The sequence below is a fragment of the Pseudomonas abyssi genome, from assembly GCF_002307495.1.
Lineage (GTDB): Bacteria > Pseudomonadota > Gammaproteobacteria > Pseudomonadales > Pseudomonadaceae > Halopseudomonas > Halopseudomonas abyssi.
Genome location: NZ_NTMR01000002.1, coordinates 1 through 55,620 on the forward strand (window position 1 = coordinate 1; position 55,620 = coordinate 55,620).

Consider the following 55,620-nt stretch of genomic DNA (forward strand, 5'->3'; position numbering starts at 1 on the left):
CCTGCCCGACGCCGAAGAGTGGGATGGCGTACCGGACAAGCTGCAATACCTGGAGCGCTAAGCAGGTCACCTGCATGCCCCTCGAAAACCGGCTCTTGCAGCCGGTTTTTTTATGCGCGTTGTGCAGGTTCCAGGGATAGCGTGCACGTGTGCTTTGCCCCGTTTCTGCAGTCGGCTACTGCAGCATTGGCTGGATCGGGAGGTCAGCGTGCGGCGCTGTCACGCGCGGACACGCCTCTGGCTTAGTCCGCCCTACCCGCCCTCACCGCAAGAAGCCAGCTCTTGCAGCCGGCGTTCTATGCGCGTCGCGCAGGTTCCGGGGATAGCGTGCACATGCGCTTTGCCCCGTTCCTGCGGTCGGGTACTGCAGCATTGGCTGGATCAGGAGGTCTGCGTGCGGCGCTATCATGCGCGGGGCGCCTTTGGTTTAGTCCGTCCGGCACCGATCTGGCTCACAGTTCAGGCGAAAGGAGCCAAATTTCAGGCAAAAAAAGGGGCCGGTAAACCGGCCCACTCTTTAGTCCCTTCATGCCTTCCGTGTCCAGCCATCCTGGCTTCATCGTCCTGAAAATCCTTGGCTCAAGCTCCCTGCCGAGCAGCGCTGTCCGTCGCGCATGGGTAGATAATAAGCTTTTTAGGACTGAGCGCAAGCATCGAATGACATTCATTCTCGCGCCATAGCTAAAATTAAAACCTTTTAAAACAATAACTTATCCAAAAACAACAGCAAAAAACACCGCTAACCCACGCACCTTAGTGTCAAAGGCGTACACGCCTTGTAGGAAATCTCTTACAAATAAATTGCCTGGAAAAATTCCGGGCATAAAAAAACCGGCTGCAAGAGCCGGTTTTTTTGGGGCAAGGCTGGCTTACATCATGCCGCCCATGCCACCCATGCCACCCATGCCGCCCATATCAGGCATAGCCGGCTTTTCTTCCGGCAGCTCAGCGATCATGGCTTCGGTGGTGATCATCAGGCTGGCTACGGACGCAGCAGCCTGCAGCGCGCTGCGGGTGACCTTGGCCGGGTCCAGAATACCCATGGCGATCATGTCGCCGTATTCGCCGGTAGCAGCGTTGTAGCCGAAGTTGCCTTCGCCACCGCGCACCTTCTCCAGCACCACAGCGGCTTCTTCACCGGCGTTGGCAACAATCTGACGCAGCGGCGCTTCAACAGCGCGGCGCAGCAGCTTGATACCCACGTTCTGGTCTTCGTTGTCGCCAGTCAGACCGTCGATGGCAGCCAGGGTACGAACCAGGGCAACACCACCGCCAGGAACCACGCCCTCTTCTACCGCAGCGCGAGTAGCATGCAGCGCGTCTTCTACGCGGTGCTTCTTCTCTTTCATTTCCACTTCGGTAGCAGCGCCAACCTTGATCACGGCAACACCGCCAGCCAGCTTGGCCAGACGCTCTTGCAGCTTCTCACGGTCGTAGTCGGAAGAAGTGTCTTCAACCTGCTTGCGGATCTGGTTAACGCGAGCTTCGATATCAGCCTTGGCGCCAGCGCCGTCAACAACAGTGGAGTTGTCTTTGTTGATCTGCACGCTCTTGGCTTGACCCAGGTGCTCCAGGGTAGTGGTTTCCAGGCTCAGGCCCACTTCTTCGCTGATCACGGTACCACCGGTCAGGATGGCGATGTCCTGCAGCATGGCCTTGCGACGGTCGCCGAAGCCCGGTGCCTTCACAGCAGCAACCTTGACGATGCCGCGCATGTTGTTGACAACCAGAGTCGCCAGCGCTTCGCCTTCAACGTCTTCTGCCACGATCATCAGCGGACGACCAGCCTTGGCAACGGCTTCCAGAACCGGCAGCAGTTCGCGGATGTTGGAGATTTTCTTGTCGACCAGCAGGATGTACGGGTTGTCCAGGTCAGCGGACATGGTTTCCGGCTTGTTGACGAAATAGGGAGACAGGTAGCCACGGTCAAACTGCATGCCTTCTACGACAGACAGCTCGTTTTCCAGACCGGAACCTTCTTCAACGGTGATGACGCCTTCTTTACCGACGCGGTCCATGGCTTCAGCGATGATGCTGCCGACGGACTCGTCAGAGTTGGCGGAGATGGTGCCTACCTGAGCGATGGCCTTGGAGTCGGCGCAGGGCTTGGCCAGGTTTTTCAGCTCGGCAACGATGCCGGCGGTGGCTTTGTCGATACCGCGCTTGAGATCCATCGGGTTCATGCCGGCAGCAACGGCCTTCAGACCTTCGGTGACGATGGCTTGAGCCAGTACGGTGGCAGTGGTGGTACCGTCACCAGCGTCGTCATTGGCGCGGGAGGCAACGTCTTTAACCAGTTGCGCGCCCATGTTTTCGAACTTGTCTTTCAGCTCGATTTCCTTGGCAACGGAAACGCCGTCTTTGGTGATCAGCGGCGCGCCGAAGCTGCGCTCGATCAGCACGTTACGACCCTTCGGACCCAGAGTAGCTTTTACCGCATTGGCCAGCGTGTTGACGCCGTCCAGCATCTTGTTGCGACCGGAAATACCGAATTTAACTTCTTTTGCAGCCATGATTGCTTTCCTTCAAATGAATTCGTTAAGGGGTTAGCGGTAGCTGGATCAGCCTTCGATTACACCGTAGATTTCGGACTCGCTCATGATCAGCAGCTCTTCACCTTCGACTTTGATGGTGTTGTTGCCGGAGTAAGGACCGAATACCACCTTGTCGCCTTCTTTGACGGCCAGCGGACGGACTTCGCCGTTGTCCTGCAGACGCCCGGTACCTACAGCAACGATAACGCCGGTATTCGGCTTTTCAGCGGCCGAACCGGGCAGCACGATACCGCCAGCGGTCTTGGTTTCTTCTTCGCTGCGACGAACGACTACGCGATCGTGTAACGGACGAATTTTCATCGTTGTGTGTCTCCCAATATTAAGTCTCAAATGCCGGATATCCGGCGCTTCCACGTTGAAATCCACAGCCGCCTGAGCCGCTGTGGGGGATACGCCTGTTGGCGCATCGCTGTTCAAGGCCCAGGAGCTCCTGGGCCTGCCAAACCGGTGTCAGATAGATGGGGCTGCGACGGGGCATTTCAAGGCCTCGCGCAAAGATTTTTTTTCAATCGCGCTCGATTCGCTGGTCCCGCGGTGCACGCGGCTCTTCGCCGTCACGCCACTCACCCTCAATAATGGTGGTATTCCCCTGTTTCCAGACCGTCGGGCCGCCCGGCTCGCCCGGAGCGGGCTTTCCACGCGAGACCAGTGCCAGGACCAGGCAGGGAATAGCCAGGGTGTCGGTAATCAAGCCAGGAATCATCAGCAACACGCCAGCCAGTAACCACCACATGCCGGTTTTCAGCACAGCAAAGGGTGAGCGGTTTTCCGCCATGCGGATCTGCAATTGTTGCAGCATCGACCAGCCCTGGCGCTGAATCAGCACCAGGCCCAGCAGGCCGGTACCCAGCACCCAAAGCAGGGTTGCGCCTACCCCGACACGCTGGCCAAGCAGAATAAGGCTGGCCAGCTCAAACAGGGGAAGGAGCAGAAGAAGGAATCTGAACAGGGGCATACGCACCTCGTAATGGACAGGTTTTGCCTATATGGGTATGACCGTCGCAGCTTTCAAGGTTCCTGTCGATCAATGGTTGGCCGTCCATTCGGGTGCCCGGAAGGCAGACGCCGAGACATAGTCAGAAAGTGACTTGAATGCAGGTTCAGGTCTTCAAAAGAGGCTGAATCTGGTGCATGCTTGCGCACCTGTTTCAACTACCCACTACGAGGAGTGCCTGATGCAACTGCAAGACAGCGTGATCATCATTACCGGCGGCGGCCAGGGTCTGGGCCGGGCCATGGGCGAGTTCCTGGCAGCCAAGGGCGCCAGGCTGGCGCTGGTCGACCTCAACCAGGAGGCACTGGATGCTGCCGTTGCGGCTTGCAAGCAGGCTGGTGGAGACGCTCGTTCCTATATCTGCAACGTGGCCAACGAAGAGCAGGTCACCCACATGGTGAACCAGGTGGCCGATGACTTTGGCGCCATTCACGGTCTGATCAACAATGCTGGCATCCTGCGCGACGGCCTGCTGCTGAAGGCGAAAGACGGCCAGATTCAGAAAATGAGCATGGCGCAGTGGCAGTCGGTGATCGACGTCAACCTGACCGGCGTTTTCCTCGGCACCCGTGAAGTGGCCGCCAAGATGATTGAGCTGGGCACACCAGGCCTGATCATCAACATCTCGTCCATCTCACGTGCGGGCAACATCGGCCAGTCCAACTACTCCGCCGCCAAGGCCGGCGTGGCCGCCATGACAGTGACCTGGGCGAAGGAGCTGTCGCGCTACGGTATCCGCGTTGCCGGTATCGCGCCGGGCTTTATCGAAACCGAGATGACCGGCAGCATGAAGCCGGAGGCGCTGGAGAAGATGACCTCGGGTATTCCGCTCAAGCGCATGGGCAAACCGGCGGAGATTGCGCACTCTGCGGCGTACCTGTTCGAGAACGACTACTACACCGGTCGCATCCTTGAACTGGACGGCGGTCTGCGCATTTAAGCCCAGGCGCCAAGTCCTTGCCGGCGGCATCCGCCGCCGGCACGTTTGCTCAAACTACCAGCCCACACCCAGCCCTAGGGTGTAGGTGGTGTCGTGATACCCGGTGTCATCCGTGGTGTTGAGATAATCCCACTCCCCTTTGATGCTCAGCGACGCCCAATTGGTCAGGCGGTAGCGCAGGCCCAACTCGGCGTCCATCAGGTAGCGTACCGCCGGATCATCCGGCAGCTGGGTTTCTGCGTTGTGAAACAACTCGAAGCGCTTGCCGAACAGGTAGCGCCGATAATCCCACTGCAGCCCCAATGCATCGTACTTGTCGCGCGTACCGTCGCGCTGCTCGGTCCACCAGCGACTTGCCAGCACCGAGGTTTCAAAGCGCCCCAGCGCATTGTTCCACCACTGATAACCGGGGCCGGTACCAAATTGCCGCTGGCGCGCCAGCTCCCCCAGATGATCACGCTTGTAGCGCAGACGGCTGGCCCAAAACCACTGGTCGGTAAGAAAGCGGTTCAGATCATAGGAGGCGTCCAGCGTATGGCTGGTCTCCACGTCATCGGTATAGTCACGGTCATAGTCCAGCGCTACGTCATGTCGCCAGCGGCCATGCTGCAGACTGGAGGCCAGGTCGACATCGATCTCGCGCTTCTCGTTACCCGAGGTATCCTTGAGGTCCAACTCTGCGGTAATGTCCCCTTCCCAGACCATGTCGTGCACCACCGGTCTGGGCACCAGCAAGCGCTGAATCGACGAGATCTGCGTTGCCACCGGGCGACGATTGGGCACGCGCAGCAGCACCTGGCCCGGCTCCTCGGCCTCAGCCAACTGCACGGTGTACTCACTACCGTTCTTCAAGCGCACCAGCACCGGCTCTTCGCTGGTAAAGGTACGCACCCGAGCAATATTGACCGAAACCGTGCCGGCGTACTCGGTGCGCAGCACCAGTTTGCCTGCATCGAGAAACTCCACCTTGCCGCTCACCCGATCCCCATTGTCGAGCCACAACGTATCGGCGACACTGCCCATCGACAACACCGCCAACACCGACCCTGTTACTACCTGACGCAACACCATCGACGCATACCCTGAATAGTCGAGAAAACAGAAAACCTTGCATGAAAGACCAGAAAACGTCCGGCACGTTCCGGGCCGAGCCCCCTGACCCGCGCCGAGACGCCTTTTTCCTGGCACTGGCGAGCATCCCGCCGGGCCGCGTTACCAGCTACGGCAAGCTGGCTGAGCTGGCAGGACTGGGCCGCGGCGCACGCCTGGTCGGGCGCTGGCTGGGGCAGCTGCCTGAGGGCTCACGCCTGCCATGGCATCGCGTGCTCAATAGCCAGGGCAGGCTGTCGCTGGGCGCCGATACACCAGCAGGACAGGAACAACGGGCACGCCTGAGCGCCGAAGGCGTGCTGGTGCGCAGTGGTCGCGTCAACCTGCAACACTATGGCTGGCCAGATGTCTGAGCCGCCGCAACAAGGACACCCATGAGTCTCGACACTTCTCGGCAACCCCCCCAGCCAGCCCACGAGGGGCTGCGAGTCTACCTCAAGCCACGCGTCATCGGCATGCTGTTCCTCGGCTTTTCCGCGGGCTTGCCACTGCTGCTGGTTGGCGGCACCTTCAGCGCCTGGCTGCGCGACATCGGCGTGGAGCTGGCCTCCATCGGCTTTCTCAGCTGGGTCGGCATGGCCCACTCAATCAAGGTGCTGTGGGCCCCGCTGATTGACCGTCTACCCGTACCGGTGCTGACGCGGCTGCTCGGCCGCCGCCGCAGCTGGATGCTGCTGGCGCAGCTGGTGATAGCCGGCGCGCTGCTTGGTATGTCACTGAGCAACCCCCTGGAAAACCTGGAGTGGGTTGCGCTCTGGGCGGTGCTGGCCGCCTTTGGCTCGGCGACCCAGGATGTCGCCATCGACGCCTACCGGGTCGAGGCCGAAGCACGCCACCGACAGGCGGCGATGGCCGCCACCTACGTGACCGGCTACCGCGTGGCGATTCTGGCAGCGGGCGCTGGCGCCCTGCATATCGCCGCCCTGCAAGACTGGAGCAGCGCTTATGCGCTGATGGCTGGACTGATGCTGGTGGGGCTGGTCACCACGCTGTGCATCGCCGAGCCCGAGGTGCATGCCAACCAGGACGCAGAGATCGCCGAGCGCGCCCTCAGTCAGCAGCTCGGCACCACCGGCAACGGCTGGCGCGGAGCGCTCTCGCAATGGGCAACCAACGCCTTTGTCGCCCCCTTCACCGAGTTCTTCGGCCGCTACGGGCGCGTTGCCATTGTCATTCTGCTGTTTGTCGCCACCTTCCGCATCAGCGACATTTTCATGGGCACCATGGCCAATCCCTTTTACCTGGATATCGGCTTCAGCAAGGAACAGATCGCCAATATCGCCGCCGCCTTCGGCCTCGCCATGACTCTGGGCGGTGCGGCCCTGGGCGGTTTTATGGTCGCGCGCTTTGGCATTGCGCCGATTCTGATCCTGACTGCCTTTATGGCACCGGCAACCAACCTGGTGTTTGCCTGGCTGGCCTATATTGGCCCCGAGCCACAGGGGCTGGTGCTGGCCATCATTGCCGACAACATCACCGGCGGCCTGGCCATCTCCGTGTTCATCGCCTATCTGTCGAGCCTGACCAACACCGCCTATACCGCCACCCAATACGCGCTGTTCAGCTCACTGATGACCCTGCCCGGACAATTCGCCGCCGGCTTTACCGGCCTGCTGGCCACGCAGCTGGGCTGGGTCGGCTTCTTCTGCGTGACGGCATTGACCGGTCTGCCGGCGATCATCCTGGCCTTCGCCCTGCTCAAGCTGGCACATCCGGATCGGGTTGCTCGCCCTGGCATCGACTGAGCGCCGCAAAAGCACAGGACATAACGCATAAAACCCGGCACGAGCCGGGTTTTCTGTACAGCGCTGACGATTACTCTGCTGCCGCTTCGGTAACCATGTGCACGGTGCGCTGCGGGAAGGGAATGGTGATCCCCTGCGCGTCGAAGGCTTCCTTGGCCTGCTCCTGGATGTCCCAGAATACGCCCCAGAAGTCTTCGGTCTTGGTCCACATGCGCAGCGACAGATTGACTGAGTTGTCGCCCAGTGACACCAGCCAGACCACGGCCTCCGGATCCTTCAGCACGCGGCTGTCGGCGGCGGCCAGACCGAGCAGAATGGAGCGGGCCTTCTTCACGTCATCGCCGTAATCGATGCCGATGTTCAGATCCACCCGACGGGTCGGCTGACGCGAGTAATTGATGATGTTGCCGTTGGACAGGCTACCGTTCGGGATGATGACGGTCTTGTTGTCCGGCGTCTTCAGGACGGTGTTGAAAATCTGAATGCTGTCGACGGTACCGCCAACGCCCTGCGCCTCGATGTACTCACCGGCACGGAACGGACGCAGAAACAGAATCAACGCGCCCCCGGCGAAGTTGGCCAGACTGCCCTGCAAGGCCAGACCAACGGCCAGACCGGCAGCACCCAACATAGCGATGAACGAGGTAGTTTCGATACCGATCATGCCGGCAACGGTGATCAGCAGCAGGACTTTCAGCGCAATCGAGACCAGCGCGGACACAAAGCCGTGTAGTGTAGGCTCGACGTTGCGCTTGTTCATCACGGTGTCCATCGCCTTGACCACGCGACCAATCAGCCACCAGCCAATGACAAGCGTCAGCAGGGCCAGAAACAGCTTGCTGCCATACTCAATCACCAGCGGCAGCCAGGCTTCCTCCAGCCCCTGCAGCTTTTCCATCAATTGCTCCATTACATTCCCCTTTTGCTTCTAAAAATATCCGACTGAAATTCAGTCGCGAAAATTGTTGTACTGCAGCGGCATCTCCAGCTCGCTAGCGCGCAGCAGCGCCATCACATCCTGCAGGTCGTCACGCTTCTTGCCCGTTACCCGTACCTGTTCACCCTGGATAGCTGCCTGTACCTTGAGCTTGGCGTCCTTGACCAAGGCAACGATTTTCTTGGCAAGTTCCTTGTCGATACCTTCCTTGAGCTCCACAGTCTGCTTGACCTGCTTGCCTGAGGCAAAGGGTTCATTGGCCTTCAGGCAGCGGATATCGATGTTGCGTTTGGTCAGACTCAGCTCGAGAATCTGCATCATCTGATCGAGCTGAAAGTCGGCATCACCGATCAGGGTGATCTGCTGCTGCTTGTCGTTGAACTCGAAGCTGCCCTTACCGCGCAGATCGTAGCGCCGCTCCAGTTCCTTCTTGGCATTATCCACCGCGTTGGTCACTTCATGTTTGTCCAGTTCGGACACCACGTCAAAGGACGGCATGCATCTACCCCTAAATCGCAAATATATGATGTTGATTGCAAAACAACAGTATACCCTCGTGGCATTATAACGAGATTGGTCAACGTCCAGCAGGGAGCACCTCATGCCGAATCCCCAACTCAGTATTCTGGTGGTGGATGACACCAAGTTCAGTAGCGCGGTCATCGGCCACACACTGAGCCAGGCCGGCTATAACGACATTCGCTTCGCCAGCTCGGCCATGGATGCCTTGAGCATGCATGAAGAGCGTCCCGCCAGCGTCATGGTCGCCGATTGGCTGATGCCCGAGATGGACGGCCTGGAGCTGACCACCCGCATCCGTCAACTGGACGAGCAAACCGACCATTACACCTACGTGGTACTGCTGACCGCCCGCGAAGGTGACAACGTGCTCAGCGAGGCCTTTGATCGCGGCGTCGACGACTTCATCAGCAAGTCGTCGATGAACGAGCAATTGCTACCCCGCATTTACGCTGCCGACCGCACCTCTCAGCTGATCAACCGCCTGCTGGATGAAAACCGGCTGCTGGCTACCAACAATGCCCAGCTGGAAGAGCACAATCTGGTTGATCGCCTGACCGCCATTGGCAACCGTCGCTATCTGCTGCAGCGCCTGAGCGACGCCCTGCGCAGCGTCGAGTCGCGCGGCGGCGCCTGCTGCCTGGTGGTCATGGGCGTACAAAACCTGCCCAACCTGAGCGAGCGCTTTGGCGATACCGTACGCCAGGAAGTGCTCCGCGGCACCGCACGCCGCCTGCAGCAACTCGTGCGTCCGACCGACGTCATCGCGCGGGTCGACAGCAATGCCTTTGCCATCGTTACCCTAGCTGAAGAAGCAGCCGACCTGAAGCCCGCCAGCTTCCGCCGGCTGCACGATGGCCTGAACCTCAAGGCCTTCAAGACCAGCGAAGGGTATCTGTCCATTCGCGCCGGCATGGTGCTGTGCACCTTGACCGACAAGCAGGCACTGCCCGATCCGCAACAGATGCTTGAGCAGGTCGAGACCAAACTGACCGAAGCTTACGAAACCAATCTGATTACCGAAACCCGGCTGTCCTGAGCCCATGCTCTACATACTTGGTGCCGGCAGCCTCGGCCTGCTCTGGGCCGCGCGCCTGCAGCAAGCCGGTATCGCCTGCCGGGTGATCGTGCGCAACGCCCAGCAACTGGAAGCCTGGCAGCAGCGCAACAACCGCCTGCTGTTCAACGACGGCAACGGCAACCACGCGCTGACGCTGAATTTTGAAACGCCCGATACCACGCGGATGATCCGCCACCTGATCGTCGCCACCAAGGCACACGCCGCGCTTGAGGCAGTCAGGCAGCTACGGCATCGGCTGCGCCCGGCCGGCGACATCCTGATGCTGCAAAACGGCCTTGGCTCCCAGCAGGCCGTCGCTCAGGCCTGCCGGGCGCAGCAGGTGTTCGCCGCCAGCGTGACCGACGGCGCCTGGCAACCGGCGCCGGGCGAGTTGACCTGGGCTGGACGGGGCAGCACCGTGGTTGGTCCGCTCGACAGCGGCGCGCCGTGCCCGGAATGGTTCAACCGTCTCCCGCCCGTCCTGTTCGACTGGCGCTGGCAGACCCCGATCATGCCAACGCTGTGGCGCAAGCTGGCAATCAACTGCGCCATCAACCCCTTTACCCTGATCTACAACTGCCACAACGGCGAGGTACCAACACGGGCCGGCCCCTGGCTGGACACCTGCCTGACCGAACTGCAGGAGCTGCTGCGTGCGCAAGGCGTAACAGAAGAACTTGCCCCCTTGGTGCACGACGTCATTCGCAGCACCGCAGCCAACAGCTCTTCCATGCGTCAGGATCTGCACGCAGGCCGGCGTACCGAAATCGACTACATCCTTGGCTACACCTGTCGCCAGGCGCGTCAGGACGGTCTGCAAGTACCCGCACTGGAACGTTTGCTCGACGCAGCTAAAGACTGTCTGCGACGGCATCAGCTACCCACCGACTGAGCGCTGGCGGGTTAGACTCGACATTCCCACTCAACCGGAGAGCATTTCATGGGCTATCGCCTCAGCAAACTCTATACGCGCACCGGCGACGGCGGCGAAACCGGCCTGGCCAACGGCGAGCGCATCAGCAAAGACCATCCACGCGTCGAGGCGATGGGCGATGTCGACGAACTCAATTGTCAGCTTGGCCTGCTGCTAAGTCAGTTGGAGGCGCCCGAACTGAGCGCGTTGAAAACCCACCTGGTGCCACTGCAGCACCGCCTGTTCGACCTGGGTGGCGAGCTGGCCGTGCCCGGCCATGACATCATTGACGCCAGCGATGTCACGGCACTGGAAGCGCTGATTGATCACTACAACGCATCGCTGCCACCGCTGGAAAATTTCATCCTGCCGGGCGGCTCGCCGCTGATTGCGCAGGCGCACCTGGTGCGCAGCGTATGCCGCCGTGCGGAACGTCACTATCTGGGATTGGCGGTGCAGGAGGAGGTCAACAATCAGTCGGCAATTTATCTCAACCGCCTGTCTGACCTGCTGTTTGTGGTCGCTCGCAGCATCGCGCGACTGCAGGCGACCGAAGAAGTACTCTGGGCGCCTAAGCCCAAGCCAGAGGCCTGAGCACGGCGCCGCTTGCCGGCGTGCGACGCCAGCCTAGACCTTGAAAGCGTTGATGATACCCTGCAGCGACTGTACCAGCTGACCCATGCGGCCACTGGCGTCCTCCGCCCGGCGCGCGCCCTCTGCGGTGCGCTCGCCTGCTTCGTTGATCTGCACGATATTCTGATCGATATCGTGGCTGACCACCGTCTGCTGCTCGGCCGCTGCAGCAATCTGCTGGCTCTGGTCAACAATCTGGGTCACCGCCTTGAGAATACTGTCGAGCCCCTGCTGCACACGCAGCGACGCATCCACCGTGGAGGCCGTCATACCGTGACTGCTGTCCATGGCTCGCACTGCGGCGCCTACGCCGTCTTGCAGGCGCACAATCATCTGCTCGATTTCTTCGGTTGACTGTTGAGTGCGACGGGCCAGGGTGCGGACCTCATCGGCGACGACGGCAAAGCCACGGCCCTGCTCGCCGGCCCGGGCCGCCTCAATGGCCGCATTGAGCGCCAGCAGGTTGGTTTGCTCGGCAACGCCCTTGATCACGTCCAGCACCCGGCTAATCGATGCACTGTCCTCGGCCAGCTGATTGATCACGCGTACCGAGTTCGCAATCTCACCCGCCAGTTTCTCGATACCATCCACAGAGGACTCGACCAGACGACGCCCATTGAGCGTCTCGGTATTGACCTGCTCGGCGTTGTTCACCGCCAGCGCGGCACTACGCGCCACTTCCTGAGACGTGGCGGCCATTTCGTTCATGGCGGTTGCCACCTGCTCGATCTGGCTGCGTTGCGCTGCCACCGACTGGCTGCTCTCGGCGGAAATCTGCTCGACCTCGCGCGATTGCCCCTGCACCTGCCCGGAGGTGGCGCTGACCTGCTGAATCAGCTCGCGTACACGCTGAACGGTATTGTTGAAATCACTGGCAAGCGCACCCAGCTCGTCGCGGCTGTCCACCTCTACCTGCACGGTCATGTCGCCACGGGCGACCTGCCCCATCTGCTGCGACAGCCGCTTGAGGGTGCGGCGGGTCGCCATGTAGAAGCCGGCATACAGATAGATAATGACAAGCCCCACGCCCAACAGCGCAACGATCAGCACCATCATCGCCCGCTCGTTCTGCGCCAGGCGCCGGTCCAGCTGTGCGCCAAGATAATCAAAAATCGCCGTTTTCAGCGTGTAGGTAGCATCGACTTCGCTGGTGATCCGATCAAAGAACGCGCTCCAGGTGCTGTCCAGCGAAGCAGCGATAATGATGTCTTCCTCAAAGATCAGCGAGGCGTTATCAATGCTTTCGCGGCTGCGCGCTGCCGCAGCCTGCAGTGCGGCATTACCGGTTGCCCCCACAGATTGATCCAGTGCCTGCTGGTAATCGGTACCCAACTTCTGCAGAAGCGTCACCAGCTCATCCATCTCCCGGCTGGCGTCAGAGTTGAGAAAGCCCAGCCCCATGGAGTAGGCGCCGGTTGCACGCCCCTGCCCCAAGGTCGAGGTGACCTGAGGTGTCGTGGCGATAAGCAGCTCGGTCAGCTGACGTACGTTACGGTCGAAGTCTTGCGGCAGGCCGGCGTAGGCCGCTGTGAGATTGAGCAGGCTGCCCAGACTGTCCAGCGCCTGGGCGGACATTCCGCTGCGCGAAATAATCGACTCCCGGGCAATCTCTTCATAGCTGGCAATCAACTGATCGCGCATCTGCAGCACATCGGTGGCTGCCGGATCGTCGGCATCCAGCGGCAGGTCACGCAGTTGCTGCAGCAAATCACCGCGCAGCTCGGTCAGGCGCTCTTCGATACCGGATGACTCGCCACCCTGCCCAATGCGCAGGTTGACGACATCCAGATCGCGCACCAGCTCGGCACTGCGCATGGCTTTTGACACGCCCTGCACAACCTCCAGGCTATCCAGCGCATGACGAGTCACCTCGACACGCTCATAGGACTCCTGCACCAGCAAGGTGCTGACAATACCAAGGGGGACAAAAAACAGGACGCTGATCAAGCAGAACTTCATGCCGTAGCTGAGTCGATTCATCAACGCGATGGCAGGCGCCAGAAGACTATTCACCCGAGTGTTCTCCTAAGTGTACTGCCCTGCGGTTTGGGCTATACGCCAGCTGACCTGGCGCTGATTGTTCTAGTGTTATCCGCCGACGGGAGCATGCATGCCCTGCGCCCCGTCGTTTACTGTCTCATGTTGACGCTATCGGCCTCAATAACAACAACTTTACTGCACCTGAGTTATCAGCCCAATACCGCCAGCAGGGCAAGCACCACCGCCCACGCCAGCAAAGCACGCTTGAGCAAGGTGCGGGTATCGGCCAGCGCACCACTGTCCGCCTCATCGGCCAAGCGCCCCTCCCCCCCTGTCAACGCCGCCTCTGCGGTACGGGCAACCAGGTCATCGGCACTGACATCCCAGCTGAGCAGCGCATCTGCCAACACCTGGCGTACGTGATCAAAGTGGCCAACCAGCGCAAAGCTGGCTGCCAGCAGACGCGCTGGCAGCCACTCAAGGGCGTGCGCCAGTGCGGTAACCGGCTCGCCAGCTGGTGCATCCTGCGCCAGGCGCAAGCGCAGCAGACGATAGCCCAGCGCTCCCACCGGGCCAAGCAAAACAAACCAGAACACAGTCACGACATAACCGTGCAGTATCTCGCGCACCAGTACGGCACGCATTGCCGCCAGCACATCAGCCGAATCCCCCCCAAGCACGCCCTGCTCATGCTCGGCCACCAGCGCCGCCGCCTCAACATCGCCCCGTGCCAGCGCAGCCTCAAACCTTTCCGTCATGCGGCCCAGCGGGTCGCTTCTACCCATACAGGCAAGCAACACCAGAACATAGAACAGCAGCGTGAGAAGACCCCAGCCCTGCGTCACCAGCCAAGCCTGCAGCAACGCCACCGGCAACAGCGGCACCAACAGCAGCGCCAGACCGACCAGCGGTCGATGCGCGATTCGGCGCTCAGCGAAGGCCACCCACAACTGCGGGATATCCAGTGGCAAGGCACGGCGAAGCGGCGTGCACCACATCAACAGGCAAACCAGTAGCAGGGCAAGAAAGTGCATTCAGATTCCTTTCGGGGTTGTCAGCGCAGCCAGGTAACGATGCCACTTGAAAGCGGCACCCGGATCGGTCTTGCGGCCCGGAGCGATAAACTCGTGGCCGGTGATACGGCTATTGGTAATCGCTGGATAGGCCTGCTGTAGCGCCTGGGTCAGGGCCAGCAGCGCGCCATACTGATGCTCAGTGTAAGGCAGCTCATCCGTGCCTTCGAGCTCGATACCGATGGAAAAATCGTTACAGTTTTCACGGCCACCATAACGAGACGCGCCCGCGTGCCAGGCGCGCTCGTCGCAGGATACAAACTGGGTAATAGCGCCACTGCGCTCGATCAGAAAGTGCGCCGATACGCGCAGCGCAGCGATCTCGGCGAAATAGGGATGTGCGGCAAGATCCAGCTGGCCGCGGAAGAAAGATTGGACGTACCCACCACCAAACTGCCCGGGCGGCAGACTGATGTTGTGGATAACGAGTAGCGACACCTCGCCGTGCGGGCGCGCATTGCAGTGTGCTGAGGGACAACGCACCACGCCTTCAAGCCAACCGTCCTGCACTCGCATGCCGCCCTTCTCCGCTGCTACCCAGGGCACATGCTAACAGGCCGTGAAGCGGCCTGCATCAGGGGGTCAGGATTTTGCCTGCAGCTGCCGCAGATTGCCGATCACCGACTCCAGCGCCCGATCAAACAACTGGTTTTCATCCAGCAGGCTGATGCGCCCCTCGTCAAAACAACGTGCCAGCTCCTGTCGACCGAACTCGGCCACTTTCAAACCATTGCGGTTCACAAAGATGTACTTGCCACTGAAGCTGATGATTGCCGCCAGCTTACAGCGCTGGCCGGCCTTGCCATCAACCGGCTGCAACTGGAACCAGCAACCGGTACCAAGACTTTCGATCCAGCGTTGCGCGCCGACACTCGGCAGGTCATCCACTGTTTCAACCGGCGTCTCGAGCTCTTCCTGCGCCAGCACGGGCTGCTCGATGTGCACCGCTGCAACGACAACCGGCTCTTGCTCCGGTTGCGGCGCCGGCTCCCGCTCCTCAGCATCAGACGGCGATAGCTCGACGACCGGCGCCTGCATCGGAGCCTCGGCATCCGGAGCTGCATTCTCTGGGAGCCGCTGGGGCTTTTCCGCCAGTGCCAGCGCGGCGCGTTGCGACTGCGCCACTGCCTGCAACTGAGCGACAATGGCAGCGGCATCCAGGCCCAGCAGCTCCAGTCCGCCGCGCAAGGCCGCCTCCGTCTGGCGGTTTTGTTCAATGCGCAGCTCACGACCCGCCTCATCTACCGGCTCGACACTGACCACCAAGGCCATGGCAGTATCTCGCGCCTGCTGCCAGGCCATGGACTCCCCGCCCTCGCGCAGGAAGACCATCTGCATAACCTGGCTCCAAGTATCGCGCAGCAGGTCCACCAGCGTAACCGGCAGCGTACGCCCAACCAGCAACCCGTTGATCTCGCGCGCCACCTCGCTGCGTGCCGCCTGAATACGCGCACGCCCTTCTTCAGCATCCCGAGTACGCTGCTCAATACGCTCGGCACGGCGCTGTTCAGTACGCAGAAACTCGGCCAAACGCTGGTTGAGGCTGTCGAACAACGCCGCGTCGGGCTCAGCCTCAGCCAACAGCTGCTCGACGATATCTTCCAGCAGCGCATGCAACTGATCACGCCGCAAGTCGTCGTGCTCATTCCACCCCATCGTGGCCCGCGATAACTCGTTTAGCAGGCGGCGCGCCGGGTGCGAGGCACGGCTGAAAAAACTCTTGTCGACAATGGCCACCCGCAGCACGGGCAGCTGCAAACGGGTAATCAGCACTTTCACCGCCGACGGCAGCTCACGATCCTCCAGAATGAAGTCAAACAGCATGGAGACCAGACTGATGACGTCATCATCCACTCGCGCCACGGTTTTGCCACCGCCGTGACTCTTGCGCTGCTCTTGCAGCAGCGCCTGGATCTGCTGGCGCAGGCCAGCACTTCCGGCATCACGGGTAAGGTGCTCGGGCGACACGCTCGACAAGACCTGCAGCAGCTCATTGCTCTGCATCGGCACCGCAGAGGCGCCAGACAATCCGGACAGCGCCATATCGCCGCTGGTCATGCGCCACTTGCCAATCAGCTCGCTGAACAGCCCCAGCACTTCCTGCTGCTCCTCGCTACCATAGCCGGCACGCGCAGGGCCAGGGGCTGGTGCATCGACGCGCCCCTCGCCAGTGCCACGTGGGGCCACCGGGCGACGGGTTTGCGCCACCGGCGCCAGCCGCAGATCAGGCATCACACCAGCGTTGACCAGCGCATCATTAAGGGATTCATAGAGACTATCGATACCGTTGAGCACGCAACGCTCAAACAGCTTCAGGATGATCAGCCGCACCTTGATATTGATATCCAGCGCCTGCAAGGCGTCGGCAAAGTGCTCGATCAGCGGGGCAGGAGCAAAGGGGCAATTACGCTCATCTACACGCTTTCTGGCCAGACTGTTGACCCGCAGCGCAAGGTGGCTCAAGCCTGTCTGATTACGCGCAACCACACGGCTAATCATGCCATCGACGGCAACCGACTGCTCCAGCTCGTCTGGCTGCACCAGCGACAGCGAATCCAGTTCAAAGGACACCGCCTGCACGGGAGCAGGCGCATCACTGGCCAGCTGCTCGGCAGCCAACACCACGCCGTCGCAGGTTTTTCGAATCAGGTTGGCGCGCTGCAGGCGAACGCTGCGCATGGCTTCAAAGAACAGGGTCTGCTCGGCATTGCTTGCAGCCTTGTCGGCCATCTCAAACAGCGCGTCGTCCGCCTTGTCGAAAACATCGCCAAGGCCTTGCTGCAAATAGCCGGTGGTTTGATCCCGGACCGTCAGTAGCGGCGTCGGCAACAAGGAGGCACCTGCCGACGCACGCGCCGCCAGATTGGGCTTGATGGAAACCACCTTGGGGTCCTGGGACATGTTTACTCTCCAGACAAGGGCACCTTGTCGTATCAACTTATACGTCAATGCGAAATGTCTGCCCTGACAGCCTTACTCCCTGCGCCTATTTTTTGACGTCAAAACTTTACTAATTTGAAGTATACCGGGTTCGTCTTGCAAAGAACTCCCCTCCTGTCGATTTCTTGATCGGCATCACAGTTCCCCACCTCGACATCAAAGCGACACATTCAGTAACGCACGGCGCAATCCTGGTATATCCTCACTGAGGGAAGCAGTCTCGTCTCACCGCATTGGCCCGCATGGCGCCGCTCTGAGGGCAACAACCTCACGGGCGTCGCTTGCCTTGCGGAAAAGGTGATGGCGCGCTAGCCGACCCTGGTCTACACCGGACTGACAACGACAACGAGCGCGCCACAAGCGCGCACTAGAACAACACCAGGAGCGACGTTCAATGGAAGCAATCATTGCCCTTATCGGGGATATCAACGGGATTGTCTGGGGGCCAGCCATGCTGGCGCTACTGGCCGGCACCGGCCTGTATCTGACGCTAGGTCTCAAGCTGACACCGCAACGCAAGCTGTTCTACGGCTTCAGCATGCTCTGGCGCGGCCGCAAAAGCAGTGATGAGGGTGACATCAGCCCGTTCAACGCCCTGATGACCGCACTCTCCGCCACCGTCGGCACCGGTAACATCGCGGGCGTCGCTACCGCGGTCTTTCTGGGCGGCCCGGGCGCGCTGTTCTGGATGTGGGTTATCGCCCTGGTAGGCATGGCAACCAAGTTCTGCGAGGCCGTTCTGGCTGTGCGCTATCGCGAGAAGGATGCACGTGGCAACCACGTTGGCGGCCCGATGTACTACATCAAGAACGGCCTGGGCGAGAAATGGAAATGGCTTGGTATGCTCTTTGCCATTTTTGGCATGCTCGCCGGCTTCGGCATCGGCAACACCATCCAGTCCAACTCGGTTGCAGACGCCCTGAGCAGCTCGTTCAACATCCCCAAACTGGCGACCGGCATCATCATCGCTGTATTGGTGGCACTGGTACTGCTGGGCGGCATCAAGCGTATCGGTGAAGTGGCGGGCAAGCTGGTACCGATTATGGCGATCTTCTACGTTGGCGGCGGCCTGATCATCCTGATCCTGCATGCCGACAAGATCCCGGAAGCCTTCAGCCAGATTTTCTACTACGCCTTCAACCCGAGCGCAGCGGCCGGTGGCTTTGCCGGTGCAACCGTCTGGATGGCGATGCGCTTCGGTATTGCCCGCGGTGTCTTCTCCAACGAGGCCGGCCTGGGTAGCGCACCTATCGCCCACGCTGCCGCACAGACCAACAACCCGATCCGCCAGGGCACCATCGCGATGCTCGGTACCTTCATTGATACCATCATCATCTGCTCGATTACCGGCCTGGTGATCATGGTGACCGGTGCGTGGACCAGTGGCGAGAACGGTGCTCCGCTGTCGGCGCTGGCCTTCAGTCAGGGTCTGCCGGGTTCCTGGGGCCAGTACATTGTCAGCATCGGCCTGGCTGTGTTCGCCTTCACCACCATCATCGGCTGGAGCTTCTACTCCGAGAAGTGCACCCAGTTCCTGTTTGGTGAGCGCTCCAACCTGCCGTTCCGCCTGCTGTGGATCATTGCGATTCCGCTGGGCACTCTGCCGGGTATCGATCTGAACAGCCTGTGGCTGGTGGCTGATACGCTGAACGCCATGATGGCCATTCCCAACCTGATTGCACTGTTGCTGCTCAGCCCCGTGGTCTTCAAACTGACCAAGGACTATTTTGCCGACCCGGCAAACTACATGAACAAGTAACCTGCTCAGGTAACGCACAGATGCCCGCCGCCAGGCGGGCATTTTTGTTGCGATCGGGTATACTCGCCGGCATTTGCGACCAGACGCCGGAGCCAGCATGCCCAACCTCACTCTCGACAGCCTGCAGACCACCATCGTTGATGACGTCCGCCGTGCCTTGGCCGAAGACGTGGGCGATGGCGACATCACTGCCAGCCTGATTCCTGCCGACCGTCAGGCCGATGGCCGCATCATCACCCGCGAGCCTGCGGTGTTCTGTGGCAAGGCCTGGGCAGACGAAGTCGCTCGTCAGGTCGACCCGCAAATCGCCATCGAGTGGCTGGTCAATGATGGCGACAACCTGCTCGCAGACCAGACTCTCTGCCGCTTCAGCGGCCCCGCTCGCGGCCTGCTGACCGCGGAGCGCTCGATGCTCAACTTCATCCAGCTGCTGTCAGCCACGGCCACCCGCAGCCGCCACTTCGCGGACATGGTTGCCGGCACCCGCGTCATGCTGCTGGATACCCGCAAGACGCTGCCCGGTCTGCGCCTGGCACAGAAGTATGCCGTCACCTGCGGCGGCTGCCACAACCACCGTATCGGCCTGTATGACGCCTTCCTGATCAAGGAAAACCACATTGCCGCCTGTGGCGGCATCGCCCAGGCCGTCAGCCGAGCCCATGAGATCGCTCCGGGCAAGCCGATCGAGGTAGAAGTGGAAAGTCTGGATGAGCTGAAACAGGCGCTGGACGCTGGCGCCGACATCGTCATGCTCGACGAGCTGAGCGATGCCGACATGCGCACGGCGGTCACACTCAACGCCGGACGCGCCAAGCTGGAAGCCTCTGGCGGTATCACCGAGGCGACCCTGCGCAGTGTCGCCGAAACCGGTGTGGACTATATCTCGATCGGCAGCCTGACCAAGGACATCAAGGCAGTAGATCTGTCCATGCGCCTGCGCTTTCAGGCCGCCAGTTAAGGTAAGGCGCGGTCAAAGCCGCGCCAGCAAGGCGTTACAGCTCGGCAGATGCCAGTCGGTCAACTCAGGCCAGGGATTGTCCGGCAGGATCAGGCAGGTACGACTGCCGGCCGCCCTGCCCGCCTCAAGATCAAAGCGAAAATCCCCCACCATGACGGCCTCGTCCGGTGACAGCTGCCAGCGATCCAGCAATTGGTGAATGCCATCGGGTGAAGGTTTGGGCGCAGCGTCCTCCCGCCCGAGCACATCTTCGGCGGCAAAACAGTCGAGAATCCCGAGGCAACTGAGCGTCGAGCGTGCGACCACCTGCAGGTTGCGGGTCAAGATACCCAGCCGCCGCCCCTGCTCACGCAGTTGGCGCACCAGCTCCACAGCACCCGGTGCCGGTTCCACTTCAGCCGCCAGACGCAGCTCGATGGCATCGAGCTGGGCTTTCATGGCGGTGTAGTCGGCGGCTGGCAGGGTCGCCATGTAAGTCAGGATATCCGCGTCAGCCGGCACGCCAAGCTCCCGACGAATCGCCGGAAAATCGTGCTGAGCCAGCGTCAGCGTGCCGTCCAGATCAAACACCCAGCCACGCAACTGGTGCATCTCAGCGCTCAACCTTGCGCATCAGCGACTCCTGGGCCACCGAGGCCACCAGTTCGCCGGCCCGGTTGAATATCTGACCACGTGAAAGGCCACGCGAGCCGCTGGCCGACGGGCTGTCCATGGCATACAGCAGCCAGTCGTCCATCCGCAGCGGGCGGTGATACCAGAGCGAGTGATCCAGGCTCGCCACCTGCATGGCGGTTGACCAGCTGGAAATACCGTGCGGCTGCATGGCCGTGCCCAGCAGGTGAAAGTCCGAGGCGTAAGCCAGCAGATAGCGGTGTACCTGCGGATCATCCGGCAGGGCACCGTCGGCGCGATACCACATGTAGCGCACCGGCTCACCGACCTTCGGCTCAAAGGGGTTGAACTCACCGACCGGACGAATCTCGATCGGTTTGCCACCCAGCGCCTTATCGCGCACCTTTTCATGAATGAGGTGCTGATAGCGGCGAGTCCACTCGGTTTCGTTGGGCAGGTCCTCTGGGCCTGGCACATCAGGCATCACTGCCTGGTGCTCATAACCCGCCTCATCGCCCTGAAAGGAACTGATCATAGTGAAGATCGGCTTGCCCTTCTGGATCGCCTGCACGCGGCGAGTAGTGAAGCTGCCGCCATCACGCAGCGGATCTACTTGATAGACAATCGGCAGATCGGCATTGCCCGGGCGCAGAAAGTAACCGTGCACCGAATGCACATGGCGCTCAGGATCGACTGTCTGGCTGGCCGCTGACAACGACTGCCCAAGTACCTGCCCGCCAAACAATTGCTTGAAACCCAGGTCCTGGCTGCGGCCACGAAACAGGTTTTCCTCGATCTTCTCCAGCGCCAGCAGGTCTACCAGATCATCCAGCAGTTCGCTCATAGTGCGTCCTCACGTGATTCCCAGCCACTCACGGCGGGTACTTCTTGACAGTAGTGGCGACGTGCTCGTCGCTCGAATGGCCGTCAGTTTAACCCGGATTGTCTCGCATTAGCACAATGCACCGGCGCCGAGACTTGCCTGCCTCAGGAGCCCTGCGCATACTCGCACAGCCAGACCTCCGCTGGAGAACCCATGGATCTTCCGCTGATCTACCATCAGGATTACAGCTTCCCCTTTCCCGCTCCACACCGTTTTCCGATGGACAAGTTCGTGCGCTTGCACGATCACCTGCGAGCCAGCGAGCTGCTGCACGCAGGCAACCTATACCGCCCCGAGCGCTGCAGCCGTGAGTTACTGTCCCTGGCCCACGACCCGGACTACGTTGCGCGCTTTCACGACAATGAACTGGACCCCAGCGCGCTACGACGCATGGGTCTGCCCTGGAGCGAAGCACTGGTGAAACGCACCACGCGCGCGGTCGGCGGCTCCCTGCTGACCGCCGAACTGGCGCTACAACACGGCCTGGCCTGCCACTTGGCTGGCGGCACCCACCACGCCCATCGCGACTTTGCCTCCGGCTTCTGCATCTTCAATGACCTGGCGATTATCAGCCTGTCACTGCTGGCCAGCGATACCGTCCAGTCGATCCTGATCATTGATTGCGATGTCCATCAGGGCGACGGCACCGCCAGCATCCTTCAGAACATCGACGCCGCCGTGACCGTGTCGCTGCACTGCGAAAACAACTTTCCGGCGCGCAAGGCGCAGAGCGACTGGGACATTCCTCTGCCGCGCGGCCTGGATGACGCTGGCTACCTGCACACCTTGGAGCAGGTGCTCAACTATCTACTGCCCCTCTACCAGCCTGACCTGGTGCTGTACGACGCCGGGGTCGACGTCCACCAGCAGGACGCTCTCGGCTACCTGCATTTGACCGACGCCGGCATCGCGGCGCGCGATCACCTGGTGATCAACCGTTGTCTGGCACAGGACATTCCGGTGTGCGCTGTGATTGGCGGCGGCTACGACCGGGACCGCGACGCCCTGGCGCGCCGCCACGGCATCCTGCATCACAGCGCAGCGGCCATTTGGCAGCAGCGCGGTTTGGGCTAAACTGCGCGCCCCAACGTACAGGAACAGCCGATGACCGTCGCCCCAGCACATCCTGCCCAACCCATTGCCATTATTGGCGGCGGGCCGGCCGGACTCATGGCCGCCGACATCCTCTCCGCAGCAGGCCATGTCGTTGACCTGTATGACGCCATGCCCTCCGTTGGCCGCAAATTCCTGCTGGCCGGCGTCGGCGGCATGAACATCACCCACTCCGAGGCTGCGGCGCCGTTTCTGTCGCGCTACCGCGAAGCCGCGCCCTGGGTGGGTCGCTGGCTTGCCGAGTTCGACGCGCACGCGCTGCGCGACTGGATTCATGATCTGGGTATCGACACCTTTGTCGGCAGCTCAGGGCGCGTCTTCCCGACCGATATGAAAGCCGCGCCGCTACTGCGAGCCTGGCTCAGGCGCCTGCGCGAACAGGGCGTGACGCTGCACACACGTCATCGCTGGCTGGGCTGGGGCGAGCATCAACAGCTGCGTTTTTCCAGCCCGCAGGGCGAGGTAAGCGCAGCGCCAGCGGCAACCCTGCTGGCTATGGGCGGCGGCAGCTGGGCACGACTGGGCTCCGACGGCAGCTGGGCGCCTTTGCTTGCCGAGCGGGGCGTTACCCTGCGTAGCCTGCGTCCCAGCAATTGCGGCTTCATCAGCCCCTGGTCCGCCTTTCTCAGTGAGCGCTTCGCCGGTCAGCCACTCAAGCAGATCATCGCGACCACCCGGAGCCCGGATGGCGAGCTCATCAGCCGTCGTGGCGAAGCAATACTGACCCACGACGGCCTGGAAGGCAGTCTGATCTACGCCCTGTCCGCCGCCCTGCGCGAACAGCTGGAAGCAGGCACTCGCGCACAACTGACACTCGATCTGGCCCCGGATCACACGCAAGCGCAACTGCAACAGGCCCTCAGCCAACCGCGCAAGGGCCAAAGCCTCAGCAATCTGCTGCGCAAGAAGGCGGGGCTGGACGGCGTTAAAGTGGCACTACTGCACGAATGCCTGAGCAAGGACGCTATCGCGGACACCCATACTCTGACTGCCGGCATCAAGGCACTGCCCATTACCCTGACCGGCACCCGCCCACTGGACGAAGCCATCAGTAGCGCAGGCGGCGTATGCCGTAGTGCGCTGGACGACCAGTTGATGCTAAACGCCCTGCCCGGCACCTTCTGTGCCGGCGAGATGCTCGACTGGGAAGCCCCCACCGGCGGTTACCTGCTGACGGCCTGCTTTGCCAGCGGGCGTCATGCCGCCCATGGGATGCTCAACTGGCTCAAGGACCACAACTGATGCCTGAACTGAAAACCCTCGGCCTGTTCATCCTGACCGCGCTGGCAGAGATTGTCGGCTGCTACCTGCCCTATCTGTGGCTGCGCGAAGGCAAGTCAGCCTGGCTGCTGATTCCCGCCGCGCTCAGCCTCGCCGCCTTCGCCTGGCTGCTGAGTCTGCACCCCACGGCTGCCGGGCGCGTCTACGCCGCCTACGGTGGGGTATATATCGCCGTGGCCATCGGCTGGTTGTGGTGGGTTGACGGCATTCGCCCAACCCAGTGGGATCTGCTGGGGTCAGCCATTGCACTGCTCGGCATGGCGATCATCATGTTTGCGCCCAAGACAAGCTGAAGATAGCATAGCGCCACCCCCACCTATCGAAAGGAATCGTTACTGTGCTTCGACCCCTTATGCTGTCTGTGGCGCTTGCCGGCGTCGTGCTCATTTCAGGCTGTGCTACCGAGTCCTCTCGCACCATCGAAGCGCCCCGCGTCACCAGCTACGGCACCAGCTATCAGGGTGTACGCGCGCCCATCGCCGTTGGTCAGTTCGACAATCGCTCCAGCTATCAGCGCGGGATTTTCTCGGACGGTGTAGATCGCCTCGGCAATCAGGCCAAAACCACCCTGGTGACCCACCTGCAGCAGACCAACCGCTTCAATGTCCTGGAACGAACCAACATGGCTCAGTTGGCTACCGAGGCTGGCTATAGCGGCGCAACCCAGAACATCAAGGGCGCCAGCTACGTGATTACCGGAGACGTCACCGAGTTTGGCCGCAAGGTCACCGGCGATCACCAGCTATTCGGCATCCTCGGTCGCGGTAAGTCGCAGATTGCCTACGCCAAGGTGGCCTTGAACGTAGTGGATGTCGGCACCTCCGAAGTCATTTTCTCCACTCAGGGAGCCGGCGAGTACAGCCTGTCCAATCGCGAAGTAGTGGGCTTTGGCGGCACCGCCGGTTATGACGCAACGCTGAACGGCAAGGTGCTGGACCTGGCCATCCGCGAAGCCGTCAACAACCTGGTACAGGGTGTCGAGTCCGGTGCCTGGAACCCGGCCGGAAACTGATAACAACAAGGAAGTAACATGACGCTGAAATATCTGCGCAGCAGCGGCCTGCTGGCCGCGGCTCTCGTGGCTGGCTGCGCGCCAGTCAATCAACCGCTCTATCATTGGGGCGACTATCAGCAAACGATTTATCAGTACCACCAGGACGGCGTTACCGATTACGCCGCGCAGGTTGGTCGCGTTGAAGCCCTGCTGAATCAGGCGCAGGCTCAGGGCAAGAGCGTGCCCCCGGGCCTGCATGCCCACCTGGGCATGCTCTACTTCAACACAGGCCGGGAGATCGAGGCACGCGAGCAATTTGCCATGGAAAAATCCCTGTTCCCGGAATCCGGGCATTTTGTCGATTACGTGCTGAAGGCACAGCCGGAGCACAACCAATGAGATCAATTCTGAGCCTGACTCTGGTGCTGCTGATCAGCCTGCTGACCGGCTGCGCCACACAGTCCACCTATGACTACACGGCTTTTCGTGAGAGCAAGCCCAGATCCATTCTGGTCCTGCCGCCGGTCAACGACTCACTGGAAGTCGGCGCCAGCTACAGCTTCCTGTCGCAGGTGAGTTATCCGCTGGCTGAATCCGGGTATTACGTTTTCCCGGTTGCGGTCGCTGAGGAAACATTTCGCGAGAACGGCCTGACTGACCCGCAGGAGATCCACGCGCTGCCGCTGGAGAAGCTGAACGACGTATTTGGTGCCGACTCGGTGATGTACATCAAGATCACCCAGTACGGCACCAGCTACCAGATCATCGCCAGCGATACTCGGGTAACCGCTGAGGCATCACTGGTCGACAGCCGGTCCGGTCAGTTGCTCTGGAAAGGTGCGGCCACCGCTTCCAGCACCGAGCAAAGCAACAACAACGGCGGCGGTCTGGTCGGTATGCTGGTCGTAGCTCTGGTAGACCAGGTGATCAATACCACCACGGAGCGCAGCCACCAGATTGCTGGCATTACCAGCATGCGACTGCTCACCACCCACAGCGTCAACGGCATTCTGCCCGGCCCACGCGCACCAGCACTGCAGCGTCAGTAACATCGCCTGCGCAGGCTGAGCCTGCGCACGCACCTTCATTCGCCCTGCGAGCGCACCTTCACACCCGACAGCCGCGGCACCATCCAGCGCTCGAACAGCCGTGGGAAAAAGCGCGCAATCAAACGTGCCTGCCAGTCGACGTTGGACAGAATCAGTTGCCGCTTGCGCCGGCAAGCACCGCGATAAATAGCCTCTGCCACCTCCGCTGGGGCAGACACCTTGAATGGCATGGATGTGGTCGCCTGCGCCACCGAGCCGTCTCCCACCAGTGCGTTCTTGCGGATATCGGTCGCGGTAAAGCCCGGAGACACCAGCATCACGTTGACGCCCTGCTCGCGCACTTCCATGCGCAGGGTTTCAAACAGGCCATGCAGCGCATGCTTGCTGGCGTTATAGGCGCTGCGGTTGAGCAACGGGGCGAAGCTCGACAGCGAGCTGAGTACGATCACCTGACCGCGGCGCTCAAGCAGGCTTGGCAGGGCATGACGGGTACAGTTGACGGCACCGAAGTAGTTCACCGCCATGATCCGCTGGAACACCGACAAGTCGGTATCGGCAAAGGCGCTGCGGTGGGTGATGCCGGCATTATTGATCAGCAGATCAATGCCGCCGAAACGCTCGACGACCTGGGCCATTGCCTCGGCGCAGGCCTGGTCATCGGACACATCGCAGTTGATCGCCAGCACATCGGCATTGAGTTTGTCATGCAGTTGCTGGCGGAAGGCGACCAGCGACTCGTCCTGCACATCGAGGATAGCCAGATGCGCACCCGCCTGCGCGAAGCGCAACGCCAGCGCCCGACCGATTCCGGCGCAGCCGCCGGTAATCACTACAACCTTCTGCTGAAACGCCCCTCTGCCCATGTCGCCTCCTGCTGTCGCGGTTGGCTTTCAGCGTAAAGCCGAAGCGCGGCAGCAGCAAGCAACGGGACCGAGAATGACCAAATCAGGGCGCCAGCCGTTCCCTCACCCAGTTGCCCTCGACCAGCCGATAGCAAAGCCGGTCATGCAGGCGGCTGGGACGGCCCTGCCAGAACTCGATCAGCGTCGGTACCAGGCGATAACCGCCCCAGTGCGGCGGGCGCGGGGCGGCCGCGTCGGCATATTGCGCTTGCACGGCCTCCAGACGTTGCTCAAGCACTTCGCGGCTGTCGATCACCTGGCTCTGCGGCGAAGCCCAGGCACCCAGGCGGCTGCCTTCGGGGCGGCTGTGGAAGTAGGCATCCGATTCTTCGGCGCTGGCCTGCTCGACCAGCCCTTCGATGCGTACCTGGCGCTCCAGATCGTGCCACCAGAAGGTCATCGCGGCGGCCGGGCTAGTTGCCAGCTGTTGCCCTTTGGCGCTCTGATAATTGGTGAAGAACACAAAACCGCGCTCATCAAAGCCCTTGAGCAGCAGCGTACGCAGATGTGGCTGACCTTGCGCATCGACCGTCGCCAGCATCATGGCGTTGGCTTCGGTGCTTTCCACTTCCACCGCTTGACCAAACCACTCGCCGAACAGGGCAAAGGGCTCGGCGGGCGCCTGGGCTTCAGTCAATCCATCACGGGTGTAGTCACGACGCAGATCGGCAATGCTGGGTTTCATCGATTCGGTTTCCGGCAAGGTAGAGATAGGATCATGCTAGCAGCAGCGCTGCGCTGCACATTGATGCAGCGCAGATTTTCAGTCGATTGCCTTGAGACAGGCATAAACCGCCTGGCTAAGCGCTACCGCCCGCGGGTCCATCAAGACATAGGGCCCCATGGTGTTGGTCACGTAGCCAAAGCCGACCTTCGCGTCCGGATCACAGAAGCCCAGCGAGCCGCCGGCCCCGGGGTGGCCGAACGCGTTCTTGCCCATACCAAAACTGCCACCGGGGCCTGCATGCTCCAGCATCACACCCAAGCCGAAGCGGGTCTGACACAGCAGGGTGTTGTCTTCACCTGCGCTGTGCTCCTGCTGCATCTGCTTGACCAATTCTGCATCGAGCAGACTGACGCCATCGAGCTGACCATCATTGGCCAGCAGCTGCCAGAAGCGCGCCAGGGAGCGCGCGTTACCGGTGCCATTGGCAGACAGAATATCGGCCTGCTGCCACTCGCGGCGGTTGGTGCTGGTCATCATGCTGGACGGGTTACCAAAGGCCTTCGCGGTCATGCTGTCGGGCTGCCCCATGGCTGCGAACAGGCGGCGTGCCCCCTCGTCACCATACTGATTACGCAGGCGTGACACCGAGGCAATGCGTTCCAGATCCGGGTCCGGCACGCCGACAAAGAAATCCATACCCAGCGGCTCGCAGATACTGTCGGCAATCGCCTCGCCGGGGCGCTTGCCGGTCAGGCGACGCAGCGGCTCACCCAGCAGCCAGGCATAGGTAACGGGCGCGTAGCCGTGCTCATCGCCCGGCGTCCACCAGGGCTCCTGCGCAGCCAGTGCGGCGCTCATGGCCTCCCAGTCAAACAGCGCCTCGGGCGGCAGGGTTTTGCTGACAGCAGACAAGCCGGAGCGATGACTCAAGATCTGGCGCAGGGTAACCGCGTCTTTGCCAGCCTGGGCAAACTCAGGCCAGACCGCTGCCAGCGGCGCATCCAGCTCCAATTGACCCGCCGCCACCTGCTGCAGCAGGGCAACCGCGCCCAGCGGCTTGGTACAGGAGAACACGTTGACCAGGGTGTCCTGCTCCCAGACCGCCTGATTGTCCTTGTCGCGCACGCCCTGCCAGAGATCCAGCACGGTCTCGCCGCCGACGGTGACGCACAGCGCCGCGCCGCGAGCCTGTTCGTCCTGCTGCTGCTCGGCAAACAGTTCGCGTACCGACTCGAAGCGCGGATCAAAGTACCCCTGAATAGTGCTCATCATGCAGTCCTTGTTGTCTTGTTTGCAGCCCATTTAACCGAAGCAGGCAAGGCTCGGCAGCCATCATCAGTGCGCCTGTCGACCGATCATCGCCGAGACTGATGGCTCAGTCGATCTCGCGGCGGAACGGCGGCAGCGCATTGAGAATCGCCTTGCCGTAGCGCTGGGTCACCAGCCGGCGATCCAGCACCGTCACCGTGCCGCTATCGCTCTCGGTACGCAGAAGGCGACCGCAGGCCTGAATCAGCCGCAAACTGGCATCCGGCACCGCGATTTCCATAAACGGATTGCCGCCGTTCTTTTCGATCCACTCGGCCAAAGCGGCTTCAACCGGATCGTCCGGCACGGCAAAGGGAATCTTCGCAATCACCACGTGTTCGCAATACTTGCCGGGCAAGTCGACGCCTTCGGCAAAACTCGCCAGCCCGAAGATCACGCTCGGCTGATCATCATCGACCTGCTTGCGGTGCTGACGAATCAGCTCTTGCTTGGACAGATCACCCTGTACCAGCACGCGCTGACGGAAATCCGCCGGCAGCCCGGCATAGACATCGAGCATCTGTCGACGGGAGGAATACAGCACCAGACTGCCACGCTCATCAGCCAGTATGTCCGGCAGGTGTTCAATGATCGCCGCAGTATGACCGGCGCTGTCGCGCGGATCCGCGCCGTAGTTGGGCACGCGCAGCAACCCGGCCTCAGCGTGCTTGAACGGACTCGGCGCCAGCGTGCAGACCGCGCTGCGCGGCAGGCCGGCACGATGGCTAAAGCGATCAAACTTGCCCAGCGCGGTCAGGGTGGCTGAGGTGGCGAGCGCCGCAAAGGCCGGATTCCACAAATACTGACGCAGGGTGTCAGCGGCCAGGATGGGACTGACGTGGACCTCGATATCGCCGTTGTCGGTCAACGTCAGCCAGCGCGCCGTCGGCGGCTTGCCCTCAGGGTCCTGCAGGCAGAACTGGGTCCACAGCGTCCAGTTGGCCTCGGCACGCGCCTGCAGTGCGCCAAACAACGGGTACCACTCCTCGGCCTGGGCTTCGGACACACCGATGGTGGTTTCACCATCCATCGCCTCCTTGAGCATGTCGACAATGCGTTGCAGCTGGTCGCTCAACCGGCCGAAACCTCCCTTGAGTTCCATGCCCATGTCGCAAAGCTCCTGCGGCACCTCGCCGTGCTCAAAGCGGTACTGCGGGCGGATATTGCCGCCCAGATCCTCAGCACTGGCAAAGTCGGCAACATCGCCCAGCGCCTGCTGCATGAACTGCTGATGGGGCTTGAGATCACGGGCAGTCATCGGCGTCTGCTCCAGCACCCGGCCCAGATCGCCCGGCAGCGGGTGCTGGGCCAGCAGCTTGCTGAGGTTCTTGTCGATCTGATCCAGCCAGTCGGCGGTCGCATGCATGCGCGTGTTGTGGGCGAAGTGGCCGATGGCCTTGTCGGGCAGGTGGTGGGCTTCGTCAAACACGTACAGGCTATCGCGAGGGTCGGGCAGAATCGCGCCGCCACCCAGGGCCAGATCGGCCAGCACCAGATCGTGGTTGGTGACGATCACGTCGACCTTCTGTACGCCCTCGCGTGCCTTGTAGAACACGCATTGCTGAAAGTGGCCGCAGCGGCGATTACTGCACTGGATGTGATCGGTGGTCAGGCGCGACCAGTCCTGATCGTCCAGCGCTTCGGGCCAAGAGTCCCGCTCGCCATCCCACTTGTTGCCGCCCAGCGCTTCGACCATGCGGGTATAGAGCTTGAGGCCGGCCTCATCCACATCGATACGAAAGCCGTCGTCGGCAAATATCTGCTGCTGGTCGGCCATGGACTGGTTTTCGCGCAGCAGGTTGTCCAGCTTGGCCAGGCAAACATAACGGCCGCGCCCCTTGGCCAGCGAAAAACCGAACTTGAGGCCGGAGTTGCGCAGGATGTCCGGCAGATCCTTGAGAACGATCTGCTCCTGCAGCGCCACCGTGGCGGTGGAGATAACCAGGGGCTTACCAAGGTGGCGAGCAATGGGAATCGCTGCCAGGCAGTAGGCCACCGTCTTGCCGGTGCCAGTGCCGGCCTCGATGACCGCCACGGCAGGGTCACCGTCACGATGCCCTTCGTCGTCCAGCGCAACGTTGCCGAAGACCTTGGCGACCTCGGCAATCATCACCCGCTGGCCATAACGCGGCTTCAGCGACTTGTTTTCCAGGAAGGTGCGGTAGGCCGTCTGGATCTGGCCTTTGAGTTCATCGTTCAGCATGCGGGCTCCGGATCAGCCGGCGATGATACCATCCAACGCCCCTCAGCTGGACCGCCGGCGCTTGCATCAATACCGACCAGCCCCTAACCTGCTGCGCTCCACCCGATCACAGTGAAGCACACCATGAGCGCCACGCCGACGTCCGCCCTGCTGGGCATTCTGCAGCACTACAGCCCCGCCAGCGTGCTCTGCGTCAGCCGCAGCGAGATTCCGGCCATAGCGGTCTGGCGAGAGCAACACACCGACTGTCAGATCAGCAGCACCGCCGAGGTGCCGCTGAGCGATAAGCTGCGCAACCAGCGGTACGATCTGGCGATCGTCGCCGACCAGCTGGAACACCTGGACAAGCGCACTGCCACCGAGCTGCTGGCCGGGCTGCGTAACCTGTCGGCCAGCCGCATCGCGGTATTGGTGGATAGCGAGCGTGCCAGCGAGTGGCAGGAGAACGACTTCTTTGCCCTGGCCCTGCAGCGCCGCGCGCGCTTCAGCCAGGATGGCCAGAGCCTGACCCTCTACAGCTATGACCTGGCCGAGTACAAGAGCGTGCCCGACTGGCTCAATTCCAAGTACTGGGCCAACCCCGAGATGTTTGACAAGTACTGGTGGTAAAGCGCATGCCTCCTGCCATCAGCCCTGACGACCTCTGCCCCTGCGGCAGCGGCGACCACTACAGTGCCTGCTGTCAGCCCCTGCACCAAGGCAGCGCAGCGCCCAGTGCCGAGCGCTTGATGCGCTCACGCTATTGCGCCTACACGCTGGGGCTAATCGACTATCTGGTTGCCACCACGGTGCCTGCGCAGCAATCGCAGTTGGCGATCGCTGCCATGCGTCAATGGAGTGAACAAAGCCGCTGGCTGGGGCTGACGGTCGAAAGCGCTGAGCACTTGCCGGGCGCCAGCAACGCCCAAGTGACCTTTGTCGCCCGCTGGCAAGACCCGGACGGCAGCGCCCAGAGTCACCGAGAATGTTCGGATTTCAGGCTGATTGCCGGGCGCTGGTACTTTCTGGACCCCAATCACCCGTTCAAGGCTGGGCGCAACGAATCTTGCCCCTGCGGCTCAGGACGCAAGTTCAAGCAGTGTTGTGCCAAGTAAGGAAGCACCGCTGGCCCCACATCGCGCCTTGCACCCGCGCGCTTGAGCACGCGCAGAGAGCGTGTGGCGTTGCTCAGTACTTCCTTGAGATAAGCAGCTGCGCCAGCGACCTGATCACCGGCGCTGCGCTGCTCAGTCGTCGCTGAGCTTGAGGTGGTCGGTGTTGGGCACCTGTTCTGGCACGTCCTTTTTCATCTCACCCATGTCGCTGCCGGGCGGTGCCAGACTCAACGCGGACAGGTCGATGGGCAACGGGGTGTGCTCATCGTAGTCGTCCTGCATATCCGCCCCCAGGGGCGCAATATCAAAATCGGGCGCCTCGACGTCGCTGAAGGCAGCCATAAACTCGTCGCGTGGCACCACGCGGCGGCTGGCCGCCGGAGGCTCAGCCGCTGGAGTGGGCTGCGCTGCGGCGGCTGGCGGCTCCGACGCTGCGGGCGACGGGTCAGCCTCCGACTCGTCCATCGGCACGATGCTGCATTGCGCCCCGGCACGCTCGAGCGCAATCCGGTACTTTTCTGCCGCCACCTGATCCAGTCCCTGCTTGATCACGATACGACGACCGGAAAACAGCGATTCCAGCTGACTGCCAGACACCTGAAACAGCTTGCCAACGTTGGCCCGCACCTGGTCCGGTGCTGCGCCGGGTTGCACCTGGCCTTGAAAAACCACCTCGAAACGGGTCATCTTGTCACTCCCTGAGCATCAATCAGGGTTAGTATGGGCGTAGCCAGGCTGCACGACAACTCCACACACAAGGCAGCCGGCACAGGAGAGGGGACGCGATGAGCGTGCGGGTGCTGGGGGTAATGACGCTGCTGTACTGCGCGCTATTGCAAGGCTGCGCGGTATTCAGTCCGTCCTATACCAAGCCGGACGTCAGTCTGGCGAATGTCGAGATGCTCAAATCCAATCTCTGGGAGCAGTCCTTTCGTCTCAAGCTGCGGGTCGACAACCCCAATGACCGGGTGCTGCCGATTCGCGGCATGCAATACCAGGTCTTCCTGAACGACATGAAGCTGGCCACCGGGGTCAGCGACAACCGCTTTGACGTCCCGCCCTACGGCTCCTCCTACTTCGAGCTGGAAGTGCGTTCCAACCTCTGGCGCCACCTGGCCGACCTGATCAAGCTGGTGGATAAACAGCAGCCAGTCGACTACCGTATCGACGGCCATATCCGCACCGGTCTATGGCTGGCTCCGAGCATCAACCTGAAAGAAGAAGGGACACTTGATCCCGCGCAACTGAGTTTCTGATTTCCATGCAAATCCAATATTGGCTGCTGCTGGCAGGCGGCCTGATTATCCTGCTGCTGGGCGCCTACGCCTGGATTCTGTGGCGCCGCGTCTGGCGCCAGCAAGCCGAGCGCGTGAACGCCCTGCACGCGCGCAACGACCGCCTGGGTGACGATATTCGCATCATCGCCCAGAGCCTGCTGGACAAGCAGGTATCGATGATTGAGGGGGCGATTCGGCTGAAGGTGCTGCTGGACAATTACGAGGGTCCGCGCAACGCCGCCCTCGATGTCACGATTCTGGAGTTTATCTACGACCAGACTGCGCACATCCCCACGCATCAGGGCTGGAAGGATTTGAGCCGCGCAGAGCGCAAGCTGCACCTGCGGCTGATGGAAACCCTGGAACGGGACCATCGCGATGAAGTGGAAGCCGCGGCTCGCGCACTGAGCAACGGGCTCGGCTGAAACAGCCTGACAAGGCCGTCGCATGCGTGGTGCGACGACCCTGCTACCGCGATCAGACGACCGAGTTACCGCCGTCGACGGCCATGGCCTGACCGGTGACGTGGCGGGACATTTCGGTCGCAAAAAAGACCGCCGCGCCCTTGATGTCCTCATCACCACCGATACGACCCAGCGGGGTGCCTTCCTTGATCATCTCACTGACCTTGTCCAGCCCCTTGGCCAGCTTGGTCGGGAAGTAGCCCGGGCAAATCGCGTTGACGTTGATGTTGTAGCGGCCCCACTCGCCAGCCAGTGCGCGAGTCAGGTTGATCGCCGCCGCCTTGGAGGTGTTGTAGGCAGAGGTGAATACGCCGGAGTTGGCACGGTTGCCCTTGAAGCCGGCAATGGAGGCAATGTTGATGATCTTGCCGGACTTGCGCGGAATCATGAAGCGGCGCGCCACTTCCTGAGCCACCAGGAAGCAGACATCCACGTTCAGGGTCATGACTTTCTGCCAGCCTTCGTAGCTGTGTTCTTCTGCCGGCTGCCCCCAGGTAGTGCCCGCATTGTTGACCAGCACGTCAACGGTGCCGAAGGCCGCTTCACAGGCGTCTACCAGGGTCTTGACCGGGTTGCTGTCCAGTTTGCCCAGATCACAGGCGATACCGGCGGCTTCGACGCCCTGGCTTTTCAGTTCAGCGACGACGGCTTCAATCTCGGCAGCATTACGCGCACTGATGAACACCTTGGCACCCAGTTCGCCGAACGCTTCTGCCATCTGCAGACCCAGACCTTTGGTACCACCGGTGATCAGGGCGACCTTGCCGCTCAGATCGAACATTTGCTTGACGCTCATGTGAACTCCTCGTTGTGAATACGTAAAAGACCGCGCCATGATAATCACTGCCCCGTCCCGGACCGACCATCAGTGATGCGGGTGATATGCCGCTACACTCCGGTGTTATCATGCGCGCCCCACCGACCAGCGAGCCCCTACCATGGCAGAACACGATTTTCGCCGCACGGCACTGAATCCGTCACACACCCTGATTGAATGTCGCACCCTGAGCGCCGGGCTGTTTCAGGTCACCGGTCAGGGCGGCGGCGTGCAGCCCGGCGACCAGCTGATCTGCACGGTCAAGGGTAGTCGCGATCTGCCCATGCGCCTGGTGGTCGACAAGATTCGCTATCTGATCAACCCGCCGGGCCAGTGGACCGCGTCGGCGCGCGGGCCGGACCTGCGCGGCCAAAGCGTGCTGGGCTGGTCCATTACCTGTGATGAATGCGGCCGCGAGCAGCCCTTCGAGTTTCTCGCCGCCGACCGTGACGATCTGAATGCCCGCACCACCAAAGCTGTTGCGCGCATCAGCGAACTGGGTTGGCAACCACGGGGCGACAATCACCTGTGCCCGGCCTGCGCCAGGTCGGCCGCTGCACTCAAAACAGACTGAGCTGCTCACCCAGCTGCGACAAGCCGCTGTCCAGCCGCACCCCCACGCCGATCAGCCGCACGGGGCAATTGCCACGGGCAAAGGCCTGGGCACATAGCTCGGTATAGCCGGCTGGCGTAATCGGTGCGCCCGCCTGCTCAAGCGTGGTCTGGGTGAAGTCGTGAAACTTGAGTTTGATAAACGGCTTGCTGACCCGGTAACTGCCCTCCAGCCGGCCAATACGCTCGGCCAGCTTGTCCAGCAACGGCGGCAACGCCGCCAGGCAGGCGTCCAGATCGGGCAGATCATGCTCGTAGGTGTTCTCGACACTGACCGACTGACGACGGCTTTCGACCACCACCGGGCGCTCGTCAATTCCCCGCGCCAGTTCCCACAAGCGCTCACCGAAACTGCCGAACTCGCGGGCCAGATCCTGCTTGCGCCACGGCAGCAGCTCGCTGCACACGTCTACTCCCAAGCGCTGCAGCCGCTCGGCGGTCTTGCGCCCAACGCCATGCAGTCGCGCCACCGGCAGATCACGCAGAAAATCCTCGACCTGATCCGGCAGCACCACCTTGAGGCCATCGGGCTTGTTCCAGTCACTGGCAATCTTGGCAATAAATTTGTTGGGCGCGACCCCGGCCGACACGGTAATACCCTGGGTATCGCGCACCCGCTGGCGAATCTCCCTGGCCATCAACGTGGCACTGCCCCGGCAGGCCTGGGAGTCGGTGACGTCCAGATAAGCCTCGTCCAGCGACAGTGGCTGAATCAGCGGCGTGTAATCGGCAAAGATGGCCTGAATGGCCTGGGATACCTCGCGGTAGACCGACATGCGGCCCGGCACGATCAGCAGTTCCGGACACAGCTTCTTGGCGTAGGCCGAGGCCATCGCCGACCGCACGCCGTAGGCACGCGCTTCGTAGTTGCAGGTGGCGATCACACCGCGCTTGCCCGGATCGCCGCCGACCGCCAGCGGACGGCCGCGCAGGCGCGGGTCGTCGCGCATTTCTATCGCAGCGTAGAAGCAATCGCAGTCAACGTGAATAATCTTGCGCACGGACAACCCGAACCGGCGAGCGGAAAGTAAGGCGGCCAGTGTAACCGATCAGGCGGTCATTACCCGATTGCGGCCTGCGCCCTTACCTTCATACAGGGCGCGGTCCGCGCGCTTGAGGATATCCTCCAGCTCGGCATCCCCTTCCTGCACCTCGGTCACCCCGAACGTCGCACTGACCCGCAGCAACTGCCCATTTACCGGCACCGGCGTGGCGGCCAGGTCCTCGCGCAGGCGATTGAGTACCGCCACCGCCTGCTCCAGGCAGGTATCAGGCAGCACCAACACAAACTCCTCCCCACCAAAGCGCCCCACCACATCAGAGTGACGCAGCGAGCAACTGAGCTGCTGTGCCACATGGCGCAACACCGCATCGCCCACATCATGGCCATGCTCGTCGTTGATGCGCTTGAAATGGTCCAGATCCATGATGCACAGACTCATCTGCTGGTGCAGTCGGTTACAGCGTTCCCGCTCGCGCTGGAACAGCATTTCGTACTGCCGCCGATTGAACAGCCCGGTCAAAGGGTCGGTGGTGGCCTGGCGCTTAAGCTCCACCTCCAGCGCTTCACGTCGCCGCACCTCACTCTGCAGATCGCTGTTTACCGTCATCACTTGCATCAGCAGCGCGTAGTGCTGTCGCTGTGCAACCTGCCAACGCAGCGCGGTGAAAAAACCCACCACGGTTGGCAGCATGAGCATGAAGGTCAAACCAACCAGGGTCTCGATGCCAAAGCCATTAATCGCAACGCAAAACAGCATTCCGGCAATGATGAACCCGGCAGCCAGCAACGACAGGTACACCCTGTTGGGGATATACATGAAGAGCGCCAGCAAGGACACAGCAACCACCCCGATAACCCAGGTGACTATGTCGTGGCGAAGGAAATACAACAGAAAGAAAAGAACGCTGCCAAAAATCTCAACGGCGGTTACGGCATAACCTGCCGTTGCCAGCGCCGGTTTTCGACGTATCTGAAAGTAAAAGAACACCAGAATCAGGCCGGTCGCCAGACGCCAGCCAAACAACACCTGAAACTCCGCAGTCCACCCCAACGCGGGATAGTCCAGTGCCCCAAACAACACCACCAGCAGCGCCCAGACCAACACTGCTCGCCGCAAAGCCCGAGCCATCAGCGGCTCGCTGTGAGCACGAAACGCGCGCTCGGTGGCGGCGTCGACAAATTCGCCGCGCCAGGCACTGATCAGATACTGAGAAGCGTGATTATGCACCCGAGAGACCCCTCTTATTGCTCTGCTTCCGGCAAGATACCGGCAGCGCAACCTCATCCAGCGATGTCATTGTGACGTCATTTTTACAACTGTCACGCACCCGGCGACACCGCCTGCAAAACCTGCAAATTGAACGGGTCTATTCTGCCTACACCAATCAACATGCCCACCAACGCCGGTAGGCTGTCGGCTTCCATTCGCTTCATCACGCGGGAGCGGTACAGATCGACCGTTTTGACACTGACCCCCAGTTGCTCGGCGATCTCCCGATTGCTGAATCCCTGCACCAACGGTAGCACGATATCCTGCTCGCGCGGCGTGAGGCGCGCCAGGCGCGCTTCGACCTCCAACGCTTGCGGCGGTGCCAGTGTTGGCCGCTGACTCAGCGCACGTTGCACGCTGTCCAGCAGCAACTGCTCGTTATAGGGTTTTTCGATAAAGTCGACGGCGCCGCCACGGAACGCACGCACCACGATTGGCACGTCGGCATGGGCGCTGACAAAAATCACCGGCAGACCAATATCACGCTCGCGCATGGCATCCTGCACCGCCAGACCGCCCATTCCGGGCATGCGCACATCCAACAGCACACAGGCCGCAGCGGCGGGGTCGCAGGCATCAAGAAATGCCTGACCGTTAGTAAATGGCAGCGCCTTAAGGCCCATCGATTCGAACAGCCAGACGGTCGAGTCCAGCATGCCCTGATCGTCGTCTACCACATAAACCAGTTGTTGTACGTGTTCTGGCATTGCAGCCCCTAGTTGGAAACGGCCGGTAGCAGGCAACGCAGGCACAGGCCACCGGACTCGGCAGGCAGCGCATCGAGGCTGCCGCCAAAGCCCTCTACGATACCCTGACTCATGGACAGCCCCAAGCCCAGACCGTCTGCCTTGCTGGTGTAGAACGGTACAAACAACTGGGCACGCGCCTCGGCACTGACCCCTGCCCCCTGATCGATCACGTCGATACAAATCTGTCCGTCCTGCGCGACGATGCGCAGCTGCACCTGCGAGGCGTGTTCCGGATGACGCTCTCGGTTGGCGTCAATAGCGTTGCGCAGCAGATTCAGCAGCACCTGCTGCAGCAGAATCGGGTCGACCTGCAGCCTGGGTAACCCAGCATCAGCGTACTCAATGATCTGTACCTGATGCTGCGATGCCTCCCAGGCGCACAAACCAACCGCTTCATGCGCCAATGCCGAGGCGTCCACCAGCTGCAGCCGCCGCGCACCCTTACGCAGAAACCCGCGCAGACGGCGAATGACCGAGGCGGCGTGCTCGGCCTGCTCGCTGATCCGCGCCAGACCGTGCTCGACCCGCTCAGCTTCAGGTTCACTGCTACCCAATTGGGTCAGATAGCGCTGACTGGCGCCAGCGTAATTCAGGATCGCCGCCAGCGGCTGATTCAGCTCATGGGCAATGCCGGAGGCCAGCTCGCCCAACGTAGCCAGGCGCGCGGCGTGGGCCAGTTCGTCCTGCAGGCGACGGTTATGCTCCTCACTTTGCAGGCGCTCGGTAATGTCACGCGAGACGCTGATCACCTCGACCACCTCGCCGGTATAGGTCTCACGTATCGCCCGGCTGGCGGTCTCGAACCAACGATACTCACCGCTGGCGTGACGGATGCGGTAGCTGTAGGTCAGATAGCCGTCTTGTTCCAGCGCACTGCGAAAGCGGGTTTGCAGTGCTTCACGCTCTTGCGGGTGGAACAAGCTATCGAGCTGCTCGCCCCGCAGCTGCTCGGGCCACACACCTAACATGTTCCAGGACGCAGGAGACGCATCAATAAAGCGGCCATCCGGGCGGTGGCGCGAAATCAGGTCGGTGGTGTTCTCAATGATCAGGTGATACAGCCGACGCGCCACTGTCGCGTCCTGCTGGTGCTGCAACCAGCGTGTGGCATCGCGCCCGCGCACCCAGACCTGCGCCGTCTCCACCAGCGGGATATAGCTCCACAGCAAATGGCGCTCGCCACAGCGATTGTGCACATCTTCAATGGCTCGGCGCTGCTGGGCAGCCGCTGCCACCAGTTCGGCATGGTTGTGCGGCAGCCAGGCGGCCAGTCCTTGGGCATCCGAAGCCAGCGCCAGCAGGGCGCGATTGCGAAACATCGGCTGCCCGCTGGCATCGACCAACATCATGGGCAAGGGGTCGGACTGCAGCAACCCGTGCAGCGTAGGCAGTAGATCACTCATCTTTCACCATATAGTAATTACACCATAATACCTTGGTACATATTCCATATTTAATAAAAACAATATATAAAATACCCCGACCAGAATACGCCGGCCTTGCCTGGACCGGCCAGCACCATCTTCAGCACCGGCGTTTCACGGTGCCAGTCATAACTACAAGAAGGTATTCGTCATGAGCATCTATCAGGAAGGCCTTGCACCGGCCGCCGTCAATCACATGGCCCTTTCGCCGCTGTCGTTCATCGAACGCACCGCTGCGGTCTACCCGAACTACCCCGCCGTCATCCATGGCAGCCTGCGTCGCAACTGGCAAGAAACCTACCAACGCTGCCGCCGCCTGGCTTCTGCGCTATATGGTCGGGGCATTCGTCAGGGCGATACCGTTGCCGCGATGTTGCCCAATATCCCCGCCATGCTGGAATGCCACTTTGGTGTACCCATGATCGGCGCCGTGCTCAACACCCTGAACGTGCGTCTGGACGCCGAAGCCATCGCCTTTATGCTCGATCACGGTGAAGCCCGCGTGCTGATCACCGACCGTGAGTTCCACGAGGTCATCCGTCAGGCGCTGGAGCTGATCAAGCGCCCTATTCTGGTCATCGATGTCGACGATCCCGAGTACGGCGAAGGCGAAGCCCTGAGCGATCTGGACTACGAAGCCTTCCTCGCCGAAGGTGACCCTGAATTCGACTGGCACTGGCCCGAAGACGAGTGGCAGGCCATTACCCTGAACTACACCTCCGGCACCACCGGCAACCCCAAGGGCGTGGTCTACCACCACCGTGGCGCTTACCTGAACGCCATTGGCAACCAGATGACCTGGGGTATCGGCATGCACCCGGTCTACCTGTGGACCCTGCCGATGTTCCACTGCAACGGCTGGTGCTACCCCTGGACCATTACCGCGATGGCCGGCGTACACGTCTTCCTGCGCCGGGTCGACCCGCAGAAGATCCTGCACCTGATCCACGAACACCGCGTCACCCACCTGTGCGGCGCCCCCATTGTGCTGAACGCCCTGGCCAGCATGCCGGATTCGGCCAAGGCCGCCATCGATCACCCGGTCAAGGCCATGGTTGCCGGTGCCGCGCCGCCGGCCAAGGTCATCGGCGCAGTCGAGAACATGGGTATCCAGATCACCCACACCTACGGCCTGACCGAGGTCTATGGCCCGGTGACGGTTTGTGCCTGGCACAGTGAATGGGATGAGCTGACGCTGGAAGAGCGTGCCGAACTCAAGTCCCATCAGGGCGTGCGCTACACCACGCTCGAAGGCGTCATGGTAGCCAACCCGGACACCCTCAAGCCGGTACCCAAGGATGGCAAGACCATTGGCGAGATCTTCATGCGCGGCAACACCGTGATGAAGGGCTACCTGAAAAACCCGGAAGCGACTGCCGAGGCCTTTGCCGGCGGCTGGTTCCACACCGGCGACCTTGCCGTCTGCCACCCCAACGGCTACGTGCAGATCAAGGATCGTTTGAAGGACATCATCATCTCCGGTGGCGAGAACATCTCCACCATCGAAGTTGAAGACACCCTCTACAAGCACCCTGCCGTCATGGAAGCAGCCGTGGTTGCTCGGCCGGACGAGAAGTGGGGCGAAACGCCCTGCGCCTTCATCACCCGACGCCGCGATCACGATGTCAGCCACGAGGACATCATCGCCTTCTGCCGCCAGCACCTGGCCGGCTTCAAGGTGCCGAAGACGGTGATCTTCACCGAATTGCCGAAAACCTCGACCGGCAAGATCCAGAAGTTCGTGCTGAGGGACTGGGCCAAGGCGCTCTGATCATCAGTACAACCCCGGGTTAACCGTTTGATCACGACCACCTCCGCGCCCTGGGCGCGGGGGTGGCTGGTGAACGCACGGTCCGCCCACCCACAAAAAAGCCGTTTCACAACAACAACAAGCAGCCCGGTTTTACCCGGCTGGCGGAGCTACTCATGCAAATCTTCAAGCGCGCCGATGGCGCTGAACAACCGTTCTGGGCCTGCGGCCCGTTCAAGATTCGACTGCCGTTCGTGCACTACCGGTGGGAAACCGCCGAGATGCTGCAGGCGCTGATCATGTTTGTGGTCAGCCTCGGCATGATTCCCCTGCTGGAAAAATACCTCGGTCTGCCCTACGACGTGGCTCTGGCCTACGTGGTGGTCTGCGGTGTCGGTTTCATGCTGCCGGCCCTGCTCGGCGTGCCCATGGTGCCGGGCTGGATTACCCCGGCCATTCCGGTCGTACTACTGTTTCTCGGTGACTTCGAGCCGGGCCCGCAGGCCATTCAGGCCCTGTTTGCCCTGCAACTGCTGGTCTGCCTGATCTTCTTCGTGCTCGGCATTACCCGTCTGGGCAGCGCCATGGTGCGCATCGTGCCCAACTCGATGAAGGGCGGCATCATCATCGGCGCCGGTATCGCTGCGCTGATGGGTGAGATTTCCGCTGGCGGGCGCCTGGCCAACACCCCGATCTCGCTGACTCTGGGTACCCTGATCTGCCTGTATCTGATGTTTTCTGCATCGTTCAAGGGTCTGACCGACCGCCTGCCGCTGATGCGCAAGATCGTCAACTACGGCATGGTGCCGGGCATGCTGATCGCCATCGTGGTCGGCATCGGCGTTGGCGAATACAAGATGCCCGACGTGCGCTGGGGCATCACCGCACCGGCCTTCGGCGAAATGTGGAACTACCTGCCGTTCACCGTCGGCATCCCCGACGCCAAGGTCTTCATGCTGGCGGTACCGACTGCCGTGATTGCCTACATCATCGCCTTCGGCGACATCATCGTCGGCCAATCGCTGATGCAGCGTGCCGATGAGCTGCGCCCCGACGAAGTGATCGAGAACAACGTCGACCGCGTGCATCTGGTCACCGCCATCCGCAACGCGCTGCACGCCTTCTTTGCCCCCTACCCCGGACTGGCCGGCCCGATCTGGACCGCCGTCGCCGCCACCATGGCCGAGCGCTACAAGTACGGCCGCAAGGCAATGGATTCGATCTACAGCGGCGCAGGCACCTTCTGGATCACCGGCTTTATCGCCCTGTTCATGCTGCCACTGGTGAGCTTCTTCCAGCCAGTGCTGCCGATTGCGCTGTCGCTGACGCTGGTGCTGACCGGTTACATCTGCCTGATGGTCGGTTTCGAACAGCTGAGCAACAACGCCGAGCGCGGCGTCGCCGGCACCATGGGTGTGGTACTGGCCGTCTACGGCGCAGGCTGGGGCCTCGCCACCGGCGCGGTGCTGTATCTGCTGATTGAACGCACCCACCTCTTGAGCTTCCGCAGCGCCCATCCGGATCAGAAAACCGACGCCGAAACCGCTGACTGACCAATAAAAACAAGAGACATCAAACAATGAAAAAGACCCAAACCTTTATGCTGACCGCCCTTGCCGCCCTGATGGCAGCTCCGGCCAGCGCTGCCTTTGTCGATGACGCCCAGAGCCGCATCGAGCTGCGCAATTTCTACTTCAACCGCGACTTTCGCCAGAGCGACGCGGCCCAGAGCAAGGCCGATGAATGGGCCCAAGGCGTGCGCGCCTATTGGCAGTCCGGTTACACCGAAGGCCGTCTGGGCTTCGGTTTGGACGCCATCGGCCTGCTGGGCATCAAGCTGGACTCCAGCCCGGATCGCACCGGTACTGGCATTCTCAAGCGCGATACCAGTGAAAACCGCGCGATGGACGAATACAGTGAACTGGGGCTCACCGCCAGGCTAAAGCTGGATGAGCACGTTCTGCGCCTCGGCACCCTGATCCCGACCCTGCCGGTCGCCATGCATAACGACAGCCGCCTCCTGCCGCAGAGCTTTCGCGGCGGCTGGCTGCAGGCTCAGGGCAGCGACAGTCTGCAACTGGAGCTGGGCCGCTTCGACGCGATCAACCTGCGTGACTCCTCCAATTACCAACGCATGAGCCCGGTACAGGGCGGCGCCCGCAACGTGGTGGTCAGCGGCCGCCCCGACAGCGATGCCTTCGACTTTGCCGGCGCCACCTGGGCTATCAGCGACGCGACCAAGCTCAGCTACCACTACGGCGAGCTGCAATCGATCTATCGCCAGCACTACCTGGTGTTCAACCACAGCCAGCCGCTGGGCAACGGCACACTGGCGCTGAACCTGCGTTATGCCGACAGCAGCGACGCCGGGCGCAGCAACATCGACAACCGCATGAGCAGCGCGACCCTGTCATGGCAGGCGGGCATGCACAAGTTCACCAGCAGCTACCAGCAGATGGAAGGTCACACCGGTTTCGCCTACCTGAGTGGCACCGACCCCTTCCTTACGCACCTGGTGCAGATCAACGACTTCGCCAACCGTGATGAACGCAGCTGGCAGCTGCGCCACGACCTCAGCTTTGCCAATCTGGGCCTGCCGGGCCTCAAGCTGATGAATCGCTACACCCATGGCAGCAATATCGAAGTCGCGAATAGTCGTCACAACGAGTGGGAACGCAACAGCGATGTGATGTATACCGTGCAGAGCGGCCCGCTGCAGAACCTGTCCCTGCACTGGCGCAATGCGACCTACCGCAGCACCTTCGGCAGCGACATCGACGAGAACCGCGTGATCATCGGCTACACCTTCAGCCTTTGATTCTTTTCAAGAAAGGCGGCCACTGCGCCGCCTTCTTACATAAACACCCCACACAGGAGCGACCAGCCATGCGCACAATCACCACGCTGGAAGGCAACAGCCAACGCCTGGATGGCGGCGCCATGTTCGGCAACGCGCCCAAGGCCCTCTGGTCCCGCTGGGTCGACGCCGACGACCAGAATCGGATCGCGCTAAGCTGCCGGGCCATGCTGGTGCAGGAAGACGACCGCAACATTCTGGTTGAAACCGGCATCGGCGCCTTTTTTGCGCCCAACCTGAAATCCCGCTACGGGGTGGTTGAAGACCGCCACGTACTGCTCGATAGCCTGGCTGATATCGGCCTGACCGACGCCGATATCGACGTGGTAGTGCTCACCCACCTGCACTTCGACCATGCCGGCGGACTGCTCAGCGCCTGGCAGGAAGGCCAGCCGGCGCAGTTGCTGTTCCCCAACGCCACCTTTGTCACCGGCCTGCGCCACTGGCAACGGGCACGTCGCCCGCACCCGCGCGATCAGGCCTCGTTCATTCCGGAGCTATTGACGCTGCTGGAAGACAGCGGCCGACTGGAGCTGGTTGACGATGGCAAACAGTCGAAAACCCTCGGCCCGGACTGGCGCCTGCGCTTCAGCGATGGCCACACCCCCGGCCTGATGATTCCGATCATCGACATGCCCGACGGCCCGGTCGTGTTCCCGGGCGATCTGATTCCCGGCGCACCCTGGGTGCACCTGCCGATCACCATGGGCTACGACCGTTTCCCTGAAACCCTGATCGAGGAGAAAGAGGCCTTGCTCGACAGCCTGATCGCGGTCAACGGGCGGCTGGTTTTTACTCACGATCCGGACGTTGCCGTGGCCTGCGTCAGCCGTGATGCCGATAGCGGACGTTACAGCGTCAGCAACCCGCAGCCGCGGGTGAAGGGTCTTGCAAACTGATTCAGTGGAAATAAAAAAATCTTTTTCCATCAATTGCTTGACAGCCATCCGTGAATCCGTAGAATGGCGACCTCTGACGCGGGGTGGAGCAGTCTGGTAGCTCGTCGGGCTCATAACCCGAAGGTCGTAGGTTCAAATCCTGCCCCCGCAACCAGGTTCAAAACCGCTGATTGGTTAACGCCGATCAGCGGTTTTTTTATTGCCTGACATTCATGCTTTCAAGCCCTGCCCTGCACGCATTTTTCTCCCCCTCCCTCTCCCCTATACTGCGACACCATATCTCATCGCACGACTGCGGTTACTTCGTCGTGTGATCCGCCTCAGTCGCCCGGTCAACCATCGACAATAGTCCCGCGCGGCCGCCACCTGAAAGGAGATCCGCATGCCGGACACACCTGCGCCGCTGGTGCTGATCGAACGCCGGGGCCGCATTGGCCAGCTCACTCTCAACCGCCCTGCCGGGCTGAACGCGCTGAATCTGCACATGGTGCGCATGCTGCACCAGCAGCTGGAAGCCTGGGAGCGCGACCCACAGGTCGAGGCCGTGGTGCTGCGCGGCGCAGGTGAACGCGCCTTCTGTGCCGGCGGCGACATTCGTCACATGTACGACAGCTATCTGGCCGGCCGCAGCCACGAGCCGGAAACCTTCTTCAGCGAAGAATATGATCTGGACGCTTACATCCACGCCTATCACAAACCGATTCTGGCGCTGATGGATGGCTTTGTCCTGGGCGGAGGTATGGGGCTGGCACAGGGTGCGAGCATCCGCCTGCTAACCGAGCGCTCACGGCTCGGTATGCCGGAAACCGGCATTGGCTACTTCCCTGATGTCGGCGGCAGCTATTTTCTGTCCCGCCTGCCGGGTCAACTCGGCATGTACCTGGGCATCACCGGCAACCACATTGGCAGCAGCGACGCGCTGTATGCCGGTCTTGGCGATCTGTGCATCAACAGCGACAGGCTCGGCGAGCTGGACAGCCTGATCGACAGCTTCAACCCGGCCGACGGCAGCCTGCGCGATCAGGTCTCCGCACTGGCCGACTGCACCCTGCCCGCCGCCGTGCTGGAGGCGCTGCAACCGGCCATCGATCTGCACTTTGCCCAGCCCGACATCGCCGCAATCCGCGCGTCACTAGCCAACGAACAGCGCCCCGAGTACCGCGACTGGGCCCAGCGCACCATCGAGATCATCGCCAACCGTTCGCCGCTGGCCATGGCCGTCACCCAGGCTATGCTGTTGCGCGGTCGCTCACTGCCACTGGCGGACTGCTTTGCCATGGAACTGCACATCGGTCGCCAGTGGTTCGAGAAAGGCAACATCATGGAAGGCGTGCGCGCGCTGATCGTCGACAAGGACAAGCAGCCGCGCTGGCAGCCAGCGCATATCGACCAGCTTGATCCGGCGCAGGTCGAAGCCTTCTTCGACGGCTTTCAGCGGTAATCCCGGCTGCGAACATCCAGCTTGTGTAATAGCCCGGTCAGGTCGTGCAGCTGCCGGGCGATCACATGACGCACCCCGTCGCGCGCCTCAAACTGCCCGCGCACTTCCAGCAGGCGCGAGCCACGCAGCACCGAGCGCTGCCGCTCGGCCAGATCGCTCCAGACGATCACGTTGATCATGCCGAACTCGTCTTCCAGGGTGACAAAGGTCACCCCGGTGGCCGTCTGCGGACGCTGGCGACCGACCACCAGCCCGGCCACCCGTACCGGCTGGTCTGGCGACATTGCCAACAGCTCCCGAGAACTGCGGCAACCCAGCTCGCGCAGCTGATCACGCAACAGTCCCAGCGGATGCGGGCCCATGCTGGTACCGAGACTGGCGTAATCGGCTTCCATATCTTCCACCACCGAGGGTTGCGGAATCAGCGCCGGACTCTCGGCCTGATCGTGCTGCGCCTGGAGCAGCGGCAACTGCGGCTCGACGCCAGCCACTGCCCAGCGTGCCCGAAAACGGTTGCCTGCCAACCCGCGCAGCGCTCCGGCGTCAGCCAGCTGGGCGCGGGCACGGCTACCCAAGCCGCCACGCTGGGCCAGATCAGCGACATCGGCAAAGTCCTGCTGGGCGCGCGCCCGCAGTAGCCGCTCGGCATCGTCCCGACTCAGGCCTTTCACCTGCCGCAGGCCAAGGCGAATGGCCGGTTGCGCCCCCTCCTGCTCGACCGCTTCCAGCGAACAGTCCCAGTCACTGCAGCGCACATCCACCGGCCGGATTTCGATCTGGTGGCGGCGGGCGTCCTGCAGCAACTGGTCCGGACTGTAAAACCCCATCGGCCAGCTGTTGATCAACGCACAGGTGAAGGCTGCCGGCTCATGACACTTCAGCCAGCTGCTGGCGTAACTCAGCAACGCGAAACTGGCGGCGTGGGACTCGGGAAAGCCGTAGCTGCCAAAGCCCTTGATCTGCTCGAAGATGCGCTCGGAAAAGGCCTGACTGTAGCCGCGCGCCAGCATGCCCTCGGTCAACCGTTGCCGGTGGTGCTCCAACCCGCCGTGGCGCTTCCAGGCAGCCATTGAGCGGCGCAGTTCATCCGCCTCGCCCGGTGTGTAGCCAGCAGCAACAATCGCCAACTCCATCACCTGCTCCTGAAACAACGGCACGCCCAGGGTGCGCTCGAACACCTTGCGCAATTCCGGTGAGGGATAGTCGACCGCTTCTTCTTTATTACGGCGCCGCAGGAAGGGATGCACCATGTCGCCCTGAATCGGCCCGGGCCGCACAATCGACACCTGGATCACCAGATCGTAGAAACAGCGCGGGCGCAGCCGCGGCAGCATCGCCATCTGCGCCCGCGACTCAATCTGAAACACGCCAACGGTATCGGCACGGCTGATCATTTCGTAGGTCGGCAAATCATCCTGCGGAATAGTTGCCAGCGTCAGATCCCGGCCACGGTGGCGCCGCAACAGGTCGAAGGTGCGACGCAGCGCGCTGAGCATGCCCAGCGCCAGCACGTCGACCTTGAGCATGCCGACCGCGTCCAGATCGTCCTTATCCCACTGGATCACCGTGCGCTCGGCCATGCTGGCGTTCTCCACCGGCACCAGGGTGTCGAGTGGCGCATCCGACATGACAAAACCGCCCGGATGCTGCGACAGGTGCCGGGGAAAGCCGATCAGCTCACCCGCCAGCGTCAGCACCCGATGCAGCCAGGGATTGTTCACGTCAAACCCGGCCTCGGCCAGCCGCTCGGCGCTGGGCAGTTGCTTGCTCCAGCGACTGCAGCAGCGCCCAAGCTGATCGATCTGCTCCTGCGGCAGACCCAGCGCCCGTGCCACATCGCGTACCGCGCCCGCCGACAGGTAACGGGTAACCACCGCAGTCAGCGCGGCGCGCTCACGCCCGTAACGGCGAAAGATGTACTGGATGACCTCTTCGCGCCGCTCGTGCTCAAAATCCACGTCGATATCCGGCGGCTCATCGCGCTCGCGGGAGATAAAGCGCTCGAACAGCAGGTTGCTGCGGCCTGGGTCCAGCTCGGTGATCCCCAGCGCAAAACATACCGCCGAATTGGCCGCCGAGCCGCGCCCCTGACAGAGAATGTGCTGGCCGCGAGCGAAAGCGACGATATCTTGCACGGTCAGAAAGTAACTGTCGTAGGCCTTCTCGGCAATCAGCGCCAGCTCGTGCTCCAGCTGCGTACGCACCTTGTCGCTGAGCCCGTTCGGCCAGCGCCAGGCCGCACCTCGCCAGGTCAGCTCACACAACCAACTGGACGGGGTATGCCCCTCCGGTACCAGCTCCCGCGGATACTGGTAACGCAGCTCGCCCATGTCGAACCGGCAGCGCGCGGCGATGCGGCGGCTTTCGGCCAGCAGCGCCGCTGGGTAGATCGCCGCCAGCGCCGACAGACTGCGCAGATGGCGTTCGCCATTGGCAAACAGCCGGCTGCCCGCCTCCATCACCGTGCAGTGATGACGCAGTGCGGTCAGGGTATCCTGCAGCGCGCGCCGCCCACGCACATGCATGTGTACGTCACCGCTGGCGACACAGGGCAGACCGAGCCGGGCGGCCAGACCCTGCAGTTGATCCAGCTTGCGCGCATCGTCCGGCCCACGGTGCAGCTCGACTGCCAGCCACAGACGCCCCGGCAGCAGCGGCTGCAGCTGCCGGCCGTGCTCCTCATCCTGACCGTGGCGCGGCAGCCACAGGCCCAGCAAGCCATCCAGCGCGTCAGTCAGGTCCTCAAGCCGCAAACAGTATTCACCCTTTCCGGCACGACGGCGGGCCAGGGTCAGCAGCCGGCACAGGCTCTGATAGCCGGTCAGGTTCTCGACCAGCAACACCAGTTTGGGGCCGTTCTCCAGCTGAATCTCGCTGCCAACAATCAGTTTCAAACCGGACTCCTGCGCCGCCTGCCAGGCACGCACAATGCCAGCCAGGCTGGCCTCATCGGTAATCGCCAGGGCGTCATAGCCGTGCTGCCGGGCACGAGCAAACAACTCCTGCGCACTGGACGCCCCGCGCTGAAAGCTGAAATTGGACAGGCAATGCAGTTCCGCGTAGCCCACGCTCATGCAAACCACCCGTGCACCCAGAGCGGGCCGGGGCGTCCGGCGGCATGAAAGGCCCAGGCCCGGCGTCCGTCGCGGGTTTCGATCAGGTAGTAGTCACGCCGCACGTCCTCGCCATCCCACCAACCGGATTCGATCCGCTCCGGTCCGGCCAGCACCCGCGGAAACAGGTCATTGAGCAACTCCGGCTCGGCCAGCAGCCAGCCCGGCCGCGGCCCGGGCGGTCGCGCAGCTGCGTCGCCCCGCTCCTGCGCCAGCCAGCTGCGCTCGGGCCGGTGCTCATCCACCGCGGCCAGCGGCTGAACGACCTTGTCGCCCAGGCGTGAGCGCAGCCGTTCACAGACCTGCAGCCAGCTCTGCGACTGCTGCGGCCGATTACTGAACAGCTCTGCTGCGGCCGGTACAAAGCGCGGCAGATCTTCGGCGAGCAGGGTCAACGCCTGTACCGGCGCGGCCAGTTCGATACGCTCCAGCCGCCCCCGCGCCAACTCGAACAGCCGCTCGGGGTCACGCTCGGCCCCCAGCAAGCCGACCGGCAGCTCGCTGGCGGGCTGGCGGCGGTGCTCCAGCAGCAGCACAAAGCGCTGCACGCCACAGTCCCGCCCGGCCAGAAAGGTCGCCAGGTCACCAATCAAACGCCGTAACGGGAACAACAGCGAGGTGGTCGACTCGACGTCAAAGTTGAATTCGATGCGCTGACGAAACCGATCCGGCGGCTGATAACAACTCAGCGCCAGCGGATGATGCCCCTGCAACTGATCAAGGTGTGCCAGCAACTGCGGCGGGAAGCGTTTGGCTAGGCCGTCACGGGGTAATTCCAGCACCTGCTGCAGGCGACGCAGGCCCATACGCTGCAGGCTCTCCACCAGCTCGCCCGGCAGGCCGCTGCGCGCCACCGGCAGACGCTGCAGCTCGGTCTGCAGCGCCTGCTCATCCACCGCCAGCCCGTCCGCCACGTTGGTCAGCACCCGGGCCGCCAGCGGGTTGGGCGCCAGCACCAGCCGATGCTGAAAGCCCAGCGCCTGCAGCTCGGCGCGCAGTCGCTGCTCAAGTTCAGGCCAGGGACCGAACAAACGCAAACTGGAGGCCACCTCCAGCAACAGGGTGCGGGGGAAATCCAGACTCACATGACCACTGAAGCCGTACGCCCAGCTGGCCAGAAACTGCTGCCAATGCTCGATCTGTGCCGGGTCATGTTCGACCGTGTCAAAGTACTCCAGCAGCGTCCGCGCCTGGGTCAGGCTCTGCCCTGAGCGTAACCCCTGCGCGCGTGCCGACTCATTGACCGCCTGCAGCACACGCCGTTGCGGCGGTCCGCTGAGCAGCGCCAAGGGCACAGTCGGATCATCGCGGCTACGCAGCACCGCATCCAGTGCCAGTTGGGGAAAGAGAATGCAAAGCCAGCGCATGGCGGCCTCAGAGGGAAATGCAGACAGGCCGCGCGGGTGCCACCCCACCCCGGCACTTGAGCACCCGCCACTGCCTCGGCTGTCGCTCCTGCAGCAGCCGCAGGGCGGCCGGCGACGGGTTGTCGGCAGCACGCCGGTCGCGCAGCACAAAAGCCAGCGTCTGGCCGTTGTCAGCCGCTACCTGCAGACGCCGCAGGGCGCGGTCATCCGCCTGCTCCGGCCAGCACAGCACGGCACCACAGCTGCCCGAACGCAGGCACTGCTCCGCCGCCCAGAGCCGCTCGGCACCCCTGACCTGCAGTAGCGTCACCTGGGCCAACACCACGCCTGCCGCCTGCCAAGCGGGCGCAAAGGGAATCGCCGGCGCACCTACCAGCACCACCCGCTCTCCCGCCTGCGTCAAGCGCGCCAGCAGCGGCCACAATAACTGCAGCTCGCCACTGCCGGGTTGCCCCAGCAAAATCTCGTTCAGCGCAGCCAGCTGCCAGCCACCAGCGGGCAGCAATGCGTCCAACGCCGCATGCCCGGTCGGCTGCTCGGCCACCGGCTCACTCTGCTGGCGCCCGCGCCAGACACGCCGCGTCTCAAGCAACCGATCAAGTGCAACCACCGCGCCCATGAAAACCTCAGCAAAATACTGTATATGAGTACAGCATATTTATTCGCATGGTATCGGTCAATTGCAAACAGACGGGCACGACCAACGGCGTTTAAGATGACTGCAAACACGGCGCTCGGGGTGGCATGCGCGCGGTATTATCTATTGCGGGCGCGACATGTCGCGCCCCTACGAGGGGGCCCAGCGCAGGTTCCAGAAATTGGCGTAGGGGCACAGCATGCTGTGCCCGAAAGACATCGATACCACGCAAGGAAGCCAGCTCAAACGCTAGAAAGAAAGATCAACAGTCGCGCTGCCGCAACCACTCCAGATCCTCAGGACGAGTAATCTTCAGATTATCGGCCCGCCCCTCAACCAACAACGGCGCTAGCCCCGCCCACTCCATGGCCGAGGCTTCATCGGTAATCAGCGCACCCGCTGCCAGCGCATCAGTCAGCGCCTGCTGCAGTGGCCCAAGGCGAAACATCTGCGGGGTATAGGCCTGCCAGAACTGGCTGCGATCCGGGGTGGCGGTAACCCGGCCATCCGGGCCAATCTGCTTGAGGGTGTCGCGCACCGGCACCGCCAGCAAGCCGCCGACCGGATCACTCCCCAGCGCACTCAGCAGCTTGTGCAGGTCACCATCGGTGAGATTGGGGCGAGCCGCATCGTGCACCAGCACCCAATCGTCATCGGCCGCGCCCAGCTCCCGCAGCGCAATAAGGCCATTGAGCACCGAGTCGGCACGCTCGCGCCCGCCGACTGCGCGGGTGATACGCGCATCCTCGGCACAGGGTAGCGTCGGCCACCAGCCATCATCAGCAGACAGGGAAACCACCAACCCGCGCAATCCCGGTTGATCCAGGAAGCAGGCCAGTGTGTGTTCGATCAGGGTACGTTGACCCCAGAGGAGGTACTGCTTCGGGCGGTCTGCCTGCATGCGCGCGCCGACGCCGGCGGCGGGCAGAACGACCCAGAAATCAGGTGTAGCGGCGCTCATGGCTCGCTCAATTGAAACAGGGTCTCACCCTCTTTGACCATGCCCAGCTCACGGCGGGCACGCTCTTCAACGGTCTCAAGCCCCTGCTTGAGTTCGATGACTTCAGCGGTCAGCACACGGTTGCGCTCCAGCAGCTGCTCGTTCTCGCGCGCTTGCGCGGCAATCTGCTGCTTGAGTTGTGATACATGGGCAAGACTGCCCTCACCAACCCAGAGCCGGTACTGCAGGGCTGCCAACAATGACAGCGTAATCAGCCAGAGCCATTTCAAGCTGAATGCTCCCGTCGAGGAACAGCGGGTGCGCGTGAGCGCACCCGCCAGTCCAATCAGCCGCGGAACTCGGCGCGACCCTTGTAGGGCGCCTTGTCACCCAGCTGCTCTTCGATACGCAGCAACTGGTTGTACTTGGAGACGCGGTCAGAGCGGCACAGCGAACCGGTCTTGATCTGACCAGCAGCGGTACCCACCGCCAGGTCGGCGATGGTGCTGTCTTCAGTCTCACCAGAGCGGTGCGAGATAACGGCGGTGAAGCCGGCAGCCTTGGCCATCTGGATCGCTTCCAGGGTCTCGGTCAGCGAACCGATCTGGTTAAACTTGATCAGGATGGAATTGCCGATCTTCTCGTCGATACCGCGCTTGAGGATCTTGGTGTTGGTCACGAATAGGTCGTCACCGACCAGCTGTACCTTCTCGCCGATCTTGTCGGTCAGGACTTTCCAGCCAGCCCAGTCGGACTCGTCCATGCCATCTTCGATGGAGATAATCGGGTAGCGCTGGGTCAGGCCAGCCAGGTAGTCGGCAAAGCCGGCGGCATCGAACACCTTGCCTTCGCCGGCCAGGTCGTAGTTGCCGTCTTTGTAGAACTCGCTGGAAGCGCAGTCCAGTGCCAGAGTGACGTCGTCACCCAGGGTGTAGCCGGCGTTGGCAACGGCCTCGGCGATGGCAGCCAGCGCGTCCTCATTGGAAGCCAGGTTCGGCGCGAAGCCACCTTCATCACCGACTGCGGTGTTCAGGCCACGGGCCTTCAGAACGGCTTTGAGGTGATGGAAAATCTCGGCACCCATGCGCAGCGCATCGGCGAAGTTCTTGGCGCCAACCGGCTGAACCATGAACTCTTGAATGTCGACGTTGTTGTCGGCGTGCTCGCCACCGTTGATGATGTTCATCATCGGTACCGGCATGGAGTAGACACCGGGGGTGCCGTTCAGGTCAGCGATGTGCGCGTACAGCGGCACGCCCTTGGCCTGAGCAGCCGCCTTGGCAGCCGCCAGGGAGACGGCGAGGATGGCGTTGGCGCCCAGGGTGGCCTTGTTCTCGGTACCGTCCAGCTCGATCATGGCGCGGTCCAGCTCAGCCTGAGCGGTCGCATCACGACCAACCAGCAGCTCGCGGATGGGGCCATTGATATTGGCGACGGCCTTGAGCACGCCCTTGCCCAGATAACGGCTCTTGTCGCCATCACGCAGTTCCAGCGCTTCGCGCGAACCGGTGGAGGCGCCGGAGGGTGCGCAGGCGCTGCCCATGATGCCGCCTTCCAGAATCACATCCGCCTCGACGGTCGGATTGCCGCGCGAGTCCAGAACCTCACGTCCCTTGATATCAATGATTTTTGCCATCTTTACTTGCTAGCTCCGTATATCGAGTCAATCGGGTGAAAGCGGTAGCGGCTCAAGCCGTTTCCAGTACCGGGAAGCTCTTGATCAGTTCATCAAGCGACTTCAACTGGGCAAGGAACGGCTCCAGCTTGTCCAGGCGCAGGGCGCAGGGGCCGTCGCACTTGGCGTTGTCAGGATCGGGGTGCGCTTCGAGGAACAGACCCGCCAGGCCCTGGCTCATGCCCGCCTTGGCCAGATCGGTAACCTGGGCCCGGCGACCGCCGGCCGAATCACTGCGGCCACCCGGCATCTGCAAGGCGTGAGTCACGTCGAAGAACACCGGGTACTCGAACTGCTTCATGATGCCGAAGCCCAGCATGTCGACCACCAGGTTGTTGTAACCAAAGGCCGAGCCGCGCTCGCACAGCACCAGACGGTCATTGCCCGCCTCTTCACACTTGGTGAGGATGTGCTTCATTTCCTGCGGCGCGAGGAACTGGGCCTTCTTGATGTTGATCACGGCATTGGTCTTGGCCATGGCCACGACCAGATCCGTCTGCCGGGACAGGAAGGCCGGCAGCTGAATGATGTCACAGACTTCGGCAACCGGCGCGGCCTGATGGGGCTCGTGCACATCGGTGATCACCGGCACGTTGAAGGTGCGCTTGACCTCTTCAAAGATCTTCAGCCCCTCTTCCAGGCCGGGGCCGCGGAAGGAATTGATCGAGGAGCGGTTGGCCTTGTCGAAGCTGGCCTTGAACACATAGGGGATACCCAGCTTCTCGGTCACTTCGACGTAGCGTTCGCAGATCTGCATGGCCAGATCACGGGACTCCAGTACGTTCATCCCGCCGAAAAGCACGAAGGGTTTGTCGTTGGCCATTTCGATCTCGCCAACGCGCACAATTTTCTGTGTCATGTACCAGCCTCTTGTCTGACGTATGTCTGGGCTTAGCCGCGCTGTTTGAGCGCCGCACCGATAAAGCCGCTGAACAGCGGGTGGCCGTAACGGGGCGTAGAGGTAAATTCCGGGTGGAACTGGCACGCCACAAACCACGGGTGATCACCCACTTCAACCACCTCGACCAGCGCACCGTCACCGGAGCGACCGGAGATCTGCAGCCCGCCGGCCTGCAGATCAGGCAACAGATTATTGTTGACCT

55 protein-coding genes, 1 tRNA gene and 1 pseudogene (1 of these 57 only partly in view) are annotated in these 55,620 nt (G+C 62.0%); 26 read left to right on the forward strand and 31 right to left on the reverse strand.

Annotated elements, in window-relative coordinates; genetic code table 11:
* Position 1 precedes the first annotated feature (1 nt).
* The gene (locus CNQ84_RS20995; RefSeq protein ID WP_096003328.1) at positions 2-61 is read left to right on the forward strand and encodes a DUF3470 domain-containing protein; all 60 of its coding nucleotides are present in this window, start codon (positions 2-4) and stop codon (positions 59-61) included.
* Between the two features lie 808 nt (positions 62-869).
* Here CNQ84_RS20995 and groL read toward each other — a convergent pair.
* The 3 genes from groL to CNQ84_RS00135 form a co-directional block, all read right to left on the reverse strand.
* The gene (groL, locus tag CNQ84_RS00125) at positions 870-2,513 is read right to left on the reverse strand and encodes a chaperonin GroEL (protein WP_096002904.1); all 1,644 of its coding nucleotides are present in this window, start codon (positions 2,511-2,513) and stop codon (positions 870-872) included.
* 48 nt (positions 2,514-2,561) lie between these two features.
* A complete protein-coding gene (locus CNQ84_RS00130; protein WP_096002905.1) occupies positions 2,562-2,855 on the reverse strand; it encodes a co-chaperone GroES in 294 nt (97 codons plus the stop codon).
* Between the two features lie 205 nt (positions 2,856-3,060).
* Positions 3,061-3,510: an FxsA family protein gene (locus CNQ84_RS00135; RefSeq protein WP_096002906.1), complete on the reverse strand. Its 450-nt coding sequence runs from the start codon at positions 3,508-3,510 to the stop codon at positions 3,061-3,063.
* 220 nt (positions 3,511-3,730) lie between these two features.
* On the opposite strand from CNQ84_RS00135, the gene CNQ84_RS00140 reads away from it, so the two are divergent.
* Positions 3,731-4,489 carry an SDR family oxidoreductase gene (locus CNQ84_RS00140; protein WP_096002907.1) on the forward strand — a complete coding sequence of 253 codons (759 nt, stop codon included), beginning with the start codon at positions 3,731-3,733 and terminating at the stop codon, positions 4,487-4,489.
* A gap of 54 nt (positions 4,490-4,543) precedes the next feature.
* On the opposite strand, the gene CNQ84_RS00145 is transcribed toward CNQ84_RS00140, so the two are convergent.
* A complete protein-coding gene (locus tag CNQ84_RS00145; RefSeq protein ID WP_096002908.1) occupies positions 4,544-5,560 on the reverse strand; it encodes a DUF481 domain-containing protein in 1,017 nt (338 codons plus the stop codon).
* Between the two features lie 41 nt (positions 5,561-5,601).
* Here CNQ84_RS00145 and CNQ84_RS00150 point away from each other — a divergent pair, with 41 nt between their 5' ends.
* Positions 5,602-5,952 (forward strand): MGMT family protein, encoded by a 351-nt coding sequence (locus tag CNQ84_RS00150; protein WP_096002909.1) that lies wholly within the window; start codon positions 5,602-5,604, stop codon positions 5,950-5,952.
* A 21-nt stretch (positions 5,953-5,973) separates the two neighbouring features.
* Complete coding sequence (locus tag CNQ84_RS00155) at positions 5,974-7,344, forward strand: AmpG family muropeptide MFS transporter (protein ID WP_096002910.1); 1,371 nt, start codon at positions 5,974-5,976, stop codon at positions 7,342-7,344.
* 70 nt (positions 7,345-7,414) lie between these two features.
* On the opposite strand, the gene CNQ84_RS00160 is transcribed toward CNQ84_RS00155, so the two are convergent.
* Entirely contained in the window at positions 7,415-8,254 is an 840-nt protein-coding gene (locus CNQ84_RS00160) for a mechanosensitive ion channel family protein (RefSeq protein WP_096002911.1), read from the reverse strand.
* 39 nt (positions 8,255-8,293) lie between these two features.
* Positions 8,294-8,779 carry a YajQ family cyclic di-GMP-binding protein gene (locus CNQ84_RS00165; RefSeq protein WP_096002912.1) on the reverse strand — a complete coding sequence of 162 codons (486 nt, stop codon included), beginning with the start codon at positions 8,777-8,779 and terminating at the stop codon, positions 8,294-8,296.
* A gap of 103 nt (positions 8,780-8,882) precedes the next feature.
* Here CNQ84_RS00165 and CNQ84_RS00170 point away from each other — a divergent pair, with 103 nt between their 5' ends.
* From CNQ84_RS00170 to CNQ84_RS00180, 3 genes are read left to right on the forward strand one after another with little or no spacing between them, the layout of a single operon-like run.
* The gene (locus tag CNQ84_RS00170; RefSeq protein WP_096002913.1) at positions 8,883-9,839 is read left to right on the forward strand and encodes a GGDEF domain-containing response regulator; all 957 of its coding nucleotides are present in this window, start codon (positions 8,883-8,885) and stop codon (positions 9,837-9,839) included.
* 4 nt (positions 9,840-9,843) lie between these two features.
* A complete protein-coding gene (locus CNQ84_RS00175; RefSeq protein WP_096002914.1) occupies positions 9,844-10,752 on the forward strand; it encodes a 2-dehydropantoate 2-reductase in 909 nt (302 codons plus the stop codon).
* Between the two features lie 48 nt (positions 10,753-10,800).
* Entirely contained in the window at positions 10,801-11,367 is a 567-nt protein-coding gene (locus tag CNQ84_RS00180; protein ID WP_096002915.1) for a cob(I)yrinic acid a,c-diamide adenosyltransferase, read from the forward strand.
* Between the two features lie 33 nt (positions 11,368-11,400).
* On the opposite strand, the gene CNQ84_RS21000 is transcribed toward CNQ84_RS00180, so the two are convergent.
* From CNQ84_RS21000 to CNQ84_RS00200, 5 genes and pseudogenes are all read right to left on the reverse strand, one after another.
* Positions 11,401-12,114 (reverse strand): methyl-accepting chemotaxis protein, encoded by a 714-nt coding sequence (locus CNQ84_RS21000; RefSeq protein ID WP_425222196.1) that lies wholly within the window; start codon positions 12,112-12,114, stop codon positions 11,401-11,403.
* Positions 12,115-12,255: 141 nt separating this feature from the next.
* Positions 12,256-13,386: pseudogene (locus tag CNQ84_RS21005) on the reverse strand (HAMP domain-containing protein); the annotation flags it as partial.
* Positions 13,387-13,595: 209 nt separating this feature from the next.
* On the reverse strand, positions 13,596-14,420 hold the full coding sequence (gene ampE / locus CNQ84_RS00190) for a regulatory signaling modulator protein AmpE (RefSeq protein WP_096002917.1): 825 nt from the start codon (positions 14,418-14,420) through the stop codon (positions 13,596-13,598).
* Positions 14,421-14,975 carry a 1,6-anhydro-N-acetylmuramyl-L-alanine amidase AmpD gene (gene ampD / locus CNQ84_RS00195; RefSeq protein ID WP_096002918.1) on the reverse strand — a complete coding sequence of 185 codons (555 nt, stop codon included), beginning with the start codon at positions 14,973-14,975 and terminating at the stop codon, positions 14,421-14,423.
* A 66-nt stretch (positions 14,976-15,041) separates the two neighbouring features.
* Positions 15,042-17,360 (reverse strand): DUF1631 domain-containing protein, encoded by a 2,319-nt coding sequence (locus tag CNQ84_RS00200; protein WP_096002919.1) that lies wholly within the window; start codon positions 17,358-17,360, stop codon positions 15,042-15,044.
* A 433-nt stretch (positions 17,361-17,793) separates the two neighbouring features.
* Here CNQ84_RS00200 and CNQ84_RS00205 point away from each other — a divergent pair, with 433 nt between their 5' ends.
* Both CNQ84_RS00205 and nadC read left to right on the forward strand, forming a co-directional pair.
* Positions 17,794-19,158 carry an alanine/glycine:cation symporter family protein gene (locus tag CNQ84_RS00205; RefSeq protein WP_096002920.1) on the forward strand — a complete coding sequence of 455 codons (1,365 nt, stop codon included), beginning with the start codon at positions 17,794-17,796 and terminating at the stop codon, positions 19,156-19,158.
* 97 nt (positions 19,159-19,255) lie between these two features.
* Positions 19,256-20,116, forward strand: a complete 861-nt coding sequence (gene nadC, locus CNQ84_RS00210; protein WP_096002921.1) for a carboxylating nicotinate-nucleotide diphosphorylase — start codon at positions 19,256-19,258, stop codon at positions 20,114-20,116.
* 12 nt (positions 20,117-20,128) lie between these two features.
* Here the strand turns inward: nadC and CNQ84_RS00215 are convergent, their stop codons facing one another.
* Positions 20,129-20,707: an HAD family hydrolase gene (locus CNQ84_RS00215; RefSeq protein WP_096002922.1), complete on the reverse strand. Its 579-nt coding sequence runs from the start codon at positions 20,705-20,707 to the stop codon at positions 20,129-20,131.
* A gap of 1 nt (position 20,708) precedes the next feature.
* Positions 20,709-21,572, reverse strand: coding sequence for an acyl-CoA thioesterase II (gene tesB / locus CNQ84_RS00220; RefSeq protein ID WP_096002923.1), 864 nt, complete (start codon positions 21,570-21,572; stop codon positions 20,709-20,711).
* A 192-nt stretch (positions 21,573-21,764) separates the two neighbouring features.
* Between tesB and CNQ84_RS00225 the strand changes: the two genes are divergently transcribed.
* From CNQ84_RS00225 to CNQ84_RS00250, 6 genes are read left to right on the forward strand one after another with little or no spacing between them, the layout of a single operon-like run.
* Entirely contained in the window at positions 21,765-22,685 is a 921-nt protein-coding gene (locus CNQ84_RS00225; RefSeq protein WP_096002924.1) for a histone deacetylase family protein, read from the forward strand.
* A gap of 30 nt (positions 22,686-22,715) precedes the next feature.
* Positions 22,716-23,966, forward strand: coding sequence for a TIGR03862 family flavoprotein (locus CNQ84_RS00230; RefSeq protein ID WP_096002925.1), 1,251 nt, complete (start codon positions 22,716-22,718; stop codon positions 23,964-23,966).
* Positions 23,966-24,298, forward strand: coding sequence for a YnfA family protein (locus CNQ84_RS00235; RefSeq protein ID WP_096002926.1), 333 nt, complete (start codon positions 23,966-23,968; stop codon positions 24,296-24,298). Before CNQ84_RS00230 ends, CNQ84_RS00235 begins: the two co-directional genes overlap by 1 nt.
* A gap of 59 nt (positions 24,299-24,357) precedes the next feature.
* Positions 24,358-25,017, forward strand: a complete 660-nt coding sequence (locus tag CNQ84_RS00240; protein ID WP_096002927.1) for a CsgG/HfaB family protein — start codon at positions 24,358-24,360, stop codon at positions 25,015-25,017.
* An 18-nt stretch (positions 25,018-25,035) separates the two neighbouring features.
* Positions 25,036-25,398, forward strand: a complete 363-nt coding sequence (locus CNQ84_RS00245; protein WP_096002928.1) for a DUF4810 domain-containing protein — start codon at positions 25,036-25,038, stop codon at positions 25,396-25,398.
* Positions 25,395-26,048: a DUF799 domain-containing protein gene (locus CNQ84_RS00250; RefSeq protein ID WP_096002929.1), complete on the forward strand. Its 654-nt coding sequence runs from the start codon at positions 25,395-25,397 to the stop codon at positions 26,046-26,048. The genes CNQ84_RS00245 and CNQ84_RS00250 overlap by 4 nt, the downstream gene beginning before the upstream one ends.
* A gap of 35 nt (positions 26,049-26,083) precedes the next feature.
* Here CNQ84_RS00250 and CNQ84_RS00255 read toward each other — a convergent pair whose 3' ends face one another.
* The 4 genes from CNQ84_RS00255 to dinG form a co-directional block, all read right to left on the reverse strand.
* Positions 26,084-26,911, reverse strand: a complete 828-nt coding sequence (locus CNQ84_RS00255) for an SDR family oxidoreductase (protein WP_096002930.1) — start codon at positions 26,909-26,911, stop codon at positions 26,084-26,086.
* Between the two features lie 82 nt (positions 26,912-26,993).
* Positions 26,994-27,635, reverse strand: a complete 642-nt coding sequence (gene pdxH / locus CNQ84_RS00260; RefSeq protein ID WP_096002931.1) for a pyridoxamine 5'-phosphate oxidase — start codon at positions 27,633-27,635, stop codon at positions 26,994-26,996.
* 78 nt (positions 27,636-27,713) lie between these two features.
* Positions 27,714-28,886 carry a serine hydrolase domain-containing protein gene (locus CNQ84_RS00265; protein WP_096002932.1) on the reverse strand — a complete coding sequence of 391 codons (1,173 nt, stop codon included), beginning with the start codon at positions 28,884-28,886 and terminating at the stop codon, positions 27,714-27,716.
* Between the two features lie 106 nt (positions 28,887-28,992).
* Entirely contained in the window at positions 28,993-31,128 is a 2,136-nt protein-coding gene (gene dinG / locus CNQ84_RS00270; protein ID WP_096002933.1) for an ATP-dependent DNA helicase DinG, read from the reverse strand.
* Between the two features lie 123 nt (positions 31,129-31,251).
* Here dinG and CNQ84_RS00275 point away from each other — a divergent pair, with 123 nt between their 5' ends.
* On the forward strand, positions 31,252-31,737 hold the full coding sequence (locus tag CNQ84_RS00275; protein WP_096002934.1) for a DUF6231 family protein: 486 nt from the start codon (positions 31,252-31,254) through the stop codon (positions 31,735-31,737).
* 5 nt (positions 31,738-31,742) lie between these two features.
* Positions 31,743-32,222: a YchJ family protein gene (locus CNQ84_RS00280; protein WP_096002935.1), complete on the forward strand. Its 480-nt coding sequence runs from the start codon at positions 31,743-31,745 to the stop codon at positions 32,220-32,222.
* Between the two features lie 132 nt (positions 32,223-32,354).
* On the opposite strand, the gene CNQ84_RS00285 is transcribed toward CNQ84_RS00280, so the two are convergent.
* Positions 32,355-32,909 (reverse strand): hypothetical protein, encoded by a 555-nt coding sequence (locus CNQ84_RS00285; RefSeq protein WP_096002936.1) that lies wholly within the window; start codon positions 32,907-32,909, stop codon positions 32,355-32,357.
* A gap of 98 nt (positions 32,910-33,007) precedes the next feature.
* Between CNQ84_RS00285 and CNQ84_RS00290 the strand changes: the two genes are divergently transcribed.
* Together CNQ84_RS00290 and CNQ84_RS00295 are read left to right on the forward strand one after the other, a co-directional pair.
* Entirely contained in the window at positions 33,008-33,478 is a 471-nt protein-coding gene (locus CNQ84_RS00290) for an LEA/WHy family protein (protein WP_096002937.1), read from the forward strand.
* A 5-nt stretch (positions 33,479-33,483) separates the two neighbouring features.
* The gene (locus tag CNQ84_RS00295; protein WP_096002938.1) at positions 33,484-33,924 is read left to right on the forward strand and encodes a DUF2489 domain-containing protein; all 441 of its coding nucleotides are present in this window, start codon (positions 33,484-33,486) and stop codon (positions 33,922-33,924) included.
* Positions 33,925-33,976: 52 nt separating this feature from the next.
* On the opposite strand, the gene CNQ84_RS00300 is transcribed toward CNQ84_RS00295, so the two are convergent.
* Complete coding sequence (locus CNQ84_RS00300) at positions 33,977-34,759, reverse strand: SDR family oxidoreductase (RefSeq protein WP_096002939.1); 783 nt, start codon at positions 34,757-34,759, stop codon at positions 33,977-33,979.
* A gap of 142 nt (positions 34,760-34,901) precedes the next feature.
* Here CNQ84_RS00300 and CNQ84_RS00305 point away from each other — a divergent pair, with 142 nt between their 5' ends.
* The gene (locus CNQ84_RS00305) at positions 34,902-35,354 is read left to right on the forward strand and encodes a hypothetical protein (protein WP_096002940.1); all 453 of its coding nucleotides are present in this window, start codon (positions 34,902-34,904) and stop codon (positions 35,352-35,354) included.
* Here the strand turns inward: CNQ84_RS00305 and dinB are convergent.
* The 4 genes from dinB to CNQ84_RS00325 all read right to left on the reverse strand — a co-directional run bounded on the left by dinB (position 35,341) and on the right by CNQ84_RS00325 (position 39,817).
* Positions 35,341-36,399, reverse strand: a complete 1,059-nt coding sequence (gene dinB, locus CNQ84_RS00310) for a DNA polymerase IV (protein ID WP_096002941.1) — start codon at positions 36,397-36,399, stop codon at positions 35,341-35,343. The two genes, CNQ84_RS00305 and dinB, sit on opposite strands and share 14 nt — an antisense overlap.
* Positions 36,400-36,441: 42 nt before the next feature.
* A complete protein-coding gene (locus tag CNQ84_RS00315) occupies positions 36,442-37,623 on the reverse strand; it encodes a GGDEF domain-containing protein (RefSeq protein WP_165771196.1) in 1,182 nt (393 codons plus the stop codon).
* Positions 37,624-37,715: 92 nt separating this feature from the next.
* A complete protein-coding gene (locus tag CNQ84_RS00320) occupies positions 37,716-38,372 on the reverse strand; it encodes a response regulator transcription factor (RefSeq protein WP_096002943.1) in 657 nt (218 codons plus the stop codon).
* 8 nt (positions 38,373-38,380) lie between these two features.
* A complete protein-coding gene (locus CNQ84_RS00325; RefSeq protein ID WP_096002944.1) occupies positions 38,381-39,817 on the reverse strand; it encodes a sensor histidine kinase in 1,437 nt (478 codons plus the stop codon).
* A gap of 172 nt (positions 39,818-39,989) precedes the next feature.
* Here CNQ84_RS00325 and CNQ84_RS00330 point away from each other — a divergent pair, with 172 nt between their 5' ends.
* From CNQ84_RS00330 to CNQ84_RS00355, 6 genes are all read left to right on the forward strand, one after another.
* On the forward strand, positions 39,990-41,609 hold the full coding sequence (locus CNQ84_RS00330; RefSeq protein ID WP_096002945.1) for an acyl-CoA synthetase: 1,620 nt from the start codon (positions 39,990-39,992) through the stop codon (positions 41,607-41,609).
* Positions 41,610-41,764: 155 nt separating this feature from the next.
* Positions 41,765-43,141, forward strand: coding sequence for a solute carrier family 23 protein (locus CNQ84_RS00335; protein ID WP_088275677.1), 1,377 nt, complete (start codon positions 41,765-41,767; stop codon positions 43,139-43,141).
* A gap of 26 nt (positions 43,142-43,167) precedes the next feature.
* Complete coding sequence (locus CNQ84_RS00340; RefSeq protein ID WP_096002946.1) at positions 43,168-44,406, forward strand: OprD family porin; 1,239 nt, start codon at positions 43,168-43,170, stop codon at positions 44,404-44,406.
* A 68-nt stretch (positions 44,407-44,474) separates the two neighbouring features.
* On the forward strand, positions 44,475-45,344 hold the full coding sequence (locus CNQ84_RS00345) for an MBL fold metallo-hydrolase (protein ID WP_096002947.1): 870 nt from the start codon (positions 44,475-44,477) through the stop codon (positions 45,342-45,344).
* 77 nt (positions 45,345-45,421) lie between these two features.
* A tRNA-Met gene (locus CNQ84_RS00350) sits at positions 45,422-45,498 on the forward strand.
* A gap of 228 nt (positions 45,499-45,726) precedes the next feature.
* Positions 45,727-46,785, forward strand: a complete 1,059-nt coding sequence (locus CNQ84_RS00355; protein ID WP_096002948.1) for an enoyl-CoA hydratase/isomerase family protein — start codon at positions 45,727-45,729, stop codon at positions 46,783-46,785.
* On the opposite strand, the gene CNQ84_RS00360 is transcribed toward CNQ84_RS00355, so the two are convergent.
* From CNQ84_RS00360 to CNQ84_RS00395, 8 genes are all read right to left on the reverse strand, one after another.
* Positions 46,776-49,880 carry an error-prone DNA polymerase gene (locus tag CNQ84_RS00360; protein WP_217350045.1) on the reverse strand — a complete coding sequence of 1,035 codons (3,105 nt, stop codon included), beginning with the start codon at positions 49,878-49,880 and terminating at the stop codon, positions 46,776-46,778. The two genes, CNQ84_RS00355 and CNQ84_RS00360, sit on opposite strands and share 10 nt — an antisense overlap.
* Positions 49,856-51,265, reverse strand: a complete 1,410-nt coding sequence (locus tag CNQ84_RS00365) for a Y-family DNA polymerase (protein WP_096002950.1) — start codon at positions 51,263-51,265, stop codon at positions 49,856-49,858. The genes CNQ84_RS00360 and CNQ84_RS00365 overlap by 25 nt, the downstream gene beginning before the upstream one ends.
* Positions 51,266-51,272: 7 nt before the next feature.
* Positions 51,273-51,884 carry a translesion DNA synthesis-associated protein ImuA gene (imuA, locus tag CNQ84_RS00370; RefSeq protein WP_096002951.1) on the reverse strand — a complete coding sequence of 204 codons (612 nt, stop codon included), beginning with the start codon at positions 51,882-51,884 and terminating at the stop codon, positions 51,273-51,275.
* Positions 51,885-52,164: 280 nt separating this feature from the next.
* Positions 52,165-52,863: a 2-C-methyl-D-erythritol 4-phosphate cytidylyltransferase gene (gene ispD, locus CNQ84_RS00375; protein WP_096002952.1), complete on the reverse strand. Its 699-nt coding sequence runs from the start codon at positions 52,861-52,863 to the stop codon at positions 52,165-52,167.
* Positions 52,860-53,132: a cell division protein FtsB gene (gene ftsB, locus CNQ84_RS00380; protein ID WP_083724522.1), complete on the reverse strand. Its 273-nt coding sequence runs from the start codon at positions 53,130-53,132 to the stop codon at positions 52,860-52,862. Before ftsB ends, ispD begins: the two co-directional genes overlap by 4 nt.
* A 56-nt stretch (positions 53,133-53,188) precedes the next feature.
* On the reverse strand, positions 53,189-54,478 hold the full coding sequence (gene eno, locus CNQ84_RS00385) for a phosphopyruvate hydratase (protein ID WP_096002954.1): 1,290 nt from the start codon (positions 54,476-54,478) through the stop codon (positions 53,189-53,191).
* Positions 54,479-54,530: 52 nt separating this feature from the next.
* Positions 54,531-55,376, reverse strand: coding sequence for a 3-deoxy-8-phosphooctulonate synthase (kdsA, locus tag CNQ84_RS00390; RefSeq protein WP_096002955.1), 846 nt, complete (start codon positions 55,374-55,376; stop codon positions 54,531-54,533).
* A 32-nt stretch (positions 55,377-55,408) separates the two neighbouring features.
* Positions 55,409-55,620 carry the final stretch of a CTP synthase gene (locus CNQ84_RS00395; RefSeq protein WP_083724528.1) on the reverse strand. 1,411 nt of this gene lie beyond the right edge of the window, so the window shows 212 of its 1,623 coding nt (coding positions 1,412-1,623); its start codon lies beyond the right edge, outside the window; the stop codon is at positions 55,409-55,411.

Excerpts from the sequence above, each read along its gene's own strand:
- CNQ84_RS00280 (WP_096002935.1), top strand. The coding sequence starts at position 31,743 with ATGCCTCCTGCCATCAGCCCTGACGACCTCTGCCCCTGCGGCAGCGGC.
- CNQ84_RS00300 (WP_096002939.1), bottom strand. The coding sequence starts at position 34,759 with ATGAGCGTCAAGCAAATGTTCGATCTGAGCGGCAAGGTCGCCCTGATC.
- CNQ84_RS00250 (WP_096002929.1), top strand. The coding sequence starts at position 25,395 with ATGAGATCAATTCTGAGCCTGACTCTGGTGCTGCTGATCAGCCTGCTG.
- eno (WP_096002954.1), bottom strand. The coding sequence starts at position 54,478 with ATGGCAAAAATCATTGATATCAAGGGACGTGAGGTTCTGGACTCGCGC.
- CNQ84_RS00235 (WP_096002926.1), top strand. The coding sequence starts at position 23,966 with ATGCCTGAACTGAAAACCCTCGGCCTGTTCATCCTGACCGCGCTGGCA.
- CNQ84_RS00325 (WP_096002944.1), bottom strand. The coding sequence starts at position 39,817 with ATGAGTGATCTACTGCCTACGCTGCACGGGTTGCTGCAGTCCGACCCC.
- CNQ84_RS00290 (WP_096002937.1), top strand. The coding sequence starts at position 33,008 with ATGAGCGTGCGGGTGCTGGGGGTAATGACGCTGCTGTACTGCGCGCTA.
- CNQ84_RS21000 (WP_425222196.1), bottom strand. The coding sequence starts at position 12,114 with ATGAACGAAATGGCCGCCACGTCTCAGGAAGTGGCGCGTAGTGCCGCG.
- CNQ84_RS00180 (WP_096002915.1), top strand. The coding sequence starts at position 10,801 with ATGGGCTATCGCCTCAGCAAACTCTATACGCGCACCGGCGACGGCGGC.
- CNQ84_RS00275 (WP_096002934.1), top strand. The coding sequence starts at position 31,252 with ATGAGCGCCACGCCGACGTCCGCCCTGCTGGGCATTCTGCAGCACTAC.
- CNQ84_RS00230 (WP_096002925.1), top strand. The coding sequence starts at position 22,716 with ATGACCGTCGCCCCAGCACATCCTGCCCAACCCATTGCCATTATTGGC.
- CNQ84_RS00305 (WP_096002940.1), top strand. The coding sequence starts at position 34,902 with ATGGCAGAACACGATTTTCGCCGCACGGCACTGAATCCGTCACACACC.
- CNQ84_RS00330 (WP_096002945.1), top strand. The coding sequence starts at position 39,990 with ATGAGCATCTATCAGGAAGGCCTTGCACCGGCCGCCGTCAATCACATG.
- CNQ84_RS00240 (WP_096002927.1), top strand. The coding sequence starts at position 24,358 with ATGCTGTCTGTGGCGCTTGCCGGCGTCGTGCTCATTTCAGGCTGTGCT.
- CNQ84_RS00255 (WP_096002930.1), bottom strand. The coding sequence starts at position 26,911 with ATGGGCAGAGGGGCGTTTCAGCAGAAGGTTGTAGTGATTACCGGCGGC.
- CNQ84_RS00335 (WP_088275677.1), top strand. The coding sequence starts at position 41,765 with ATGCAAATCTTCAAGCGCGCCGATGGCGCTGAACAACCGTTCTGGGCC.
- kdsA (WP_096002955.1), bottom strand. The coding sequence starts at position 55,376 with ATGACACAGAAAATTGTGCGCGTTGGCGAGATCGAAATGGCCAACGAC.
- CNQ84_RS00140 (WP_096002907.1), top strand. The coding sequence starts at position 3,731 with ATGCAACTGCAAGACAGCGTGATCATCATTACCGGCGGCGGCCAGGGT.
- CNQ84_RS00175 (WP_096002914.1), top strand. The coding sequence starts at position 9,844 with ATGCTCTACATACTTGGTGCCGGCAGCCTCGGCCTGCTCTGGGCCGCG.
- dinG (WP_096002933.1), bottom strand. The coding sequence starts at position 31,128 with ATGCTGAACGATGAACTCAAAGGCCAGATCCAGACGGCCTACCGCACC.
- nadC (WP_096002921.1), top strand. The coding sequence starts at position 19,256 with ATGCCCAACCTCACTCTCGACAGCCTGCAGACCACCATCGTTGATGAC.
- CNQ84_RS00295 (WP_096002938.1), top strand. The coding sequence starts at position 33,484 with ATGCAAATCCAATATTGGCTGCTGCTGGCAGGCGGCCTGATTATCCTG.
- CNQ84_RS00130 (WP_096002905.1), bottom strand. The coding sequence starts at position 2,855 with ATGAAAATTCGTCCGTTACACGATCGCGTAGTCGTTCGTCGCAGCGAA.
- CNQ84_RS00170 (WP_096002913.1), top strand. The coding sequence starts at position 8,883 with ATGCCGAATCCCCAACTCAGTATTCTGGTGGTGGATGACACCAAGTTC.
- CNQ84_RS00215 (WP_096002922.1), bottom strand. The coding sequence starts at position 20,707 with ATGCACCAGTTGCGTGGCTGGGTGTTTGATCTGGACGGCACGCTGACG.
- CNQ84_RS00160 (WP_096002911.1), bottom strand. The coding sequence starts at position 8,254 with ATGGAGCAATTGATGGAAAAGCTGCAGGGGCTGGAGGAAGCCTGGCTG.
- CNQ84_RS00320 (WP_096002943.1), bottom strand. The coding sequence starts at position 38,372 with ATGCCAGAACACGTACAACAACTGGTTTATGTGGTAGACGACGATCAG.
- CNQ84_RS00225 (WP_096002924.1), top strand. The coding sequence starts at position 21,765 with ATGGATCTTCCGCTGATCTACCATCAGGATTACAGCTTCCCCTTTCCC.
- CNQ84_RS00150 (WP_096002909.1), top strand. The coding sequence starts at position 5,602 with ATGAAAGACCAGAAAACGTCCGGCACGTTCCGGGCCGAGCCCCCTGAC.
- CNQ84_RS00285 (WP_096002936.1), bottom strand. The coding sequence starts at position 32,909 with ATGACCCGTTTCGAGGTGGTTTTTCAAGGCCAGGTGCAACCCGGCGCA.
- CNQ84_RS00265 (WP_096002932.1), bottom strand. The coding sequence starts at position 28,886 with ATGAGCACTATTCAGGGGTACTTTGATCCGCGCTTCGAGTCGGTACGC.
- CNQ84_RS00245 (WP_096002928.1), top strand. The coding sequence starts at position 25,036 with ATGACGCTGAAATATCTGCGCAGCAGCGGCCTGCTGGCCGCGGCTCTC.
- CNQ84_RS00200 (WP_096002919.1), bottom strand. The coding sequence starts at position 17,360 with ATGTCCCAGGACCCCAAGGTGGTTTCCATCAAGCCCAATCTGGCGGCG.
- CNQ84_RS00355 (WP_096002948.1), top strand. The coding sequence starts at position 45,727 with ATGCCGGACACACCTGCGCCGCTGGTGCTGATCGAACGCCGGGGCCGC.
- CNQ84_RS00205 (WP_096002920.1), top strand. The coding sequence starts at position 17,794 with ATGGAAGCAATCATTGCCCTTATCGGGGATATCAACGGGATTGTCTGG.
- tesB (WP_096002923.1), bottom strand. The coding sequence starts at position 21,572 with ATGAGCGAACTGCTGGATGATCTGGTAGACCTGCTGGCGCTGGAGAAG.
- imuA (WP_096002951.1), bottom strand. The coding sequence starts at position 51,884 with ATGGGCGCGGTGGTTGCACTTGATCGGTTGCTTGAGACGCGGCGTGTC.
- CNQ84_RS00345 (WP_096002947.1), top strand. The coding sequence starts at position 44,475 with ATGCGCACAATCACCACGCTGGAAGGCAACAGCCAACGCCTGGATGGC.
- CNQ84_RS00340 (WP_096002946.1), top strand. The coding sequence starts at position 43,168 with ATGAAAAAGACCCAAACCTTTATGCTGACCGCCCTTGCCGCCCTGATG.
- groL (WP_096002904.1), bottom strand. The coding sequence starts at position 2,513 with ATGGCTGCAAAAGAAGTTAAATTCGGTATTTCCGGTCGCAACAAGATG.
- CNQ84_RS00145 (WP_096002908.1), bottom strand. The coding sequence starts at position 5,560 with ATGGTGTTGCGTCAGGTAGTAACAGGGTCGGTGTTGGCGGTGTTGTCG.
- CNQ84_RS00165 (WP_096002912.1), bottom strand. The coding sequence starts at position 8,779 with ATGCCGTCCTTTGACGTGGTGTCCGAACTGGACAAACATGAAGTGACC.
- ispD (WP_096002952.1), bottom strand. The coding sequence starts at position 52,863 with ATGAGCGCCGCTACACCTGATTTCTGGGTCGTTCTGCCCGCCGCCGGC.
- CNQ84_RS00365 (WP_096002950.1), bottom strand. The coding sequence starts at position 51,265 with ATGCGCTGGCTTTGCATTCTCTTTCCCCAACTGGCACTGGATGCGGTG.
- ampD (WP_096002918.1), bottom strand. The coding sequence starts at position 14,975 with ATGCGAGTGCAGGACGGTTGGCTTGAAGGCGTGGTGCGTTGTCCCTCA.
- ampE (WP_096002917.1), bottom strand. The coding sequence starts at position 14,420 with ATGCACTTTCTTGCCCTGCTACTGGTTTGCCTGTTGATGTGGTGCACG.
- CNQ84_RS00155 (WP_096002910.1), top strand. The coding sequence starts at position 5,974 with ATGAGTCTCGACACTTCTCGGCAACCCCCCCAGCCAGCCCACGAGGGG.
- pdxH (WP_096002931.1), bottom strand. The coding sequence starts at position 27,635 with ATGAAACCCAGCATTGCCGATCTGCGTCGTGACTACACCCGTGATGGA.
- CNQ84_RS00135 (WP_096002906.1), bottom strand. The coding sequence starts at position 3,510 with ATGCCCCTGTTCAGATTCCTTCTTCTGCTCCTTCCCCTGTTTGAGCTG.